Genomic DNA, 46869 nt, shown 5'->3' with positions numbered 1-46869 from the left:
GGCCCTCACGACGCGGGACACTGCCGCGCGGACCCCCGTACGGGCGAGCCTTGAGCCATGAACACGAAGACAGCGACGCAGCCCCGCGCCGCCACGGACCCCGCCGCCGACGGTGTCGTGGTGAGCTTCGAGAACGTGACCAAGAACTACGGCCCGGTCCGGGCGGTCGACGGCCTGTCCCTCGCCCTGTACCCGGGCGAGACCGTCGCGCTCCTCGGCCCCAACGGCGCCGGCAAGTCCTCCACCCTCGACCTGCTCCTCGGCCTGCGCCCCGCCGACTCCGGATCCGTCCGGCTCTTCGGCACCACCCCCCGCGAGGCCGTGGTGGCCGGCCGGGTCGGCGCCATGCTGCAGACCGGCGGCCTGATGGAGGAAGTGACCGTACGCGAACTGGTCGAGCTGGCCTGCGCCCTGCACCCGCGCCCGTACCCGGTCGAGCAGGTCCTCGGCCTCGCCGGAGTCACCGACATCGCCGGCCGGACCGTGGGCAAGCTCTCCGGCGGCCAGGAGCAGCGCGTGCGCTTCGCCCTGGCCACGGCCGGGCACAGCGACCTGATCGTGCTCGACGAGCCCACCACCGGCATGGACGTCACCGCCCGCCAGGCCTTCTGGGCCACCATGCGGGAGCAGGCCGCCCAGGGCCGCACCGTCCTCTTCGCCACGCACTACCTGGAGGAGGCCGACGCCATCGCCGACCGGGTGCTGGTCCTGAGCAAGGGCCGGCTCCTCGCCGACGGCACCGCCGCCGAGATCAAGGCCCGGGCCGGCGCCCGCCGGATCACCTTCGACCTGCCCGACCGTCCGGCCGACGAGCAGGCCCTGCGCGAACTGCCGCACCTCACCGGCTTCGAACGCCACGGAGACACGGTCCGGATCCAGTCGAGCGACGCCGACGCGACCGTCCACGCCGTGTACGCCCTGGGCCTGTACCCCCGCAACCTGGAGGTCGCGGGCCTGGGCCTGGAGCAGGCCTTCATCGCCCTCACCGCGGCCCAGGAGGCCTGAGCACCATGCCGAACCCCGGAACGACCAAGCTGGTCAGGCTCGAAGTCACCCGCGCCCTGCGCAACAAGAAGTACCTGTTCTTCACCGTGCTCTACCCGGCCGCCCTCTTCCTGATGCTCGGCGGCACCCTGAGCGGCACGACCAAGGTCATGGGCACGGAACTGACCATGCCCGCGTTCTACATGGTGGCGATGGCCTCCTTCGGCGCCCTGACCGCCGTCCTCATGGGCAACAGCGAGCGCATCGCCAAGGAGCGCGAGGCGGGCTGGACCCGCCAGCTGCGCCTCACCTCCCTGCCCGGCCACGGGTACGTCATCGCCAAGACCGCGAGCGCCGGCGTGCTCTCGCTCCCCGCGATCCTCGTCGTCTTCGCCGTCGCGGCGGCCGCCAAGGGCGTCCGGTTCGAGGCCTGGCAGTGGCTCGCCCTCACCGGCTCCATCTGGGCCGGCAGCCTGGTCTTCGCCGCCCTGGGCGTGGCCCTCGGCTACCTCGCCAGCGGGGACACCGTCCGCCCCATCACCATGCTCTGCTACTTCGGCCTCTCCATCCTCGGCGGCCTGTGGATGCCCACCGCCGCCTTCCCGCAGTGGCTGCAGAACATCTGCGCATGGCTCCCGACCCACGCCTACGCCGGCCTCGGCCAGGCCATCGAGCTGGGCGGCGCGCCGCACGCCAGGGACGTGGCGATCCTCGCGGGTTACTTCGTACTGTTCACTGGTGCCGCCGCCTGGCTGTACCGCAAGGACTCCCTGAAGGCGTGAGGGCCGTGACGAGCATCCCGCAAGCCGGGGAACCGACGGGGGTACCGGGCGCGACCCGGGTCGGGGTCCGGCCCGAGAACGGCCGGCAGCGGATCGTGAAGGCGCTGTGGATCAGCGTCTGGCTCGTCTACCTCAGCGCCCCCGTCACCGACCTGGTCAGCGGCGGCCACGGCACCACGGCCCGGCTGCTCGGCGGCCTGGGCCTCGCGGCCTTCATCGCCTGGTACCTGCTCCTCGTCTTCCGCACCGCCCGGCAGTCGGACACCGCCCGGGTCCTGTTCTCGGTGACTGTGCTCGCAGCCCAGGCCGCGGTCCTCTCCCTGACGCTCGGCCGCGAATGGCTCGTCCTCTTCGTCTACGTGGCCATCGCCTCCGGCGCCGCCCTCCCCGGCGAGGTCTCCCGCTGGACCGTCCCCGGCGCGACCGCCCTGCTCACGGCCACGGCCCTAGCGGTCCCCGGCGGCAAGGCCTACCTCGCCGGACTGCTGATCCCGGCCCTGATGGGCGGCTTCGCCATGGTCGGCATCCGCGCGATGATCCGCACCACCATCGAACTGCGCGAGGCCCGGGCCACGGTGGCGCAGCTCGCCGCCAACGAGGAACGGCTGCGGATGGCCCGCGACCTGCACGACCTGCTGGGACACTCGCTGTCCCTGATCACCCTCAAGAGCGAGCTCGCCGGGCGGATGCTGCCCGGCCGGCCCGAGGAGGCCGCCCGCCAGGTGGCCGACATCGAGCAGGTCAGCAGACAGGCGCTGGTCGACGTACGGGAAGCCGTGAGCGGCTACCGGCGGCCGACGCTCCCCGGCGAACTGGCGGGCGCCCGCACCGCCCTGACGGCGGCCGGCATCCTCGCGGACCTCCCCGCCGACTGGGCGGGGGAACTCCCGGAGGAAACCGAATCGGCGCTGGCCTGGGCGCTGCGCGAAGCCGTCACGAACGTGGTCCGGCACAGCGGGGCGAAGCGCTGCGCGATCACCCTCACCACACACCAGACCCTGGCGGGCCCGGTGGCGGAACTGACCGTCACCGACGACGGCCGGGCCGGCCCCTGCGCCCCCGGCAACGGCCTCACCGGCCTGACCGAACGCCTGACCGCGGTGGGCGGCACCCTGACCGCGGCCCCAGCCCCCCGATCCGGCTTCCGCCTCCAGGCACGGGTCCCCCTAGGATCCGGGTCATGAGCCCACGCCCGATCCGGATCCTCCTCGCGGAGGACCAGTCGATGGTCCGCGAGGCCCTGGCCGCCCTCCTCGGACTGGAACCGGACATCGAGGTACTGGCCCAAGTCGCCCGCGGCGACGAGGTGGTGGCCGCGGCCCGGGCCCACGACGTCAACGTCGCCCTCCTCGACATCGAGATGCCGGGCATGACGGGCATCGAGGCGGCAGCCGCCCTGCACGCCGCCCTGCCCGCCCTGCGCATCGTGATCCTGACGACCTTCGGCCGCCCCGGATACCTGCGGGGAGCGATGGAGGCCGGAGCCTCAGCCTTCCTCGTCAAGGACGCGCCGGCCGCGCAACTCGCCGCGGCGGTGCGCAAGGTCCTGGCGGGGGAGCGCGTCATCGACCCCGCCCTGGCGGCAGCCGCCCTCGCCGAGGGAGCCAACCCCCTGACCGACCGCGAACGGGAGGTCCTGCGCGCAGCCGAGTCCGGCGCCACCAACGCAGAACTGGCCGCCCTCCTCCACCTCTCCCAGGGCACCGTCCGCAACTACCTCTCGACAGCCATCCAGAAACTGGCCTCCCGCAACCGAGCGGAAGCGGTCCGCGTGGCCCGCGAAAAGGGCTGGCTATAGCCGACACCACATCCAGCCGTCCGGTAAATCCAGCCCCGCCGGCGCTTGAGGCGCGGGGCCTGGGGCGGAGCCCCAGGGGGTCCGGGCGCAGCCCGGCACCCCGCTTTCAGCCCCGCCGGCGTTTGAGGCGCGGGTCCGGGCCGGCCCGGGGAACGGTGGAAGGGCGGGCAGGGGACTTCCCCGCGCAGCGGCAAAGGGTGCTGCGGGGACTTCGCCCCGCGCAGCGGCACGCCGGGGGCCAGGCCCTAGTTCAGCAGGGCCCGCGCGGCCATCGCTTCCGCCCGGATCCGCACCGCGGACGGCGGATCGATCACGTCCACGACCACCGCGTAGGAGTCCATCTCCGCCGCCCCCGCCACGAACTCCCCCCGCTCCACGAGCAGCTTCGCCCGTTCGTACCGCAACGCCGCAGGATGCGAGGGCAACAGCAGCGCCAGGTCCAGCGCCCACAGCGCCACCCCGGAGTGCTCGGGCCGCGACGAGGCCCAGGCCCGGATGTTGTTCAGGATCCGCAGCACGATGTCCATCGTGCGCGCCGCGGTCCGCGGCCCCGCCGCCAGCTCCGCCGGACCCGCGCCCAGCGAGGCGCCCCCGGCGAAGGGGTCGACGACCACGCCCTCTTCCGGATCCCCGAAGCCGACCACGAAGTGTCCGGGCAGTGCCAGCCCGTACACCGGGGCCCCGGCCCGCCGGGCCACCTCCAGCCAGACCACCGACAGCAGGATCGGCAGCCCCCGGCGCCGCCGCAGCACCTCGTGCAGCAGCGAGGACGAGAGCCGGTCGTAGTCGGCCGGAGTGCCGTGGAACCCCATCCGCCCGCCCAGCAGCTCGGACACCGCCGAAGCCCACGCGCGGGCGCCCCGCAGCCCGTACGGCAGCATTCCCGCCAGCCGGTCCAGCTCGATCTGCGCCCAGTCCATGGCCCGTTCGTCGAGCTCGGGGTCCCCCTCCGCGGCCAGCAGCAGGCAGAGCGCGGCCAGGTCGGGCCGTTCCGCCCGCGCCTCGGCGGCGAACTGCTCCCGCCAGGCCGAGGTCACGCCGCCGCCCGGCGGTAGTGGTGGTAGGAGTGGTGCGTCCCGAAGCCCATCCCCTCGTACAGGGCCCGCGCGGCGGTGTTGTCGTTCTCGACCTGGAGCCACGCCGCCGAGGCGCCCTCCTCCAGCGCGCGCCGCGCCAGCGCCGCCATCACGGCGGAGGCGAGCCCGCGGCGCCGGTGCTCCGGGTCGACCTCGACGGCCGCGAACCCGGCCCACCGGCCGTCGACGACGAGCCGCCCGATCGCCTGCCCGGGCACGGCCGCGAACCACACCGAGGGGCCCGCCGTCAGGACGCGGCGTGCGGACTCGGGGTCCTTCACCCGCCCGTAGCGGGAGAGCCAGTCCTCGTCCGGAGCACGGGTCAGCCGTACGCCCGCGACCACGGAATCGTCCACCGGCAGGTCACCGACCGCCGCCAGCCCGCCGACCCGCACCTCGGCCGACACCTCGCGGACCCAGCCCCGGTCCTCCAGCTCCGCGCACAGCAGCTCCTGCGTGCCCGCGGCCCCCGTGGCGGTCTGGATGTAGGCCGGAAGACCCCGGCGGGCGTACCAGGAGGTCACTCGCGCGAGTGCATCGTCCAGCGGCGTTCCGGGATCGCCGAGCGGCAGTACGGAGTTGGCCCGGCGGGTGAATCCGCCGGACGCGCGCAGCGTCCACTCGCCCAGCGGCTCGCTCTCCAGCGGCACCCAGGCCCGTGCGCAGACCCGCGCGAGCTCCTCGAAGGAGGCCGCGGGACCCCTGCGGCGGGCCGGCGCGGCCGGTACGACCTTGCCCGCCACCAGCAAGGATTCCGCGATGCGGACGGACTCGCCGGTCTTTCGTGTGATCGTCACCACACCCGCGTTCCAGGATGTGAGAACCCCTACGGTGTCCGTGAAAGAGGGGCCCCCGGTCGAGCCGCGCTCCACCCGTCGCACAGAGACACGTTTACCCACGTCAGCGGGTGTAATCCGGATCTCCAGCCGTCCACCGGCAGTGATTTCCACAGCTCTGTCCGCCCCTCCTGTTCGGATCGTGCCCGGGAACGGAGATACTAGAGGCGGGCATCGACGACGCCGCGCTCCCGCGCGATATGGACAGCCCTTATGAGGAGGAACGAGAGCGTGACCTACGTCATCGCGGAGCCTTGTGTCGACGTCAAGGACAAGGCGTGCATCGAAGAGTGCCCCGTCGACTGCATCTACGAGGGCCAGCGGTCCTTGTACATCCACCCGGACGAGTGCGTCGACTGTGGCGCGTGTGAGCCGGTGTGCCCGGTCGAGGCCATCTTCTACGAGGACGACACCCCGGAGGAGTGGAAGGACTACTACAAGGCGAACGTCGAGTTCTTCGACGAGCTCGGTTCGCCCGGTGGTGCCTCCAAGCTCGGCCTGATCGAGCGCGATCACCCCTTCATCGCAGCGCTGCCCGCCGGCATCAACGGCGAGCACTGACCTTTCAGGCAGTAGCAGCGCCCCTCGGTCCCGTCCGGCTCGCAGCCGCACGGGACCGAGGTGTTTTTCCCGTTTCGACAGCACGACGAAGACCTCCTGGAAAGAGCACAACGTGGCCGCAGTCTCAGCCCGTCTTCCCGTCTTCCCCTGGGACAAGCTGGAGCCGTACAAGGCGACGGCGGCGGCCCACCCGGACGGGATCGTCGACCTCTCCGTCGGCACCCCCGTCGACCCGGTGCCGGAGCTGATCCAGCGCGCCCTGATCGAGGCCGCGGACTCCCCGGGCTACCCCACGGTGTGGGGCACCCCCGCCCTGCGCGACGCGATCACCGGCTGGGTGCGCGGCCGCCTCGGCGCGAGCGCCGCCGGGCACCGCAACGTCCTGCCGGTCGTCGGCTCCAAGGAACTGGTCGCCTGGCTGCCCACCCAGCTGGGTCTGGGCGCCGGAGACCAGGTGGCCTACCCCCGCCTCGCCTACCCGACGTACGAGGTCGGCGCGCGGCTGTGCGGCGCCGAGCCGGTGGTCTACGACGACCCCACCACCGAGCTCGACCCGGCCCGCGTGAAGCTGCTGTGGCTCAACTCCCCGTCCAACCCCACCGGCGAGGTCCTCCCCAAGGAGGAGCTCGTACGGATCGTGGCCTGGGCGCGCGAGCACGGGATCCTGATCTTCAGCGACGAGTGCTACCTGGAACTGGGCTGGGAAGCCGAGCCCGTCTCCGTCCTGCACGACGAGGTCTGCGGCGGCTCGTACGAGGGCATCGTCGCCGTCCACTCGCTCTCCAAGCGGTCCAACCTGGCCGGCTACCGGGCGGCCTTCATCGCCGGTGACGCCGAAGTCCTCGGCGAACTGCTCCAGATCCGCAAGCACGGCGGCATGATGACCCCGGCCCCCGTGCAGGCGGCCACGGTCGCCGCCCTCGGCGACGACGTCCACGTCGAGGAGCAGCGGGTGCGCTACGCGGCCCGCCGCGCGTCGCTGCGCACGGCCCTGGAGGCGCACGGCTTCCGCGTCGAGCACAGCGAGGCCAGCCTGTACCTGTGGGTGACCCGGGACGAGCCCTGCTGGGACACCGTCGCCCACCTGGCCGCGCTCGGCATCCTGGTCGCACCGGGCGACTTCTACGGCGAGGCGGGCGCGCGGTTCGTCCGCGTCGCCTTCACCGCCACCGACGAGCGGGTCGAGGCGGCGGTCAAGCGGCTGGCGTAGTCCGGCCGCCCCGTACGCGCAGACGGCCCGAGGGGCCCGGGAGTTCGTGCTCCCGGGCCCCTCGGTGTTTCTCGGTGTGTCCGCGGCGACGGCGGCTGCTAGCCGAGGCCGGGCAGCCCGCCCGGCAGCCCGCCGGGGAGGCCACCGGGAAGTCCGCCCGGCAGCCCGCCGCCGGCGAGCGGGAGGCCCGCCAGCAGGCTGCCCGCGGCACCGGTCACCTCGTCGGCGGGTGCGGGCGCCGGCAGGGTGGAGGCGGCGGGCACGGCCCCGGTGGCGGTGTCGCCCGCGGCGGCGACCGTCGCGTCCGGCGCGGTGAGCGCGCCCAGCTGCGGCACGGACTCCAGGCCCGCGGCGCTGGCCGCGCCGGCCGCACCGACCACGGGCGCTGCCCCGGCTGCGAGGAGCAGCGCGGCACGGGCGATCCGACGGGTCAGGGGGAGGGACATGTTGCTCCTAAGCGGTAGCGGCTGAGTACGCCGTGACAACCGCTCGGAGGGGGGAGCGAGTTGCGGAGCCGGTGGGTAAAGGATCAGTAACGGATCGTTTAATCGGCTTCCGGGCCGACCGTCCGGAACACGCGCCGACCTGCGGTTGCGCACCCGCCGCGAGCCCCGTGTCCGCCGTTCGGGTCACCCCCGAACGGGCGACGGGTCGTACGCCCGTCCAGCGGGTCTGCCCGTGCGGCGCGGCCACCCGTCCGGCGCGGCTCAGCCGCGCACGAAGATCCGTACCTGGCCCGGAGCGGCCGTGCCGGGATCCCCGGCGCCGTTCCCGGCGGCCGCGGCGCCCCGCTCCCGCCACCGGTCGCCGTCCTTGCCCGCCACCCAGGACCCGGCGCCGTACGAGACCCGCGTGATCCCCAGCTCGCGGGAGCTGGCCACCGCCCACTGCGCGAGCACCTGGCCGGTCCGCGCCGCCGGATCCCCGCCCCCGGGCTTCGCCACCAGGGTCACCTCGGACCCGGCGGCCGTCCCGTCACCCCCGCCGGCCCCGGCGCCCGCGCCCGCATCCGCGGGCAGCGTGTACAGGGGGTTCTTGCCGAGCAGCCGGGTCAGGTCCGCCCGCACCCTCGCGGGATCGCCGGCCCGCACGGGCGCGGGCCCGGTGCAGGTCAGGTGGCCGGCTCCGGTGAAGGCCGCGGTCAGCACGGTGGCCTCCGGCTCGTGCTTCGCGTAGGCCTGCGGGAAACCGCTCAGCTGCACCTTCTGCGCCGCCACGGTCAGCGGGAGCCGCGAGTACCCCTTGATCTCGGCCAGCCGGTCGTAGAAGATCCCGGCCGAGTACACGGGGTCCATGATCTGGTCCGGCGTGCCCCAGCCCTGCGAGGGCCGCTGCTGGAACAGGCCCAGCGAATCGCGGTCGCCGTGGTCGAGGTTGCGCAGGGCCGACTCCTGCATGGCCGTCGCCAGCGCGATGGTCACCGCCCGGTCGGGCATCCCCTTGGAGACCCCGACGGCCGCTATCACCGCCGCGTTCGCCGCCTGCTCCGGGGACATCTCGTCGAACTGTCCCGAGCCCTTCGCGCCGCTCTTCCCGTCGGCCGACGCCGTGCAGTAGGGCACGCCGCCGTTGTCGTTCGACGCGCGCTGCACGACGAAGTACCCGACGACCGCCACCAGCACCAGGAAGCCCGCGGCCCAGCGGAGCGGGCGCCTGCGGCGGCGAGGTCGGGGGCGATCGGTCTGCGGCACGCCGCCCACCGTACTTGAGCCATATGGCGCGTCCATCGGCCGGACGGACAAGGCTTCGCCGCAGCCCGGGGCGTTAGGGTCAGCTCCATGTCCGAATCCGAGCTGGACCTCACCCTGGACGCCGCCGAGCTGACCGCCCGGCTCGTCGACATCCCTTCCGTGAGCGGCGACGAGAAGGTACTCGCCGACCTCGTGGAACACGCCTTGCGCGGCCTGCCGCACCTGACCGTGGACCGCTTCGGCAACAACGTGGTCGCACGCACCCACCTGGGCCGCACCGAACGCGTCGTACTCGCCGGGCACCTCGACACCGTGCCGATCGCCGACAACGTGCCCTCCCGCCTCGACGAGAACGACGTCCTGTGGGGCTGCGGCACCACCGACATGAAGTCGGGCGTCGCCGTACAGCTGCGCATCGCGGCCACGGTCCCCGAACCCAACCGGGACCTCACCTTCGTCTTCTACGACCAGGAAGAGGTCGCCGCCGACCTCAACGGCCTCGGCAAGGTCGCCGAAGCCCACCCCGACTGGCTGACCGGCGATTTCGCCGTCCTCCTCGAACCCTCCAACGCCGAGGTCGAGGGCGGCTGCCAGGGCACCCTGCGCGTCCTGCTCCGCACCTCCGGCGAGCGCGCCCACTCCGCGCGCAGCTGGATGGGCTCCAACGCCATCCACGCGGCGAGCCCGATCCTGGCCACGCTGGCGGCCTACGAGCCCCGCAAGCCCGTGATCGACGGCCTGGAGTACCACGAGGGCCTCAACGCGGTCCGCATCGACGGCGGCGTAGCCAACAACGTCATCCCCCACGCGTGCACGGTGACGGTGAACTTCCGCTTCGCCCCCGACCGCAGCACGGACGAGGCCATCGCCCACGTCCGCGAGGTCTTCGCGGACTGCGACATCGACGAGTTCGTGATCGACGACCTCTCTCCCGGCGCCCTCCCCGGCCTCTCCCACCCGGCCGCCGCGGCCTTCATGGAAGCCGTCGGCGGACACGCCATGCCGAAGTTCGGCTGGACGGACGTCTCCCGCTTCAGCGCGCTGGGCGTCCCGGCGGTCAACTACGGCCCGGGCGACGCCCTCCTGGCCCACAAGGCCGACGAACGAGTGGAAACGAAGGCCATCCTCCACTGCGAGGAACGACTCCGCGCCTGGCTGACCTCCTGAATTCCGCTTCTCGTCACCTTTGTGCGCCTAACCTGATCCAACGATCAGCAGGAGGGAGCACATCATGGGCAACCCTGAAGGGTCCGCTCGTCGTCGGCCCGAGGAGCAGCAGCTCGGGCCGGTGCTGAGGAGGCGGGGCCAGGTGCAGGCCGGCAGTACGACGGACCAGCGGCTGCTGGATTCGGCCGGGCCCTCCGAGTGGGTGCACACCGATCCGTGGCGGGTCCTGCGCATCCAGTCGGAGTTCATCGAGGGCTTCGGCACCCTGGCGGAGCTGCCGCCGGCGATCAGCGTGTTCGGCTCCGCCCGGACCCCGGCGGACTCGCCGGAGTACGAGGCGGGCGTGCGGATCGGCGGCGCGCTCGTGGAGGCCGGGTTCGCGGTGATCACGGGCGGCGGCCCGGGCGCGATGGAGGCGGCCAACAAGGGTGCGCGCGAGGCCAGCGGCCTCTCGGTGGGCCTCGGCATCGAGCTCCCCTTCGAGCAGGGGCTCAACGAGCACGTCGACCTCGGGCTGAACTTCCGGTACTTCTTCGTCCGCAAGACGATGTTCGTGAAGTACAGCCAGGGCTTCGTGGTCCTGCCGGGCGGACTCGGCACCCTCGACGAGCTGTTCGAGGCCCTGACCCTGGTCCAGACGCAGAAGATCACCCGCTTCCCGATCGTGCTGTTCGGCACGGCGTACTGGAGCGGGCTCATCGACTGGCTGAAGAACACGGTCATCGCCCAGGGCAAGGCCTCGGAGAAGGACCTCTACCTGTTCCACGTCACCGACGACGTGGACGAGGCGATCGCCCTGGTGACGAAGGAAGTCGCCAGGTAGGACCCGCCGGCCGCTACGCCAGCCCCCGGCGGGCGACCGCCGGGGGTCGGTGGCCCTGGATCGAGCGGACCATCTCCAGGATCTGCTTGGTTTCGGCTACTTCGTGGACGCGGTAGACCTGGGCGCCCAGCCAGGCCGAGACGGCCGTCGTGGCCAGGGTGCCCAGGAGGCGTTCCTTGACCGGCTTGTCGAGGGTCTCGCCGACGAAGTCCTTGTTGGAGAGGGAGACCAGCACCGGCCAGCCCGTCTCCGTCATCTCCGAGAGGCGGCGGGTGGCCTCCAGGGAATGGCGGGTGTTCTTCCCGAAGTCGTGCCCCGGGTCGATCATGATCGACTCGCGGGGTACGCCCAGGGCCGCCGCGCGCTCGGCCAGGCCGACCGTGACGCGCAGGATGTCGGCCATCACGTCCTCGTACTCGGTGCGGTGCGGCCGCGTCCGCGGCTCGACCCCGCCCGCGTGGGTGCAGACGATGCCCGCGCCGTGCCGCGCGGCCACCTCCGCGAGCTTCGGGTCGACCCCGCCCCACGCGTCGTTGAGCAGATCGGCCCCCGCCTCGCAGACGGCCTCGCCGACCTCGTGCCGCCACGTGTCGACGCTGATCACCACGTCGGGGTGGCGGCGGCGCACCTCGGCGACGAAACCGACCGTGCGCCGGGCCTCCTCCGCCGCGTCCACGTGCTCGCCGGGACCGGCCTTCACACCGCCGATGTCGATGATCGCGGCGCCCTCGGCCACCGCCTGCTCGACCCGGTCCAGGGCCGGCTCGTCGCGGAAGGTCGCCCCCTGGTCGTAGAAGGAGTCAGGGGTCCGGTTCACGATGGCCATGATCACCGGCTCGTGGTCGTCGAACTCGCGCCTGCCCAGTCGCAGCATCCTGCTCTTTCCTCCTTCGGCGACCCTCGCGCCTCGCCTGCGACCTTAACCTGGTGGCCGGAGTCTCTCAGGGGAGTTGATCGTGTTCGCGTTCTTGCTCATCGCGCTGGTCGTGGTCGTCGCGGGAGTCACCCTCGCGGTGGCCGGCGGGGGGTCCGAGGCCGTGCTGCCGGAGGCCGAGCCCGACCGGCTCTCCGACGCCCTGCCGGAGAACCGTCCCGTCGTCCGGGCGGACATCGACGAGCTGCGCCTGCCGGTGGCCCCGCGCGGCTACCGGATGTCCGACGTGGACGAGGTACTGGAGCGGCTGGCGGCGGAGCTGGCCGAGCGCGACGCGCGGATCGCCGAGCTCACCGCCGCGGCCGTGCCCGCGGGCGGGTCCGCCGCGTCCGCCGGGCCCGCCGACGGCTCCGTGGACCTGACCAAGGCCGCCGAGCAGTGAGCGGGGTGCTGGCCGGCCCCGACGGGGGTCTGCGGTGTCCCTGGGGGCTGGCCACCGAGGACTACATCGCGTACCACGACACGGAGTGGGGCCGTCCGGTCCACGGGGACGACGCGCTGTACGAGCGGCTGTGCCTGGAGGCCTTCCAGTCGGGGCTGTCCTGGCTGACGATCCTGCGCCGGCGCGAGGGGTTCCGGACGGCCTTCGCGGGCTTCGAGATCGCCGAGGTGGCGAAGTTCGGGGCCGCGGACGTGGAACGGCTCCTCGCCGACGAGGGGATCATCCGGAACCGGGCCAAGGTCGAGGCCACGCTCGCCAACGCGAAGACCCTGGCCGGGTGGGGGGACGGCGAACTCGACGCCCTGATCTGGTCCCACGCCCCGGCGCCGGGGCGGGCCCCGAAGAGCACCACCGAGATCCCGGCGGTGACCCCGGAGTCCACCGCCCTGGCCAAGGCCCTGAAGAAGGCGGGCATCCGCTTCGTGGGCCCCACGACGGCCTACGCACTGATGCAAGCCTGCGGCCTGGTCAACGACCACCTCTCCCGCTGCGTCTCCCGCAACCTGCCCTGACCCTGCCCGGGCTGACCTGTCTGGGTGCGGCTGGGCTGCCCTGCGGGGCGAGGTCCCCTATCCGCCCTTCCACCGTTCCCCGGGGCTCCGCCCCGGACCCCGCGCCTCAAACGCCGGCGAGGCTGGATATGCCCGAGGACGGCGATGATCCAGCCCCTCCGGCGTTTGAGGAGCGGGCGTCCGGGGGCCGGCCCCCGGAAACGGGTCCGGGCAACGCCCGGGGAAAGGGCGAAGGGCGGGTAGGGGAACTCCGCCCGCGCAGCGGTGCCCGCACCCGTGTAGCGGCGCCGGTGCCGGCCCGGCGGAGCCCCTAGCGGCCCAGGTAGCGGGGAGGCTGCTTCGCGAGGAAGGCTTCCACGGCGATTCCGTGGTCCTCGGAGGCCCCCGCGCGGGCCTGGAGGGTGTCCTCGTGGGCCAGGGCGTCGGGGAGGGAGCGGGAGGCTCCGTACGCCAGGGACTCCTTCAGGGCCGCGTAGGCGACCGTGGGGCCCTCGGCCAGCCGCCGGGCCACGGCGAGCGCTTCGGCCGCCAGCTCCTCGGAGGGGACCACGCGGTTCGCGATGCCGAGTTCCAGGGCCTCCTGGGCCTTCACGGACCGGGGGAAGAGGAGGAGGTCGGAGGCGCGGGAGCCGCCGATCAGGCGGGGCAGGGTCCACGAGACGCCCGAGTCGGCCGTCAGGGCGACCCCGGCGAAGGAGGTGTTGAAGGAGGCGGTGTCCGCGACCACGCGGAAGTCCGCCGCCAGGGCGAATCCGAATCCCGCGCCCGCCGCGACGCCGTTCACGCCCGCGACCACCGGCTTCGGCATCTCCGTCAGCGCCCGGACGATCGGGTTGTAGTGCTCCGCGACGGTGTTCATGGTCAGCGAGGAGCCGTGCTCCCGGTCGGCCGCGAGGAACCCGACGTGCTCCTTGAGGTCCTGGCCCACGCAGAACGCCCGGTTGCCGGCCGCGGTGAGCAGGACCGCCCGTACGGCCGGATCCGCGGCCGCCGCCCGGGCCGCGTCGCGCAGGGCGACCTTGGCCTCGGTGTTCATGGCGTTCATGGCCTCGGGACGGTTGATCGTGATGGTCGCGAGTCCGTCGGTCACTTCGTAGAGCACGCTGTCGGCCATGGGTGGGGATCCCCCTTCGTCGCGGGCTGGCTACCGGCCGGTACTGGCCGGTGCAAAGGTCAGCATGGCGGACCGGGCGGGGGTCGCACATGTGATGTGCGTCAAATAAACGGAAGGGCAGACTCGTGCCGCGGCGGCGAAGTATCGCAGGCGTGTCCCCGAAATGAGTGGTTTTGGTCAAGCGCGTTGCACAAGCGTTCCCAGCCGATGTTGGTCATCGGGTCCTGACATGCGGGATAATGGCCTGGAAGCAATGTGTTCGATGCCGGGTACTAGGCGCCTGAATGGAGCCGTCGGCTGACGATGAACTGGTTTCAGGAAGGGGAACGAGCATGGCGGCCATGAAGCCGCGGACGGGCGACGGCCCGCTCGAGGTCACCAAGGAGGGGCGGGGCATCGTCATGCGCGTACCGCTCGAGGGCGGCGGTCGGCTCGTCGTCGAGCTGACTCCGGACGAGGCGGACGCCCTGGGTGACGCCCTGAAGAAGGTCGTCGGCTGATCCCCAGGTTCACCAGGGATGACTGACAGTACTTTCGCTGCATTCTCTGCACTGCCCCGGCCGCACCACGCGGTCGGGGCAGTGTTGTGTCCCAGACCGTGACAGGACAGCCGGAGCCCCACCCGTGACCTTCTCCCCGCCCGCACCGCCCGCCTTCGGCGACTGCACGCCCCGCCAGAAGGCGGCCCTGGTCCTCACGGAGGTCCTGGCCCCGGCGAACCTGGTCGTGGCCCAGCTCCTGCTGATCGGCTGGCACAGCACCGGTTCGTGGTCCGGTCTCGGCTGGGGCCTGCTCGGCGCCCTGTTCTGCGGGGTGGTCCCGATCGGCATCATCCTGCTCGGGGTCCGGCGCGGGGCGCTGACCGACCAGCACATCCGGGTACGGCGCCAGCGGGTCGTCCCGATGGGGCTGAGCCTGGTCTCGGTCGCCGCCGGGATCACCCTCCTGCGCGTCCTCGGGGCTCCGGCCGACGTCTTCGCGCTCGTCGTCGCGATGCTGGTCGGCCTCGTCTGCTCGCTGCTGGTGACGATCGGCTGGCAGATATCCATCCACATGTCGGTGGCCGGCGGCACGGTGATGGTCCTGCTGCTGGTCTTCGGCCCGGCGCTGCTCCCCGCGGTGCTGGTCGCCGCCGGCGTGGGATGGTCCCGGCTGGTGCTGAAGGCGCACACCACGGCGCAGCTCCTCGCCGGCACCGCGCTCGGCGGTACGGCCGCGCTGACCTTCGCACTGCTGCGCTGACCGGCCCCGTGGGCTCAGCGCCGGACCGCAGGGCTCAGCGCCGGACCGCGCACAGCAGGCCGTCGCCCACCGGGAGCAGGGCGGCCTCCAGGGCCGGGGTCTCCCGGACGGTGCGCAGCAGTTCGCGGACGCGGAGCACCTCCACGGCCTGGGCCGCGGAGTCGACCGTACGGCCGTCCGAGAAGACTCCCTCGAAGCAGACGAGGCCGCCGGGGCGGAGCAAGCGCAACGATTCAGCGAGGTAGTCGAGGGACTCGGAGGGGTCCCCGTCGCAGAAGACGAGGTCGTACCCGCCGTCGGCCAGCCGGGGCAGTACGTCCAGGGCGCGGCCCGGGATGAAGCGGGCGCGGTTGCCCGCGAAGCCGGCGGCACGGAAGGCCTGGCGGGCGAAGGCCTGCCGGTCCGGTTCGGGATCCACGGTGGTCAGGACCCCGTCGGCGCGCATTCCGTGCAGGAGGTGGATGCCGGACACGCCGGTTCCGGTGCCGATCTCGGCGACCGCCTTGGCGTCCGCGGTGGCGGCGAGCAGGCGCAGCGCGGCCCCGGTGCCGGGGGAGACGGACCGCAGTCCCGCTTCCCTGGACCGGTCGCGGGCCCATCGCAGAGCGTCGTCCTCGGCGACAAACGCGTCGGCGAACGCCCAGCTCGTCTGCCGGTTGCCGGTAATGACCCTCTCCTGTCCCCATAGTTGGCGCAACGGTGACTGTATCCGCTGGAGTCGGGAACCCGCAGATGGGACCGGGCGTTGAGAGCAGTAGAGACGCAAGAGCGGCCCGGGGCCCGGAGCCCGTGCAAAGTTACTGCAAAAATACTTATCCAGAGCTGACGGGAGGGGTGGCTATGGTAGGGATTCCGCTGGACACCACCAGAGCCGACAGGGGAGGTGCGGCTGCGCCTGTGGATCGTGGGGGTGTCCTCCGACGCCTCTTCTGGTCGGCCGGTGAGCCGAAATCCGTGACCAACATTGCTGACCGTTTCCGCACCGTAGACACCGCAACCACCGCGACGTTCGCCGCCGATGCGGGCTCCCAGGCGTGGACCCCTCCCTCGTGGGAGGAGATCGTCAGCACGCACAGTGCGCGGGTCTACCGCCTCGCCTACCGGCTGACGGGCAACCAGCACGACGCCGAGGACCTGACGCAGGAAGTCTTCGTCCGCGTCTTCCGCTCGCTGTCCACGTACACGCCCGGCACCTTCGAGGGCTGGCTGCACCGGATCACCACGAACCTCTTCCTCGACATGGTCCGCCGCAAGCAGCGGATCCGCTTCGACGCCCTCGCCGACGACGCCGCCGAGCGGCTGCCGAGCCGTGAGCCGTCCCCCCAGCAGGTGCTGCACGACACCCACTTCGACGCGGACGTGCAGCAGGCGCTGGACACCCTCGCGCCCGAGTTCCGTGCGGCCGTGGTGCTCTGTGACATCGAGGGCCTGTCGTACGAGGAGATCGCCGCCACGCTCGGCGTGAAGCTCGGCACCGTGCGCAGCCGTATCCACCGGGGCCGTTCGCACCTGCGCAAGGCGCTCAAGCACCGGTCTCCCGAAGCCCGCGCGGAGCAGCGCGCGCTGGCCGGCGTGGCGGTGGGCGCCCCCGGCGCCGGGGGAGAGGGCGGAGCCGAGTGAGCGGGATCAGTCCGTCCCCGTCGCCTGCCGAACAGGCGTTCGCCGCCGAGCAGGCTTCCTCCGTCGAACAGCATCTGGGCGACCGGCTGGCCGCCCTCGTGGACGGGGAGTTGAAGCACGACGCGCGCGAGCGGGTACTGGCGCACCTGGCGACGTGTTCCCAGTGCAAGGCCGAGGCCGATGCGCAGCGCCGTCTGAAGACCATGTTCGTGGAGAGCGCACCGCCTCCGCTGTCGGCCGGGCTGCTGGCGCGGTTGCAGGGGCTGCCGGGAAGCGGCTCCGAGGGCCCCTCAGGGCCTTCCGGCCCCTTCGGCCCGCCGCCGGGAGCCGAGCCCTTCGGGTCCTTCGGCTACGCGCCGCCCGCGGCCGCCGCCGCCCCGCAGCAGCAGGGCTTCCGGATACACGAGGTGGGCCGGCAGCGGCGCCGCTTCGCGTTCGTGGCCGCCGGAGCGGTATCGCTCGCCGCGATCGCGCTGGGCGGTTCGCTGCCGATGGAGACCATCGAGCCCAACGCCCGGGGCGAAGCACCGGCCGCACGCACGGGACCCGTGGTTCCGGTCGTCGACGCGGTGGTCCGGGAGAACCGGCTGCCGAAGCCGGGCACCGTCCCGACGCTCCGCTCGGTCACCCCCCTCGCATCCTCCCCGGTGCCCTCCCGCCCGACCGCCTCCGCACGCCCGGTGTCCCTGTACCGCTGAGCGGTCCCGGGCGGCGGCCCCGTCCTGGCCGGGAGCCGCAGCCCGCCCGTGCGGCCCGCAGGGGCGGGCGGTACGGGCAACCTGGTTGAATCTCCGCCAGATGCGCCGCCCCCGGCGGCCGGCGGAGAACGACAGGTAGGCGGGGAGCACCCATGTCCGACAGTCAGCAGACCGATCCGGCGACGGATCCGGTCCCCGCACGCCTGCCCCGGTGGTGGAGCCGCCCCGCGGACCCCGCCGGCGCGCACGGGGGATCCGTACCGCCCCCGCGGACCGCCGCACACGCGGACCTGCCCCCGGATGGGGACCCTGAGCCTGTCGCGACTCCCGCCCCCGTACCCCAGTGGTGGAGCCGCCCCGCGGATCCCGTGAGCGCGCACGGGGGATCCGTACCGCCCCCGCGGACCGAGCCGCGGACCGACGCGGACGCCGACGCAGGCCCGGACGCCGAGCCGCGCTACGACCCGTGGAGCGTGCGCCCGCTCCAGCCGGTGGACCACGGCAGGGCGGGCTCCCGCAGGTTCCGGCTGCGCCAGGGCCTCGTCCTCGGCCTCGGGGCCGCCCTCCTGGCCGGCGGCATCGGCGGCTACGCCGGCGTCCTCGCCGAGCGGCAGGCCGGCACCCGGCTCGAACTCCCGCAGGCGGCCCCCGCCGACGGCGGCCGGGCCCCCGACAGCGTGGCCGGGATCGCCGCCACCGCACTGCCCGGCGTGGTCACCCTGCACGTCAACAGTGCGGAGGGCGGTTCGACCGGCACCGGCTTCGTCCTCGACGGGCAGGGCCACATCCTCACCAACAACCACGTGGTCCACGGGGCCCGGACCATAACGGTCACCTTCAGCACCGGCGAGAGCGTCGCCGCCGAGCTGGTCGGCGGCGACACCGGCTACGACCTGGCCGTGGTCAAGGTCGACGGGGTACGGGGCCTGCGGCCGCTCGCGCTCGGCAACTCCGAGAACGTGAAGGTCGGCGATCCGGTGGTGGCCATCGGAGCCCCCTTCGACCTGTCGAACACGGTCACCGCCGGCATCATCAGCGCCACCGGCCGCCCCATCACCGCCGGCGGCGACAAGGGCGACGGCAGCGACGTCAGCTACGTCGACGCGCTCCAGACCGACGCCCCCATCAACCCCGGCAACTCCGGCGGACCGCTCCTCGACGCCAGGGCCCAGGTCATCGGCATCAACAGCGCCATCCGCGGCGGCGACGGCGGGGACAGCTCCGCACAGCAGCGCGGCAGCATCGGACTCGGCTTCGCCATCCCGGTGAACCAGGGCAAGCGCGTCGCCGAGGAGCTGATGCGCACCGGCCGCGCCACCCACCCCGTCATCGGCGTCACCCTGGACATGGACTACTCCGGCGACGGGGCCCGGGTGGGGGAGAAGGGCGAGGGCGGCAAGCCCGCCGTCACCGCGGGCGGGCCCGGAGCCCGCGCGGGCATCGGGCCGGGCGACGTGATCACCAAGGTCGACGGAGTACGGGTGCACGGCGGCGACGAGCTGGTGATCAAGATCCGGGCCCACCGGCCGGGCGACCGGCTCACCCTCACGGTGCTGCGGGGCGGCCGGGAGCGCACGCTGGAAGTGGTGCTCGGATCGGCGAACGGTTCGTGACGGGCGGGTGAAAGCAGAACCGGTCGGGTAATCAGCCGGTCCTGGTGTATTGGCCTGCAGACCCGGCCGGGTACCGTGTGACAGGCCTGATGGTGAAGAGAGCCGAGGAGCGGGGCAAGGTGTTCAACGACATAGGCGCACTCGAGCTGGTCACGATCGTGGTGCTCGCGATCCTCATCTTCGGCCCGGACAAGCTGCCCAAGGTCATCCAGGACGTCACGGGCGTCATCCGGAAGATCCGCGCGTTCTCCGACAGCGCGAAGCAGGACATCCGCTCCGAGCTCGGGCCGGAGTTCAAGGACTTCGAGTTCGAGGACCTGAACCCGAAGAACTTCATCCGCAAGCAGCTGACGGAGAACGAGGACCTCAAGGAGATCCGGAGCAGCTTCGATCTCCGCAAGGAACTCAACGACGTCACCGACGCGGTCAACGGCAACGAGCCCGAGGCGGCCGCGGCCGCCGGCGGAGCCCTCCCCGCCGCCGCGCCGGGCGCGGGACCGGACATGGTCAAGAAGCCCGCGGCCCCGGCGCAGGAGCAGCTCACGCGCTTCGACGCCGACGCGACCTGACGCCACCCGGGACCACGCGCGCGCCCGCCTGCCCGGTGAACGGCGGTCGGATGGCTATCCTCCTTTGAGTCCGGACCCAGGACGCCCGAGGGGGGTGGGCCGTTCCGGATCCCACGGAACGAGAGGCCGCTCAGATGGAGACGACGCGCAGTAGCCGGGTAGGCACACAGCCCGCCGAGGCACAGACGCCAGCCCCCGCACTAGCAGCAGACCATCCGCAGCCCCCGGACGCGGCCGCCCCGCCCGTCCCTGCCGCCCGCCGGGCGGCCGAGGGGTACCTGCGGGCCGACTTCCCCTGGTACGGGCTGGACGGGGCCTTCACCGGTCCCCGCTGGCTGATGCAGGTGGCCGCGGGCGCCGACGGCAGCGTGGAGCACGGCTCGACCGGTCACGGTGACGAGCCCTCCGCCCGCGGCGAGATCGCCACCGGGGAGAAGGAGCGCTTCGCGGTGGTCGTCACCGTGGCCAGCAACCCGCTGCGCCGCACCGCCGACGGCACCGGCGTCCTGGAGGCCACCTCGGTCTCCTCGGCGGCCTGGCTGGCCGGCTCGGGGCTGCTGGCCTACAGCTGGCCGGGGCAGATGGACCACAGCCTGCGCGACGACTGGCTCGACCAGCAGACCGAGGCCGCGTGGGAGCTCGCGGACGACCTCGCGGGCTCCGACTGGTCGACGCTGTCGCTGCCGGTGGACGGGGAGCCGACGCCCTTCCACTACCGCGAGTCGGAGTTCGGCTGGGTCCTGGCCGGGTCGACCGGCAGCGGGGTGCACCTGGGTGCGTACGGGCGCGGGATGAGCGCGTACGGGCTCGGCTTCTCGGTGATCGGGGACCTGGCGGCGTACGAGTAGGACGCATGAGGAAGGGGCCGGTACCAGTGGAATTCCACTGGTACCGGCCCCTTCCCCGTGTCAGAACTTGTTGCGCGGGGTGATGCCCAGGGACATGCCGGCCAGGCCGCGGGCCCGGCCGCCGAGCTTCCCGGCGATGGCGCGCAGGGCCGCACCGGCGGGGGAGTCGGGGTCCGACAGGACGACCGGGGTGCCGTCGTCGCCGCCCTCGCGCAGGCGGACGTCGATCGGGATCGAGCCCAGCACCGGCACGTTCGCGCCGATCGTCTTCGTCAGGCCGTCGGCGACCTTCTGGCCACCGCCGGAGCCGAACACGTCGACCATCTCGTCGCAGTGCGGGCAGGGCAGCCCGGACATGTTCTCGACGACGCCGACGATCTTCTGGTGGGTCTGCACGGCGATCGAACCGGCCCGCTCCGCGACCTCGGCCGCGGCCTGCTGCGGGGTGGTCACGACGAGGATCTCGGCGTTCGGCACGAGCTGGGCCACGGAGATCGCGATGTCGCCCGTGCCCGGCGGCAGGTCGAGCAGCAGGACGTCCAGGTCGCCCCAGTACACGTCGGCCAGGAACTGCTGGAGGGCCCGGTGCAGCATCGGACCGCGCCACACCACGGGCGCGTTGCCCGGGGTGAACATGCCGATGGAGATGACCTTCACGCCGTGCGCCGACGGCGGCATGATCATGTTCTCGACCTGGGTGGGGCGGCCCTCCACGCCGAGCATGCGCGGCACGCTGTGGCCGTAGATGTCGGCGTCGACGACACCGACCTTGAGGCCGTCGGCCGCCATGGCCGCCGCCAGGTTCACGGTGACCGAGGACTTGCCGACGCCGCCCTTGCCGGAGGCGACCGCGTAGACGCGGGTCAGCGAGCCGGGCTGGGCGAAGGGGACCTCGCGTTCGGCGGTGCCGCCGCGCAGGGTCGCCGCGAGGTCCTTGCGCTGCTCGTCGCTCATCACGTCCAGCGTGACGGCGACGGAGGTGACGCCGGGGACCCGCTGCACGGCCTCGGTGACCAGGTTGGTGATGGTCTCGCGCATGGGGCAGCCCGACACGGTCAGGAACACGGTGACGGCGACCTCGCCGCCGTCGCCGATCTCCACCGATTTGACCATGCCCAGCTCGGTGATGGGCCGGTGGATCTCGGGGTCGTTCACCGTCGCCAGCGCGTCCAGGATCGCGTCCTGTTCGGGCACGGCAGCGGCGGAGGCGGAGCTTGTGTCGGTAGCCATGCCCCGATGGTACGGCTCGGTGGCGCGCCTCAGGAAAGGCCGCTAGCGGTCGCCTTCGTCACTCTCCGCGGGGAATAGCCGCCGCTCGTCCATCTCCTTGATCAGATCCTGGAACTCGGACCGGATCCAGTCGCGCGTGGCGACCTCGCCCAGACCCATCCGCAGGGCGGCGATCTCCCGGGTCAGGTACTCGGTGTCGGCCATCGAGCGTTCGTTCTGCTTGCGGTCCTGCTCCAGGTTGACCCGGTCGCGGTCGTCCTGGCGGTTCTGTGCCAGGAGGATCAGCGGGGCCGCGTAGGAGGCCTGGAGCGACAGCATCAGGGTGAGGAAGATGAAGGGGTACTGGTCGAAGCGCACGCTCTCGGGCGCAAAGATGTTCCACAGCACCCAGATGATGATGACGACGGTCATCCAGACGATGAACCGGCCCGTGCCGAGGAACCGTGCGACCCGCTCCGACAGCCGCCCGAACGCCTCCGGGTCGTACTCCGGCAGCAGCCGCCGGCGGGCCGGACGCGGCAGGTCGAGGCGGGTGCGCGAGCGCGACAGCGCGCTCGACCCCGTCGACTGGCCCGCCTTCGCCCGCTCGCCGCGCTCGAAAGAGGAACGTTCCGCCCGTTCCGCGGCGGCCTCCGCCAGCCCGTGCTCGCGGGCCTGCGCCCGCGCCTGCTCGCGCCGTTCCCGGATCTGCTCCCTGCGCCGCTCGCGCGGCTGCTCGCCGCGCCCCCGCTCAGTCCCCACGGAGGGCCCCTTCCGCACGCTCGGAATCCTCGGGACCCCCGGGGCCCTCCGAATGGAAGTCCGTCTCCCGCCAGTCGTCCGGCAGCAGGTGGTCCAGTACGTCGTCCACGGTGACCGCGCCCAGCAGCGAGCCGCTCTCGTCGACGACCGGGACCGCGACCATGTTGTACGCGGCCAGGTAGCTGGTCACCACCGGCAGCGAGGAGTCCGGCCGCAGGGGCGCCAGGCCCGTGTCCACGATCGAGCTGACCAGGGTGAACGGCGGGTCGCGCAGCAGCCGCTGGAAGTGCACCGTGCCCAGGTACTTGCCCGTCGGCGTCTCGTCCGGCGGCCGGCACACGTACACCTGGGCCGCCAGGGCCGGCGACAGGTCCGACTGCCGTACCCGGGCCAGCGCGTCGGCGACCGTCGCGTCGGGCCGCAGCACGATCGGCTCCGTGGTCATCAGACCGCCCGCGGTGTTCTCCTCGTAGGACAGCAGGCGCCGCACGTCGGCGGCGTCGTCCGGCCGCATCAGCGTCAGCAGCCGTTCCTTGTCGTCCTCCGGCAGCTCCGAGAGCAGGTCGGCCGCGTCGTCCGGGTCCATCGCCTCCAGGACGTCGGCCGCGCGCTCCTCCTTCAGCTTCCCGAGGATCTCCACCTGCTCGTCCTCGGGGAGCTCCTCCATGACGTCCGCGAGCCGGTCGTCGTCCAGCGCGCTCGCCACCTCGGCGCGCCGCTTCGGCGTCAGGTGGTGCAGCACGTTGGCCACGTCCGCGGGGCGCATCTGCTCGAAGGTCGCGACCAGGTTCTCGGCGCCCTGCCCGTGCTCCTCCAGCGAGAAGCCCGTCACGGCCGACCACTCCACGGTCAGGGTCTCGCCGCGCCGCCGCAGCGCACCCGACTTGCCCTTCCGTACGAAGATCCGGTCGATCTCCCAGTCGCGCCGGGCCGGCAGCTGCTGGATGGCCACGTCCAGGACGGTGACCTCCTCGTCGTCCGCGACCAGGCGCACCCGCCGGTCCAGCAGTTCGCCGAGGATCAGCCGCTCGGTGGGGCGCTGCTCGAAGCGCCGCATGTTGACCACGCCGGTGGTGATCACCTGGCCGGACTCGACGCCCGTCACCCGGGTCATGGGAAGGAAGATCCGCCGCCGGCTGACGACCTCGACCACCAGACCCAGCAGCCGGGGCGGCCGGCCGCCCACGCGGAGCATCGCGACGAGGTCGCGCACCCGGCCCACCTGGTCGCCGTTGGGGTCGAAGACGGGCACACCCGACAGATGCGAGACGAAGATCCGTGGGGCGCCTGCCGCCATCCGAGCGCCTCCTACGAGCTGCGTCATCCGTCGATCACCGGTACTGCCGTCCCTCAGGTTAGCCCGTACCGCACCCAACCTCCTGGTGGGGCCGTCCGGCGGGGCAGCGCCCCCGCTCCGGCAGGGTGCCCCGGGACCTCCGCACGCGCGTCCCCACGAGCTGGGTGCGGGCGCCGCGCAGGGGCCCGCGTACGGGCGGGTACGCTGCCAGCTGCTCGCCGACGCAACGAGAGGGGCACCCGCCCGTGACCGCCTATTTCCCCGCCCCGCGGCTGCGCCGGGCCGCGTTCGTCAGTGCCCTGTGCGCGGGCCTGGCCGTCGTCGGCACGGGGTGCGGAGCGGACCCCGACGAGGGGACGAACGGGGTCGGGAAACTGTCCGCCGACCAGATCGAGGACAGGGCGAAGACGGCCGTCACCGGGGCCCACTCGGTCCACCTCTCCGGCACGCTGGTCAGCGGCGGCAAGTCCTTCACCCTGGACATGCGGCTCGGGGCGGACGGCGGCTCCGGCGAGGTGAAGTCCCAGGACGACACCACCTTCCAGCTGCTGCGGGTCGGGGAGCAGCTCTACCTCAAGGCGGGCGCCGCGTTCTGGGGCCAGTCCGAGGCGGCCGGCAAGCTCGGCGACAAGTTCGTCAAGGTGCCCGAGGGCGACCCCTCCTACAAGCAGTTCCGCGGGTTCACCGACATGCAGGTCATGCTCGACGGGCTGCTCGGCCTCGACGGGAAGCTCACCAAGGGCGAGGACTACACCAAGGTCGGGCACACCCGGGCCGTCCAGGTCTCGGCGGACCAGGGCAAGGGCGGCAAGCTCTCGGTCTCCCTGGAGGGCACCCCCTACCCGCTCCTCATGGAACGCGCGGGCGGCGCCGGCCGGCTGACCCTCGCGGAATGGGGCAAGCCGGTCGAGCTCACCGCTCCCGCCCCGGACCAGACGGTGGACTACGGCTCCGAGCTGCCCACCACCAAGGACCAGGAGAGCGGCACCGGCAAGGGCACGGGCAAGGGCACCGGCCAGGGCTCCGGCCAGGGTGCCGACCCGCAGGGCTAGCCGACCGCTCCGGCCTCTCCGCTCGCTCCGGCCGCTCCGGCCGCTCCGGCCGCTCCGGCCGCTCCGGCCTCCCGTTCTAGCGGGCCGCCTTCTTCTTCCGCTTCAGCAGCAGCTTCGGCAGCCCCGCCGGGATCGGCTGCCGGGTCGTCGCCGGGGAGCCCAGCGGAACCGCAGCCAGCGAACCCGCGGGAAGCTCGGTGCGCACCGCCTCCGGCTCCAGGCGCAGCAGCCGGCACTCCCGCGCCCAGCGTCCGGTCATCTCGGCGGAGTCGGGCGCGTTGAGCCGCTTGCCCTTGAGCTCGGCCACCGCGGCCTCCCACGGCTCGCTGCCGGGCACGAGCTCGCGTACGGTCGCCGTCCACGCGACGAGCCGGCCGCCCTTGTCCTTGCTGCGCACGGTCACCTCGGCCGCGGCCCCGTCCGCGAGCCCCGGGAACGGCTGCTCCCCGGGCCCGTCGCCGAGCACGTGCGCCGCGCCGTCCACCCAGGCGTGCCACAGGCCGCGGTCCGCCCCGGAGCCGCGGACCCAGATGAGGCCGGACTTCTTGGTGGCCTCCTCGACGAGGGCCAGATCGAGCGCGCTGAGAGTCATGCGCACAGGGTAGCCAGAGGGCCGTGCGCCCCTACAGCCAGCCGTGGCGCCGCAGGGCCCGGTGGATGGTGAAGCAGGTCCCGGCGATGGTGGCCATCACCATCGGATAGCCGTAGCGCCACTGGAGCTCCGGCATGTGCTCGAAGTTCATCCCGTAGACCCCGCAGATCATCGTGGGCACGGCGATGATCGCTGCCCAGGAGGTGATCTTGCGCATGTCCTCGTTCTGCGCGACGGTCGCCTGCGCCAGATTGGCCTGCAGGATGGAGTTCAGCAGCTCGTCGAAGCCGACGACCTGCTCGTGCACCCGGGCCAGGTGGTCGGCGACGTCGCGGAAGTACTTCTGGATGTCCGGCTCCACCAGCCGCATCGGGCGCTCGCTGAGCAGCTCCATGGGGCGCAGCAGCGGGGAGACGGCCCGCTTGAACTCCAGCACCTCGCGCTTGAGCTGGTAGATCCGGCCCGCGTCGCCGCCGCGCGCACTGCCCTTGGCGGGGGCGGCGAAGACCTCGCTCTCCACCTCGTCGATATCGTCCTGGACGGCCGCGGCGACCGCGATGTACCCGTCGACCACGTGGTCGGCGAGGGAGTGCAGGACGGCGGACGGGCCCTTGGCGAGGAGCGCCGGGTCGTCCTGGAGGCGGTGGCGCAGACCCTTGAGGGAGCCGTGGCCGCCGTGCCGGACGGTGATGACGAAGTCGGGACCGGTGAAGCACATCACCTCGCCGGTCTCCACCACCTCGCTGGTGGCGGTGAGTTCGGCGTGCTCCACGTAGTGGATGGTCTTGAAGACGGTGAAGAGGGTGTCGTCGTAGCGCTCCAGCTTCGGCCGCTGGTGCGCGTGCACCGCGTCCTCCACCGCGAGCGGGTGCAGCCCGAACACCGCGGCGATCCCGGCGAACTCGGCCTCCGTCGGCTCGTGCAGGCCGATCCACGCGAACCCGCCGTCCTCGCGGACCGCTCGCAGCGCCTCACGGGGCGTCAGGCAGGAGGAGCCCCGCTCGCGCCCGTCGCGGCGCCCGTCGCGGTAGACGGCGCAGTCGACCACCGCGCTGTTCGCGGACGGGTCGCGGGTGGTGTCGTAGCCGGGCTGCGCCGGCGTGGACCTGCGCAGTGCGGGACGGACGGCGGCACGGAGGTAGGGCAGCATCGACATGGCAGGCTCCTTCGCGCGCACGGCTGCGGACCGTACGGGTGGGAGGTCCTTCCGGATGACGCGCTCACCGCGGTCGGCAGGCCGGGCGGGCAGGCGGAAGGATCAGGACGGGAGGACACAGTTCTTCCGTCGCTCTTCGACCGATCCGACGTGTTGATCCGAAGACGTGCGGATCAGCGGATCAAAGGGGGCGCGGCGCGCCCGTCGGCGAAGTGGAAGAGCGAGAGGTACCGCACGTACTGTGCGATCGACTTCGATGCACCGCAGCCCCACCTCCTCCGGCCGGTCCCCCGTAGGGGACGTCCTGTCGCCGGGGCACTGAAACTTCTCTTCTGAGAGCGTCCCCGACCAACGGTCAACGATATCAGCCGACGGATGGTCAAGACCCGCCCTTTACCCGGCTGATACGAGTTCTATGCTCGCTCCATGGCAGAAATTCTGGCCCTTGTGGAAGCCCGGCTGCGCTCCGCCCTCGGCGAACCCGACGCCCGCGCCGCCGTCACCTTCCTGGGCACCGACCGCTTCGAAGTCCTCCGCTTCACCGAGGGCGACCTCGTGCGGTACGCGACCCTCGGCATGTCCGCCCAGCCGATGACCGACCCGACGGCGGTGGTCTCCGACCCCGTCCGCGGCCCGCGCGCGGAGCTCGTGCTGACCGTACGGGGCGGGCTCGCGCCCACCGACAGGCTGCTGCGGCCACTGGCCGTGCTGGCGGCCTCGCCCCAGGTGGAAGGGCTCATCGTGACGCCCGGCGCCTCCCTGGACGTGGGCGAACCCCTGTGGGACGGGGCACCGTTCACCTCCGTACTCGTCGCGGAACCCGGCGGACTGGTGGAGGACCTCGCCCTGGACGACCCCATGGACCCCGTCTCCTTCTTCCCCCTCCTGCCGATGACGGCGAACGAGGCGGCATGGAAACGCGTCCACGGAGCGGCCGCCCTGCAGGAACGCTGGCTCGCGCGCGGCACGGATCTGCGTGACCCTCTGCGCACGGCAGTCCCCCTGGACTGAGCATCCGGCCGCCGGGCCGGTCGGCCGACTTCCCGGTCGCCCGGTGAGCGCGGCCGATCATCCGACGCTCGTACGGGCGAATGCCGGGGGCTGCCGGCATGCAGCTTCGGCGGAGGTGTCAGCGTTGACACGGAACGTCGTCGGGACCTGGTCAGGGGAGGGGGCGGCTGATGACGCGAGGCGAGGAGCTGCGGAAGGCACTGCGCACCCTGGCTGTTCCCTTTACCGTGTCGGCGCCTGCGGGGGCGCGCATCCGGGATCGGCTGCGTCTGTCCGTCCGTGATGCCGAGGTGGTACGGCTCGTGGGTGATCACCTGGGCAGGCATGCCCGTGCCGATCTGGCCGGGCGGGTGCGGATCGGGTTGGTGCCCGCACGGCGGAATCTGCGTGCGGAGCGCAAGCGTGCTCTGACGAGGGTGTCGTCATCCCGGTGGGCAGGTGCGATCACGCGCGCGTCCGATGACCAGTACCAGCTCTCCCTGCGGTGCCTCTTCGACGAGCGTGCCTCGCTGCGCCGGACCATCACCATGATCCGACGGCGTCCGGCGGTCCCGTGCGGGCAGCGAGTCGGCGGTGTCCGGGGATATCCGAGCCGGGGCGAGCGTGCACAGAAGCAGTCCCGGTTGCAGGTCCTGACCGTGCGTCTGGTCAGGGTGGAGCGGCGGATCGCGGCCGGTCATCCGGCGGTCGTGGCGGGTGGCCGCAAGCTCGCCAAGACCCGGCACCACCTCGGCGCCGCCGGGCTCGCCGAGGCAGAGTGGCGGGAGCGGTGGGACGCGCGGCGTCTGTTCCTGACCGCCGACGGCGAGTGGCTGGACCGGATCACCGCCAACCGTTCCGTCCGCTACGACCTCGTATGCGACCCGGAACGCGGGCGCTGGTACCTCGACGCTTCCTGGTCCACCCCGAAAACGGTCCTCCCCACACCCGCAGAGCCGGCCGCGACCGGCGCCCGGATGCTGGCGGTGGATCTCAACGCCGGCCACCTCGCCGCCTGCGTCGTGGACACCCATGGCAACCCTGTCGGCCGGCCGTTCACCATCCCCACCGACCTGACCGGTCCCACCTCACAGCGCGACGGACGCCTGCGTCAGGCGATCAGCCACGTCATCCGCCTCGCCCACCAACACGGCTGCGCCGGTCTCGCGATCGAGAACCTCGGCTTCGCCGATGCGCGTGCGACTGGCCGCGAGACGTTGGGCCGGGGCAAGCGCGGTAGGACGTTCCGGCGCACGGTTGCCGGGTTGCCCACCGGACGCTTCCGTGACCGGCTGGCCGGCATGGCCCACCACACCCGGGTGACAAGACCTGCCGGGCCCGAAGCGACCAACTCGCACTGGTCCCCGTCCCCCAAGACCGTTCGGGGAGACAACCGGCCGTGCCGGTTCACGGCGGTTCGCCCAACAGGGGCGAACACGCCGAGGAACGGTGATCGCATCTTGACGGGGCGGGCGGCGGGGAGGAGCGTGGCTTCTTATGAGGGGCGAACCGAGTTGCCCGAAGTGTGGTGGCCGGGTCAGGGCGCCCGGTCTTTTCGCCGACTCCTGGCAGTGCGCGGTGCACGGCACCGTCCATCCCCTGCAACCCGTGATCCCGCCGAGCGTCGAAGGCCTGGGCGTGGTGGTGAACCGGGCGCAGGTACCGGTCTGGATGCCCTGGCCGCTGCCCGTCGGCTGGCTGTTCACCGGGATCGCCTCCGCCGGTGACGACCGCAGCGGCGGCCGGGCCACCGCCGTGGCCTGCTCGGGTCCCGGCCCGCTCGGTGGCATCGGCGAGCTGCTGCTGGTCGCCGAGGAGCTGGGTGTCGGCCTGGGCGCGCGTTTCGCCGGCCTCGACGCCCCCGACCCGGGCCGCTACATGAACGTCTCCGCCCCGCCGCACGCCAAGGTGGTCGCCGCCGGGCGGCCGACGCCGCTCTGGCACGTCACGGGCGTCCCGGAGGACCGGGCCGTCTTCGCCGGCGAGGCGCGCGGGCTGTGGCTGTGGGCGATCGTCTGGCCGGAGCAGTCGGGCCTGCTGATGTACGACGAGCTGGTGCTGACCGACCTGCGCGACGCGGGGGCCGAGGTGGAACTGCTGCCCTGCGGAGCCCTGAGCCCCCGCATCCTCTCCTCCTGACGCACCGCTCGCGCGGATCGGCCCTGGCGGGCCTCACCGGCTTCGCGGTGCTGCACCGGACTCCGTCCGGCGGCCCGGGGCGCGGGTGGTCCGGCGGTCCCCGGTGTGGCCGGTCGGGCGCAGTCCCGTAGCGGGAAAAGCGGACGGTATCCTGGAGTGTCCCCCGTCCGCGCGTGAACCCTGGAGTCCGGCTGTGCGCATCGATCTGCACGCCCACTCCACGGCCTCGGACGGTACGGACACCCCCGCCGAGCTGGTGCGCAACGCCGCCGGTGCGGGGCTCGACGTGGTGGCGCTGACCGACCACGACACCGTCGCCGGATACCGCGAGGCCGTCGCCGCGGTGCCCGAGGGGCTGACCCTGGTGACCGGCATGGAGCTGAGCTGCCGGCTCGACGGCATCGGCATGCACATGCTGGCGTACCTCTTCGATCCCGAGGAGCCCGAGCTCTCCCGCGAGCGGGAGCTCGTCCGCGACGACCGCACCCCGCGCGCCCAGGCCATGGTCGGCAAGCTCCGGCACCTCGGCGTGGACATCACCTGGGAGCAGGTGGACCGGATCGCCGGCGAGGGGTCCGTGGGCCGCCCGCACATCGCCGCCGCGCTCGTCGAGCTCGGCGTCGTGCGCACCGTGTCGGACGCGTTCACCGCGGACTGGCTCGCCGACGGGGGCCGCGCGTACGCCGAGAAGCACGAGCTCGACCCCTTCGACGCGATCCGCCTGGTCAAGGCGGCCGGCGGGGTCACCGTCTTCGCCCACCCCGCCGCCGTCAAGCGCGGCACCTGCGTGCCCGAGAGCGCCCTCGCGGCCCTCGCGGCGGCCGGCCTCGACGGCATCGAGGTCGACCACATGGACCACGACGACGCCACGCGCGCGCGACTGCGCGGCCTGGCTGCCGACCTCGGTCTGCTGACCACCGGGTCCAGCGACTACCACGGCAGCCGCAAGACCTGCCGGCTCGGGGAGTACACGACCGACCCCGAGATCTACGGCGAGATCACCCGCCGTGCCACCGGGGCGTTCCCGGTGCCCGGCGCCGGTGGACGCGTGCGCGGCTGACCCTGCCGCCGCCCCTCCCGCTCCACCCCCTCCTTTTTTCGTGACACCCCTCTCCTGCAAGGCATCACTGTGCTCGATTTCGCCGTCTTCGGATCCCTCTTTCTCACCCTTTTTGTGATTATGGACCCCCCGGGGATCACGCCCATCTTCCTCGCGCTGACCTCCGGCCGTCCGGCCAAGGTGCAGCGCCGCATGGCCTGGCAGGCCGTCTGCGTCGCCTTCGGCGTCATCGCCGTCTTCGGCCTCTGCGGCCAGCAGATCCTCGACTACCTGCACGTCTCCGTGCCGGCCCTGATGATCGCGGGCGGGCTGCTGCTCCTGCTCATCGCGCTCGACCTGCTCACCGGCAAGACCGACGAGCCGAAGCAGACCAAGGACGTGAACGTCGCGCTCGTCCCGCTCGGGATGCCGCTGCTCGCCGGGCCCGGCGCGATCGTCTCGGTGATCCTGGCGGTGCAGAAGGCCGACGGGTTCACCGGTCAGTTCTCGGTGTGGGCCGCGATCGTCGCGATGCACGTCGTGCTGTGGGTGGTGATGCGCTACTCGCTCGTCATCATCCGCGTGATCAAGGACGGCGGCGTGGTCCTCGTGACGCGCCTGGCCGGCATGATGCTGTCCGCCATCGCGGTCCAGCAGATCATCAACGGCGTGCTCCAGGTGATCCAGACCGCGTAGCCGTCCAGACCGCGCAGCGCCGCCCGCCGCGCATGCGAACGCCCCCGCACCGGGATCGGTGCGGGGGCGTTCGTCACATGGGTGGACGCGGCCGATCGGCCGCTGTCAGGTGGACGCGGTCAGTTGGACACGGTCTCAGCCGGTCGGATCAGGAGGCGCTGGCCGACGGCCGCGGCCTGCTGCACGATCCGGTTGACGGAGGCCGCGTCCACGACGGTGCTGTCCACGGCAGATCCGTCGACGTCGTCCAGGCGCAGAATCTCGAAGCGCATGGGGCTTCTCCCTTCGTCAGTGTTTCTTCCTTCTACAGGGTTAACGAAGTGTAAGCCGCAAACATTCCCTACGCTAAGGAAATTTTTTCCTTGTCTAACTACTAACGCGTACCGGAGACGTCAGAGGAGCCGCCAGAGGAGCTGCCAGAGGAGCCATCAGAGGCCCCCCAGAACGCCGCCAGCGCCGCCGCGACGGCCGCCGGATCCTCGGCGTTCGGCGAGTGTTCCGTCCCCGGGACCACCACCCGCGCAGCGCCCAGCCGGTGCGCCATCGCGTCCATCTCCGACACCGGCCACACCGGGTCCGACTCCCCGGACAGCACCAGCTTCGCCAGCCCGGGCGCCGCGGCGGCGAGCTCGTCGATCCGGTCCGGCTCCTCGATCAGCGCCCGCCCGGTGACCATCAGCTGCTCGGGGACGGTACCGAGCCAGCGGGCGCGCAGGAAGGCCTTGAGGGCGGGGTCCTCGGCGGGCGCGTCGCGCGGATCCAGGGCGCGCATGGCGTCCCAGATGGCCGGCATGTCGTCGCCCATCGCCTCCAGCGCCGAGACGAGCAGCTTCGTACGGCCCTGCTGGTCCGCGCAGACCGCGCCCGGGCCGCTGCTCAGCAGCGTGAGGCTGGCGTACGGGGCCGGATCGCGGACCACGGCCGCCCGGACGATCAGCCCGCCCAGCGAATGCCCCAGCAGGTGCACCGGACCGGCCGCGCCCAGGGCGGCGGTCTGCGCGAGGACGTCGCGCGCCAGTTCCGTCAGGGCGTACGGGGCCTGCGTGCGCGGGCCGCCGCTCTCGTGCTGGCCGCGGCCGTCGACGGCGACCACCCGGTACCCGGCGGCGGACAGCGGCCCGAGGAGGCCGAGGAAGTCCTCCTTGCTGCCGGTGTAGCCGGGTACCAGCAGGGCGGTGGCGCGGACCGGCCCGACGGGCACGGCCTCGTGCACGGCGAAGTCCCCGCGGGCCGTGGCCAGCCGGTACGCACGGGCTGCGGGCGGGAGCGTAAGGGTCGGCGGCTTGCTCATGGCCCGAGGTTACCGGCCCGTACGCCCGTACGGGAGCTGCGCCGGGCCCCGGGTACGCCGATGGCCCCGGCCCCCTCGAAAGGGGACCGGGGCCATCGGGAAGGGCGTTACGCCTCCGGGGTCTCCACCGCGGCGACGGCCTTGCGGGTCCGGGTGCGCTTCGGCTTGACCGGAGCCTCCTCGGCGACCGGAGCGGCGGCCTCGGCGGCCGGAGCCTCCGGGGCGGCGGCCGCGACCTTGCGGGTCCGGGTCCGCTTCGGCTTGACCGGAGCCTCCTCCGCCACCGGGGCGGCGGCTTCGGCGACGACCTCGGCGGCCGGGGCGGCAGCCGCGACCTTGCGGGTCCGGGTGCGCTTCGGCTTGACCGGAGCCTCCTCGGCGACCGCGACCGCGGCGGCCGGAGCCTCGACCACGGCGGCCTGGGCGATGACCTCGGCGACCGGGGCGACCGGGGCGACGACCTCGGCCACCGGAGCGGCCGCGGCCTTACGGGGCGCACGGGCACGCGGAGCACTGCTCCGGGGCGCGCTGCTCCGGGAGGAGCTGCTCCGCGGGGCGCGGACCGGCTCCACCATCGGGGCCATCTGGAAGTCGGGCTCGGGCTCCACCACGAACGGGGCCAGCGGCTCCAGCGCCGTCGCCGGGGCGACGAAGGTGGCGGCCGGAGCGGCGGACCGGGTCCGGCGACGGCGCGGCTTGCGCGCCTCGTCGGCGGCCGGAGCCTCCGGAGCCTGGACCGCGGCGGCCTGGACCGCGGGAGCGACCGGGGCGACCGGGCTGACCGGGGTGGCCTCGGCGGTCACCGGGGTCAGGAGCTCGGCGCCGTGGTCCGAGCCGCCACGGGTGCGGCGGCGCTGGCGCGGGGTACGGGCGGTGCGCTCCTCGGCGGCGGCCGGGGCGGCGGCACCGCGGCCACCGTCACGTCCGCCGTCGCGGCCACGTCCGCCGTCACGGCCGGCATCGCGACCGCCGTCACGGCCGCCGTCGCGACCGCCACGGCCACCGCGGCCGCCGGTCTCGCCCAGGTCTTCCAGGTTCTCGGCCTTCAGGCCGGCCCGCGTGCGGTCGGCGCGCGGCAGGACACCCTTGGTACCGGCGGGGATGTTCATCTGCTCGTACAGGTGCGGGGACGTGGAGTACGTCTCCACCGGGTCGTGGAAGTCGAGCTCCAGCGCCTTGTTGATCAGCTGCCAGCGCGGGATGTCGTCCCAGTCGACCAGGGTGACGGCGATGCCCTTCTTGCCCGCGCGGCCGGTGCGGCCCACGCGGTGCAGGAAGGTCTTCTCGTCCTCGGGCGTCTGGTAGTTGATGACGTGGGTGACGCCCTCGACATCGATGCCGCGCGCGGCGACGTCGGTGCACACCAGCACGTCGACCTTGCCGTTGCGGAAGGCGCGCAGTGCCTGCTCGCGGGCGCCCTGGCCCAGGTCGCCGTGGACGGCGCCGGAGGCGAAGCCGCGCTTTTCGAGCTGCTCGGCGATGTCGGCCGCGGTGCGCTTGGTGCGGCAGAAGATCATGGCGAGCCCGCGGCCTTCGGCCTGCAGGATGCGGGAGACGAGCTCAGGCTTGTCCATGTTGTGCGCACGGAAGACGTGCTGCGTGGTGTTGGCGACGGTCGCGCCCTCACCGTCCTCGGAGACGGCGCGGATGTGCGTCGGCTGCGTCATGTACCGGCGGGCCAGTCCGATGACGGCGCCCGGCATGGTCGCCGAGAACAGCATCGTCTGACGCTTCGCGGGCAGGTAGGACATGATCCGCTCGACGTCGGGCAGGAAGCCCAGGTCGAGCATCTCGTCGGCCTCGTCGAGGACGAGGGCCTTGACCTTGGAGAGGTCGAGCTTCTTCTGCCCGGCCAGGTCGAGCAGGCGGCCCGGGGTGCCGACGATGACGTCGACGCCCTTCTTGAGCGCCTCGACCTGCGGCTCGTACGCGCGGCCGCCGTATATGGCGAGGACGCGGACGTTGCGGACCTTGCCCGCGGTGAGGAGGTCGTTGGTGACCTGGGTGCAGAGCTCGCGGGTCGGAACCACCACGAGGGCCTGCGGGGCGTCGGTCAGCTGCTCCGGAGTGGAACGGCCGGCCTCGACGTCCGCGGGGACGACGACGCGCTCCAGCAGGGGGAGACCGAAACCGAGCGTCTTGCCGGTACCGGTCTTGGCCTGGCCGATGACGTCCGTGCCGGACATGGCGACGGGGAGGGTCATCTCCTGGATCGGGAAGGGGGACACAATGCCGACGGCCTCAAGGGCTTCGGCCGTCTCGGGAAAGATCCCGAGGTCTCGGAACGTAGTCAGGGTGCTGCCTCTTCTGTGAGACGCGGCGCGAGGCGGCGAAGGGGGTCGTACCGTGCCGGGCTTGCAGTACTACTACGTACGTACGAAGCTGCGCGGGACCACGAGCCATCGCTCAGGCGCTTTATGCCGCTGAGGGGGCCCCTCGTGGGAGGCGGTACGTATGAACGTACGCATCACGCCGAGGGCGGTCGGGTGGAGCCGATCGGGCCACCGACCGGGCATCCTCATTCGGATGGCCCGCCGAGTGTTCGGCAGGCGCATTACCACTGTACCCCGGAATCTCGCAGCTGTGTCGGGTGAATTCACCAGGTAGGCGCGTTTACGTGGACTGAGCAGGTGGTTCACGGTGCCTTTCGGCGAGCTATTGTGCGGTGCATGTCGACCGTTGAAAACGCATCGCCCGCCGACGAAAGCGCCCCCGCCGAGGCGGCCGGTATCGCCGCCCAGGACTGGGCCACGGCCTCCGCCTCGCCGCAGTACCGGGCCGCCGTGGTGGATCTCCTCGGGGCGCTCGCGTACGGCGAACTCGCGGCCTTCGAACGCCTCGCGGAGGACGCGAAGCTCGCGCCCACCCTCGGGGACAAGGCCGAGCTCGCGAAGATGGCCTCCGCCGAGTTCCACCACTTCGAGCGCCTGAGCGACCGGCTCGCCGCGATCGACGAGGACGCCACCGCCGCGATGGAGCCCTTCGCGAAGGGCGTCGACGACTTCCACCGCCAGACCGCCCCGTCGGACTGGCTGGAGGGCCTGGTCAAGGCGTACGTCGGCGACTCCATCGCCAGTGACTTCTACCGCGAGGTGGCCACCCACCTGGACACCGACACCCGAGGGCTAGTCGTGAGCGTGCTCGACGACACCGGCCACGGCGGCTTCGCCGTCGAGAAGGTGCGCGCCGCCATCGAGGCCGACCCGCGCTGCGGCGGCCGGCTCGCGCTGTGGGCCCGCCGGCTGATGGGCGAGGCGCTGTCGCAGGCGCAGCGCGTGGTCGCCGAGCGCGACGCGCTCTCCACCATGCTGGTCGGCGGAGTCGACGGGATGGCGGCCGGTTTCGACCTGGCGGCCGTCGGCGAGATGTTCACCCGGATCACCAAGGCGCACACCAAGCGCATGGCGGCCCTGGGCCTCGCGGCGTAACGCGGGCCCCGGGACGTACGTCGGCCCCCGCGCGGAGCATCGCACGGGGGCCGACCTGCGTCTGTCAGCGTCTGGCAGTGGGGTTCATTGGAGCTCAGCGGGGCTCAGTGGGGCCGTCTAGCCCCGCGTCGGAACCGAAAACGGAGCCCGGCGGGGCGGCCTCGCAGTCCGGCCGGCGGGCCGCAACAGCAGGGACAGGACCACCATCGAGACCAGCGCGCCGCCGATCAGGGTCGCGAACAGGGTGTTGTGCCCGGGGCCCAGCGCGGTGTGCGTCAGATAGGCACCGAAGAGGGCGCCCGCCACTCCGCTCACCAGCACCGCCCGCGAGGACGGCAGCCGCGGGCCGAGCACACGGACGGCCACTCCGGCCAGGGCGAGGCCCAGGAGAGCGGAGCCGAGCGCCTCGATCAGCAGCATGGGGGTTCCTCTCGAACGTCGGGCGTACCGGGGCGTACCGGGAGCGTGTCCTACACCGCTCCTACCCGAAGCGGAGGAAACGGAAACGGCCCGGCGGAGTCCTCCACCGGGCCGTTCTCGGTACTTCTGGGTGTTGCCGGGTGCTTCTGGCTCAGAGAGTGCCGAAGCCGACCTTGCGCACGCTGGGCTCGCCCAGGTCGACGTACGACAGACGCTCGGACGGCACCAGGACCTTGCGGCCCTTGTTGTCCGTGAGGCTCAGCAGCGGCGCCGAGCCGGACAGGGCGGCGGTGACGATGCTCTCCAGCTCCTCGGCACTCAGGTCGCTCTCGAGCACGATCTCCCGGGGTGCGTGCTGCACGCCGATCTTGACCTCCACGGCCTTGTCCCTCCGACGGTCCGGTTCGCGCGATCAGCCGCGCCGTTACCCGGTCCACATTAGCCCGGAGAGGGGACGTGTCCGCCGCGCGGCGAAAACGCTCGCAGCGAACAGCCGCCGGTCAGACCGGCGGGGACCGCCGGGACCGGCCCGGAAACCCGGGCCGGCGCCGCTCAGACGTCCGTCGGGTGCAGCGGGAAACCGGCGATTCCGCGCCACGCGAGGGAGGTCAGCAGACCCACCGCGGTGTCACGGGCGACCGGGCTCTCGCTCGACAGCCAGTACCGGGCCACGACCTGCGAGACCCCGCCCAGGGCCACGGCCAGCAGCATCGACTCGTCCTTCGACAGGCCGGTGTCCTCGGCGATGACGTCCGAGATGGCCTCGGCACACTGCAGCGAGACGCGGTCGACGCGCTCGCGCACCGCCGGCTCGTTCGTCAGGTCCGACTCGAAGACGAGCCGGAAGGCGCCGCCCTCGTCCTCGACGTACGCGAAGTACGCGTCCATCGTCGCGGCGACGCGCATCTTGTTGTCGTTCGTCGACGCGAGCGCGGTGCGCACGGCGAGCAGCAGGGACTCGCAGTGCTGGTCCAGGAGCGCCAGGTAGAGGTCGAGCTTGCCGGGGAAGTGCTGGTAGAGCACCGGCTTGCTGACTCCGGCACGCTCCGCGATGTCGTCCATGGCCGCCGCGTGGTAACCCTGCGCGACGAAGACCTCCTGGGCGGCGCCCAGGAGCTGGTTGCGCCGGGCCCGGCGCGGAAGTCGCGTGCCCCGCGGACGCGCTGCCTCGGTCTGCTCGATGGCTGTCACGCCGCCTCCCACTTTCTCTAGAACACAGTGCGCCTTGCGCCGCGCGGCCATCGTACTTTTCGGTAACCGAATCTGGAGGGTTCAAGCCGAGTTTTCTCGCGGTACGGACCGCCGGTCACCCACCGGAGATGCTGGTCAGCGCTGGCTCAGCGGTATTCGTCCTCGTCCAGGTTCACCACCCGGGTCTGCTCGGCCGCGTCCGCGTCGGAGGCTTCGCGCTGGCCGACGGGGGTGAGCGGATCGTCCCCGACCGGATTCAGCTCCGTGTTCTGCTCCGCCGCGTCCGCCTCGGGGGCTTCCACGTCGAGGGCTTCCGGCCGCTCCGACTGGAAGGTGTCCGGTTCCGCAGGGTCGACAGTCATGGAACTCCCCTTTCCACTTACGAGCCTAGGAGGATCGCGCGTACCCCGCTAGGCAGCTCCGCAAGCATCTGTGACGGCGAACACAAGAGGACCTGCGTGATCGTCTCGTAACATTGCCCCATGTCTTCGACCGAGCTGCCGGGTGTACGGTCCGCCGACCCCTCGTCTTCCGGCCAGTCCTCCCAGGTGGGAGCCGTGCGGCTGGCCGAAGGTGAGCAGCTGCGCACCGACCGGCTGCCCGGGCTGGAAATGAACGTACGGGTACGCCCCGCGCTCCGTGCCGGCCTGCCGGCCGCGCTGTTCGTCCACGGGCTCGGCGGTTCCTCGCAGAACTGGTCCGCGCTCATGGCGCGGCTGGCCGATTCCGTCGACGGCGAGGCCCTGGACCTGCCCGGCTTCGGCTGGTCCCCGCCGCCCGCCGACCGGGACTACTCGATCACCGGGCTCGCCCGCGCCGTCATCCGTCACCTGGACGCCGCCGGACGCGGACCGGTGCACCTGTTCGGCAACTCCCTCGGCGGGGCCGTCTCCACCCGGGTCGCGGCCGTCCGGCCCGACCTGGTGCGCACGTTGACGCTGGTCTCCCCGGCGCTGCCCGAACTGCGCGTGCAGAAGTCGGCCGTGCCGACCGCGCTGCTCGCCGTGCCCGGCATGGCCGGGTTCCTCGACCGGCTCACCCGCGGCATGAGCGCCGAGCAGCGCACCCGGGGGGTGACGGACCTCTGCTACGGAGACCCCTCGCGGGTGACTCCCGAAGCGTTCGAGGCGGCCGTCGAGGAAATGGAACGGCGGCTCGCACTGCCGTACTTCTGGGATGCGATGACCCGTTCCTCGCGCGGCATCGTCGACGCGTACACCCTCGGCGGCCAGCACGGACTGTGGCGCCAGGCGCAGCGGGTGCTCGCACCGACCCTGTTGGTCTACGGTGGCCGGGACCAGCTCGTCTCGTACCGTTTGGCGCGCAAGGCCGCCGCGGCCTACCGGGGTTCGCGGCTGCTGTGCCTCCCGGAGGCGGGGCACGTGGCGATGATGGAGTACCCCGAGGTGGTCGCGGCCGCCTTCCGGGAGCTGCTGGACGCCACCGCCCACGGGCACGGCGCCGAGCCGGAACCGGGCGCAGCGGACCCGGCCGTGCCGGAACCGGCCGCGCAGGAGCACATCGTGAACACCGACGAGGACGGCAAGGGCTGACGACGTGGGACGACATAGTCGCAAGGAGTCCGGCCAGGCTCCGGGCCCCGGCTCAGGCCATCCGCAGCCGGCCGAACAGGCCGGCGCCCGGACCGCCGCCGCCCCGGCCGGGTGGGCCGAGCCGGCCGCCGCCCCCCGCGGGTACGCGGCCCCGCCGCGCCGCGAGCCGGTGTCCGGCGCGCGCGGCGGACACCCCGAACAGCACGAGCCCGGCGGCGCCTGGGGCGCCGCCGCCGGTACCGGCGCGGCCTACGGGGACTGGCGCGGGGCCCCGCGCACCCGGCCCGCGGCCCCGGTCCACGACAGCCCGCTCCACGATTCCCCGGTCCACGACACCCCGGTCCACGACTCGCGGGTCCACGACGGCCCCGCCTACGACAGCCCCGCCTACGGCACCCCGGTCTACGAGGCACCGGTCTACGACACCCCGGCCTTCGGCACCCCCGCGGTCGGCTTCCCGCAGGTCCGCCTGGACTCCCCGATGACCGCGACGGGCTCGCACCGCCGGGTCACGGTGACCGAGGACGCCTTCGCGACGACGGGCCCGCACCGCCCGGTCCCGGTCCCGGTTCCGGTCCCCGGCGGGGGCTTCCCCGAGGACGCCTTCACCGCCAGCGGTTCGCACCGCCGGATCCCCGCGCCCCGCACGCCGGTCACCGCCCCCGCCGCCGAGCCGGTGGAGGCACTGCCCGCCGCCGGGCGCGGCGGCAAGGGCCGCACGTACGCCGGGATGGCCGCCGCGGCCCTCACCGTCGCGCTCGCCGTCGTCGTCGCCGGCCAGGCGGCCTCCGAGAGCGACAACGGCAAGAACACCCTGCGCGCCGCCGACGAGGGCAACAGCCACACCGCGCAGGGCAACTCCGCCGCCTCCCGGTCCGACGGCCGGCCCACCCCGGACGCCTCCGCGGCGCTCCAGGCCGCGCCGGAGCTCTCGTACGACCAGAAGATGGCGCAGCAGTTCCCGATCGACGAGAAGCTGAAGGGTCCCGGTGCCTTCGACACCGTGCCCGGCGTGGCGCAGGCCCCCGGCAAGGGGAAGGTGGTCCGCTACCGCGTCGACGTGGAGCAGGGACTCGGCCTGGATCCGCAGCTGTTCGCCGAGGCCGTGCACCGGACGCTGAACGACGACCGGAGCTGGGGCCACGGCGGCACGAAGACCTTCGAGCGGGTGCCGGGCGGCGAGGCCGACTTCGTGATCACGCTCGCCAGCCCGGGGACCACCGGCGTCTGGTGCAAGAAGTCCGGGCTCGACACCACCATCGACAACGTCTCCTGCGACTCCGCGTCGACCGACCGCGTGATGATCAACGCGTACCGCTGGGCGCAGGGCTCGGTGACGTTCGGCCCGGACCAGATGTTCGCCTACCGGCAGATGCTCATCAACCACGAGGTCGGCCACCGGCTCGGCCACGGCCACGTGAGCTGCCAGACCCCGGGCGCCCTCGCCCCGATCATGCAGCAGCAGACGAAGTCCCTGGACATCAACGGAATCCAGTGCAAGCCCAACCCCTGGGTGTATCCCGGGAGTTGATATACGGCTTTGACAAAATGTTCGATGGTCGGTCATTGTTCTCCGCATGTCGCACATCCACACCACCGCCGCGAGCGCCGCCATTGAGCTGGCGCTGCTTGGTGTGACCGCGCACAGCGTGGCCGACATCTTCTGTCGCTGACGCCTCCCTGAGCGCGCGACTTCCGGTTTTCTCCGTCGTTCCGCCGCGCCCGGGGCTTCCAGCCCGCAGGTGCGGCGTTCTTCGTTCCTCCGTCCCCGCCGTCGGCACGCCGCCGACCGCGCCGACGTGGACCGCTGCCCCTCGCGTGGCCTTTTCCGCATCTCCCTTCACGCCGAGAGGTCCCTTTTCCCATGGCCCGTCAGTCCCTCATATCGCGCCGCGTGGCCGCGGTCGCCGTCAGCGTCGTTCTGGCCGGGGGCGCCGCCGCCTGCGGGCCCACGGACGGCACGGACAAGGCCTCCGCCGGTGACAAGCCGGGCGCCTCCGGCGCCGCCCCGCAGAAGGGCGGCACCCTGACCGTCCTCAACAACGAGCCGCAGAGCGACTTCGACCCGGCCCGCCTGTACACCTCCGGCGGCGGCAACGTCCCCTCGCTCGTCTTCCGCACGCTCACCACCCGCAACCGCGAGGCGGGCCCGGCCGGCGCCAAGGTGGTGCCCGACCTGGCCACCGACCTCGGCAAGCCCAACGCCGACGCCACCGAGTGGACGTACACGCTCAAGGACGGGCTGAAGTACGAGGACGGCTCGCCGATCACCAGCGCCGACATCAAGTACGGCATCGAGCGGTCCTTCGCCGCCGAGCTGTCGGGCGGAGCCCCGTACCTGCGCGACTGGCTGGTCGGCGGGGAGACGTACGAGGGCCCGTACAAGGACGGCGGCAAGGGCCTCGACTCGATCGTCGTGCCCGACGCGAAGACGATCGTCTTCAAACTCCGCAAGCCCGAGGGGGAGTTCCCCTTCCTCGCCACGCAGACGCAGTTCGCGCCCGTACCCAAGGCCAAGGACACCGGGGTCAAGTACGAGGAGCACCCGGTCTCCTCCGGCCCGTACAAGGTCGTCAAGAACGAGAACGACGGCGAACACCTCTCCCTGGAGCGCAACGAGAACTGGGACGAGAAGACCGACGAGGAGCGCAAGGCCTACCCGGACAAGATCGACGTCCGCTCCGGGCTCGACGCGGCGGTCATCAACCAGCGCCTGTCCACCAGCTCCGGCCCCGACGCGGCCGCCGTCACCACCGACACGAACCTCGGCCCGGCCGAGCTCGCGCAGATCGGCGACAACAAGGAGCTGGGCGGGCGCGTCGGCACCGGCCACTTCGGCTACGTCAACTACCTCGCCTTCAACCCGAAGGTCGCCCCCTTCGACAACCCGAAGGTCCGCCAGGCGATCTCCTACGCGATCAACCGGACCAGCGTGATCAACGCGGCCGGCGGCTCCGCCCTCGCCGAACCCGCCACCACCTTCCTGCCCGAGCAGGAGGCCTTCGGCTTCGCCCCGTACGACCACTTCCCGGCCGGCAAGACCGGAGACCCGGCCAAGGCCAAGGAAGTGCTGGCCGAGGCGGGCTTCAAGGACGGGCTGACCATCACGCTCACCCACTCCAACGCCCAGAACCGGCAGACCAGCCCCGAGGTGGCCACCGCCGTGCAGCAGGCGCTCGCCGCCGCCGGGATCACCGTCAAGCTGGAGGGACTGGAGAACAACGCCTTCAACGAGAAGCGCTGGGACGTCAAGAACACCCCCGGCTTCTTCCTCTCCCGCTGGGGCGCCGACTGGCCGTCCGGCGCACCCTTCCTCGCCCCGATCTACGACGGCCGGCAGATCGTCACCAACGGCACCAACTACAACCACGCGCAGCTCAACGACCCGGCCGTGAACACCGAGATCGACGAGATCGCCAAGCTGACCGACCTCGCGGCGGCCGGCAAGCGCTGGGGCGCCCTCGACAAGAAGATCGGTGAGCAGGCGCTCGACGTCCCGCTCTTCCACCCGGTCTACAAGCGGCTCGTCGGCAAGGAAGTCAAGAACGTCGTCATCAGCGACTGGACCGGCGTCCTCGACATTTCGCAGGTCTCGGTCAAGTGACGCTCCTCGCCCAGCAGTCGGCGGCCGGGCCCGGGGTCATCGCCCCGGGCCCGGGCGCCGGGCGGCAGGTCTGGCGGCGGCTGCGGACCCGGCCCTCGGCCGTGGCGGCGGCCGCCGTCCTGCTGCTCCTCGTCCTCCTCGCCCTCGCCGCGCCGCTGTTCGCGCACCTCACCGGCCAGGACCCGAACGCCTACCACGATGACCTCGTCGACTCCGCACGAGGGGGCGTCCCGCTCGGCTCCTTCGGCGGGATCTCGGGCGAGCACTGGCTCGGCGTCGAACCGGGCACCGGCCGCGACCTGTTCGTCCGGCTGCTCTACGGGGCCCGGATCTCACTGCTCGTCGCACTCGGCGCCACCGTCGTCCAGGTGCTCGTCGGGGTCGGCGTCGGGCTGGCCGCGGCCCTCGGCGGCCGGTTCGCCGGCCAGCTCGTCAGCCGGGTCACCGACGTGATGATCGCCCTGCCCATGCTGGTGATCGCCATCGCCCTCACCGCCGTCGTCCCGCCCGGCTTCCCCCGGCCGCTGCTGCTGATCCTCGTCATCGGACTCCTCGACTGGGGCGGCCTCGCCCGGATGGTCCGCGCCCAGACCCTCTCCCTCAAGGAGCTGGACTTCGTGGACGCCGCCCGGCTCTCCGGCAGCGGCACCCTGCGGATCGCCCGCCGCGAGCTGCTGCCCTCGCTGGCCGCGCCCGTCATCACCCTCGCCGCGATCAAGGTCCCGACCGCCATGGTGGTCGAGGCCTCCCTGTCCTTCCTCGGCGTCGGCGTGAAGCCGCCCACCCCCTCGTGGGGGCAGATGCTCTCCAGCGCCCAGACCTGGTTCCGCGCCGACCCCGCCTACGTGCTGCTCCCCGCCGGGCTGCTCTTCGTCACCGTGCTCGCCTTCACCGTGCTCGGCGACGCCGTCCGCACGGCCCTCGACCCGCGCGAGGACTCGCGGCTGCGGGTCGGCACCAGAAAGGAGCGCAAGGCGTGACCCGCTTCGTGCTCAAACGGACCGGCGGCGCACTGCTCGTGCTGCTCACCCTGTCCGTCGTGATCTACGCACTCTTCTACCTCGTCCCCGGCGACGCCGCCCGGCTCGCCTGCGGAGAGCGCTGCAACCCGGCGCAGATCGCCCAGGTGCGCGAACAGCTCGGGCTGAACGAATCGACCGTCTCGCAGTACCTGAAGTTCCTCCAGGGACTGCTGGCCGGCCGGGACTACTCCGGCGGCGCCGGGCTCGTCCTGCACTGCGACGCACCCTGCCTGGGATTCTCGTACCAGAACGACCAGCAGGTCACCGAGCTGCTGCTGCAACGGCTCCCCGCCACCCTGTCGCTGGCCCTGGGCGCCCTGGTGATCTGGCTCGTGATCGGCGTCGGCACCGGACTGCTCTCCGCGCTGCGCCGCGGCGGGCTCACCGAGCGGGCCCTGACCGTGCTCACCCTCGCCGCCACCGGCACCCCCGTCTTCATCCTCGGGCTGCTGCTGCTCATGGCCGTCTGCGCCTACCTCCAGTGGCTGCCCTTCCCCACGTACGTACCGCTCGGCGACGATCCCGAGCAGTGGGCGTGGAACATGCTGCTGCCCTGGGTCACCCTCGGCTTCTTCGAGAGCGCCAAGTACGCCCGGCTGAGCCGCAGTTCCATCCTGGAGACGCTCGCCGAGGACCACATCCGCACCTTCCGCGCCTACGGGGTCGGGGAGCGGGCCATCGTGACCCGGCACGCCGTGCGGGGCGCGGTCGCCCCGGTGATCGCACTCAGCGCCGTGGACTTCGGCACGATGATCGGCGGCGCCGTACTGACCGAGTCGCTGTTCGGGATCCCCGGGCTCGGCAAGACCCTCATCGACGGCGTACGGGTCGTGGACCTGCCCGTCGTGGTGGGCGTGGTGCTCTCCATCGGCGCGGCCGTCGTGCTCGCCGGGGTCATCGCCGACCTGCTGTACGCCGTCGCGGACCGAAGGGTGGTTCTGGCATGACGCACGCACCGCTGGTGGACGTCACCGGCCTCACCGTCGACTTCCCGGTCGGCCGGCCGGGGGAGTACGTACGGGCCGTGGACGGGGTGTCCTTCACCCTGGAGCCCGGCCGCGCCCTGGGCATCGTGGGGGAGTCCGGAAGCGGCAAATCCACCGTCGCGGCAGCCCTGTTGGGGCTGCACCACGGGACCGGAGCACGTCTCGGCGGCACCGTCCGGGTCGGCGGCACCGACGTGGGCGCGGCGAGCCCGGCAGAGCTCCGGGAGCTCCGCGGGGCCGTCGCCGCGATGGTCTTCCAGGACCCGCTGAGCTCCCTGGACCCGTACTACGCCATCGGCGACCAGATCGCCGAGGTGTACCGGGTGCACGCCGCCGTGACGCGTCGTGCGGCCCGGGCCCGGGCCGTGGAGGTGCTGGACCGGGTGGGCATACCCGACGCGGCGCGCCGCTCCCGGGCACGGCCGCACGAGTTCAGCGGCGGCATGCGGCAACGGGCCCTGATCGCCATGGCGTTGGCGTGCGAGCCGCAGCTCCTGATCGCGGACGAGCCGACCACGGCGCTGGACGTCACCGTCCAGGCACAGATCCTCGACCTGCTGCACGGGCTGCGGGAGGAACGCGGGCTCGGACTGCTGCTGGTCACCCACGACGTGGGCGTGGCGGCGGAGAACGTGGACGCGGTGCTGGTGATGCGGGACGGGGGTGTCGTCGAGCGGGGCCCGGTCGGGTCCGTGCTGTCGGCTCCGGCCGATCCGTACACCGCGGCCCTGCTGGCGGCGGTGCCGCGGCTGGACGCGGTGCGGGTGCCCTGGCCGGGGGCTGTACGGGCGCTGCCCGTGCCCGCGCCTCAAACGCCGGCGGGGCTGGATTTGGCTGAGGCCAGAGATCGGGGCTCCGCCCCGGACCCCGCGCCTCAAACGCCGGCGGGGCTGAAAGTGCCCCGGGCGAGGCTGGAGGTGGCGCCGCTGGATGTGCCCGTCGTCGAGGCGTTTTCGCTGCGGAAGGAGTTCGGGCGGGGGAAGCGGCGGGTGGAGGCCGTGGGTGGGGTGTCGGTGCTCGTGCGCGCCGGGGAGACGCTGGGGATCGTCGGGGAGAGCGGCAGCGGCAAGAGCACGCTCGGTCGGATGCTCGTCGGGCTGCTGGAGCCCACCTCCGGGCAGATCCGGCGGGACGGGGCGGAGAGCGCCGGGCTGGTGCCCGGGGTGCAGATGGTGTTCCAGGACCCGGTGTCCTCGCTCAACCCGCGCCGCTCGATCGGCGAATCCATCGCGGACCCGCTGCGCACGGCGGGGGAGAAGGACCGGCGGGCCGTCCGCGACCGGGTCGGCGAACTGCTGGTCCGCGTCGGCCTGGAGGAGGCCCACTACGACCGGTACCCGCACGAGTTCAGCGGAGGCCAGCGCCAGCGCGTCGGCATCGCCCGGGCCCTCGCGCCCCGGCCCCGGCTGATCGTCTGCGACGAGCCCGTCTCGGCCCTCGACGTGACCACGCAAGCGCAGGTCACCGCCCTGCTGGCCGAACTCCAGCGGGAGCTCGGCATCGCACTGGTCTTCATCGCGCACGACCTCGCGGTGGTGCGTCAGGTCAGCGACCGGGTCGCGGTCATGCGGGGCGGGGTGATCGTGGAGGAGGGCCCCGTCGACGAGGTCTACGACCGGCCGGTCCACGCCTACACCCGGGAGCTGCTGGCCGCCGTACCGTCCCTCGATCCGGCCCTGGCCGCCGCCCGCCGGCTCGGCCGGCGCCGTCCCGGAGAGGTGCTCGCGGGATCGCGTTGAGGCGCTCCACCTAGTTCTTAGCGTGCTCGAACGCGAACCGTACGGGAAAGTTACGACTCTTCACCCCTTCCGGTGGCGGGCCGGTCAAACCTCCGGCGCGCCGACGGCCAAAACGCGGGGGTTCGTATACCGCGGGGCGCCCGCCCAAACGAGTACGCCAGAAACGGGAGATAGGGGGTGGCA

General features: G+C 72.5%; 50 protein-coding genes. 30 read left to right on the top strand and 20 right to left on the bottom strand.

The window, feature by feature from the left end; translation table 11 throughout:
- Positions 1–57 precede the first annotated feature (57 nt).
- From ACFWNV_RS12805 to ACFWNV_RS12790, 4 genes are read left to right on the top strand one after another with little or no spacing between them, the layout of a single operon-like run.
- On the top strand, positions 58–1005 hold the full coding sequence (locus tag ACFWNV_RS12805; protein WP_383944829.1) for an ABC transporter ATP-binding protein: 948 nt from the start codon (positions 58–60) through the stop codon (positions 1003–1005).
- 5 nt (positions 1006–1010) lie between these two features.
- The gene (locus ACFWNV_RS12800) at positions 1011–1766 is read left to right on the top strand and encodes an ABC transporter permease (protein ID WP_383944826.1); all 756 of its coding nucleotides are present in this window, start codon (positions 1011–1013) and stop codon (positions 1764–1766) included.
- 5 nt (positions 1767–1771) lie between these two features.
- Positions 1772–2950 carry a sensor histidine kinase gene (locus ACFWNV_RS12795; RefSeq protein WP_383944823.1) on the top strand — a complete coding sequence of 393 codons (1179 nt, stop codon included), beginning with the start codon at positions 1772–1774 and terminating at the stop codon, positions 2948–2950.
- Positions 2947–3564, top strand: a complete 618-nt coding sequence (locus ACFWNV_RS12790) for a DNA-binding response regulator (RefSeq protein WP_383944820.1) — start codon at positions 2947–2949, stop codon at positions 3562–3564. Before ACFWNV_RS12795 ends, ACFWNV_RS12790 begins: the two co-directional genes overlap by 4 nt.
- A 245-nt stretch (positions 3565–3809) precedes the next feature.
- Here ACFWNV_RS12790 and ACFWNV_RS12785 read toward each other — a convergent pair whose 3' ends face one another.
- Both ACFWNV_RS12785 and ACFWNV_RS12780 read right to left on the bottom strand, forming a co-directional pair.
- Positions 3810–4601, bottom strand: a complete 792-nt coding sequence (locus ACFWNV_RS12785; protein ID WP_383944817.1) for a transglutaminase family protein — start codon at positions 4599–4601, stop codon at positions 3810–3812.
- Positions 4598–5590, bottom strand: a complete 993-nt coding sequence (locus ACFWNV_RS12780; RefSeq protein WP_383944814.1) for a GNAT family N-acetyltransferase — start codon at positions 5588–5590, stop codon at positions 4598–4600. Before ACFWNV_RS12780 ends, ACFWNV_RS12785 begins: the two co-directional genes overlap by 4 nt.
- A gap of 117 nt (positions 5591–5707) precedes the next feature.
- On the opposite strand from ACFWNV_RS12780, the gene fdxA reads away from it, so the two are divergent.
- Positions 5708–6037 (top strand): ferredoxin, encoded by a 330-nt coding sequence (gene fdxA / locus ACFWNV_RS12775; protein ID WP_030713714.1) that lies wholly within the window; start codon positions 5708–5710, stop codon positions 6035–6037.
- A gap of 112 nt (positions 6038–6149) precedes the next feature.
- A complete protein-coding gene (gene dapC / locus ACFWNV_RS12770) occupies positions 6150–7247 on the top strand; it encodes a succinyldiaminopimelate transaminase (protein ID WP_383944811.1) in 1098 nt (365 codons plus the stop codon).
- A 98-nt stretch (positions 7248–7345) separates the two neighbouring features.
- Here the strand turns inward: dapC and ACFWNV_RS12765 are convergent, their stop codons facing one another.
- A complete protein-coding gene (locus tag ACFWNV_RS12765) occupies positions 7346–7693 on the bottom strand; it encodes an ATP-binding protein (RefSeq protein WP_383944808.1) in 348 nt (115 codons plus the stop codon).
- A 261-nt stretch (positions 7694–7954) separates the two neighbouring features.
- Positions 7955–8938 carry a hypothetical protein gene (locus ACFWNV_RS12760; protein ID WP_383944805.1) on the bottom strand — a complete coding sequence of 328 codons (984 nt, stop codon included), beginning with the start codon at positions 8936–8938 and terminating at the stop codon, positions 7955–7957.
- 87 nt (positions 8939–9025) lie between these two features.
- On the opposite strand from ACFWNV_RS12760, the gene dapE reads away from it, so the two are divergent.
- Positions 9026–10105: a succinyl-diaminopimelate desuccinylase gene (dapE, locus tag ACFWNV_RS12755; protein WP_383944802.1), complete on the top strand. Its 1080-nt coding sequence runs from the start codon at positions 9026–9028 to the stop codon at positions 10103–10105.
- Positions 10106–10169: 64 nt separating this feature from the next.
- Positions 10170–10928 (top strand): TIGR00730 family Rossman fold protein, encoded by a 759-nt coding sequence (locus tag ACFWNV_RS12750; RefSeq protein WP_383944799.1) that lies wholly within the window; start codon positions 10170–10172, stop codon positions 10926–10928.
- 13 nt (positions 10929–10941) lie between these two features.
- Here the strand turns inward: ACFWNV_RS12750 and folP are convergent, their stop codons facing one another.
- Complete coding sequence (folP, locus tag ACFWNV_RS12745; RefSeq protein WP_383944796.1) at positions 10942–11802, bottom strand: dihydropteroate synthase; 861 nt, start codon at positions 11800–11802, stop codon at positions 10942–10944.
- Positions 11803–11878: 76 nt separating this feature from the next.
- Here folP and ACFWNV_RS12740 point away from each other — a divergent pair, with 76 nt between their 5' ends.
- Both ACFWNV_RS12740 and ACFWNV_RS12735 read left to right on the top strand, forming a co-directional pair.
- Positions 11879–12244 carry a DivIVA domain-containing protein gene (locus ACFWNV_RS12740; protein WP_383944793.1) on the top strand — a complete coding sequence of 122 codons (366 nt, stop codon included), beginning with the start codon at positions 11879–11881 and terminating at the stop codon, positions 12242–12244.
- Positions 12241–12816 carry a DNA-3-methyladenine glycosylase I gene (locus tag ACFWNV_RS12735; protein WP_383944790.1) on the top strand — a complete coding sequence of 192 codons (576 nt, stop codon included), beginning with the start codon at positions 12241–12243 and terminating at the stop codon, positions 12814–12816. Before ACFWNV_RS12740 ends, ACFWNV_RS12735 begins: the two co-directional genes overlap by 4 nt.
- A gap of 310 nt (positions 12817–13126) precedes the next feature.
- Here ACFWNV_RS12735 and ACFWNV_RS12730 read toward each other — a convergent pair whose 3' ends face one another.
- Positions 13127–13930 (bottom strand): enoyl-CoA hydratase/isomerase family protein, encoded by an 804-nt coding sequence (locus ACFWNV_RS12730; RefSeq protein ID WP_383944788.1) that lies wholly within the window; start codon positions 13928–13930, stop codon positions 13127–13129.
- 332 nt (positions 13931–14262) lie between these two features.
- On the opposite strand from ACFWNV_RS12730, the gene ACFWNV_RS12725 reads away from it, so the two are divergent.
- Entirely contained in the window at positions 14263–14430 is a 168-nt protein-coding gene (locus ACFWNV_RS12725; protein WP_003966491.1) for a DUF3117 domain-containing protein, read from the top strand.
- 124 nt (positions 14431–14554) lie between these two features.
- Positions 14555–15172, top strand: a complete 618-nt coding sequence (locus ACFWNV_RS12720) for a hypothetical protein (RefSeq protein WP_383944785.1) — start codon at positions 14555–14557, stop codon at positions 15170–15172.
- Between the two features lie 34 nt (positions 15173–15206).
- Here the strand turns inward: ACFWNV_RS12720 and ACFWNV_RS12715 are convergent, their stop codons facing one another.
- Complete coding sequence (locus ACFWNV_RS12715; RefSeq protein WP_383944782.1) at positions 15207–15869, bottom strand: O-methyltransferase; 663 nt, start codon at positions 15867–15869, stop codon at positions 15207–15209.
- Between the two features lie 143 nt (positions 15870–16012).
- On the opposite strand from ACFWNV_RS12715, the gene sigE reads away from it, so the two are divergent.
- The 5 genes from sigE to ACFWNV_RS12690 all read left to right on the top strand — a co-directional run bounded on the left by sigE (position 16013) and on the right by ACFWNV_RS12690 (position 20520).
- Positions 16013–16792, top strand: a complete 780-nt coding sequence (gene sigE, locus ACFWNV_RS12710; RefSeq protein WP_243335949.1) for an RNA polymerase sigma factor SigE — start codon at positions 16013–16015, stop codon at positions 16790–16792.
- A complete protein-coding gene (locus ACFWNV_RS12705; protein WP_383944778.1) occupies positions 16789–17490 on the top strand; it encodes an anti-sigma factor family protein in 702 nt (233 codons plus the stop codon). The genes sigE and ACFWNV_RS12705 overlap by 4 nt, the downstream gene beginning before the upstream one ends.
- A gap of 368 nt (positions 17491–17858) precedes the next feature.
- The gene (locus ACFWNV_RS12700) at positions 17859–19103 is read left to right on the top strand and encodes a S1C family serine protease (RefSeq protein ID WP_383944775.1); all 1245 of its coding nucleotides are present in this window, start codon (positions 17859–17861) and stop codon (positions 19101–19103) included.
- 119 nt (positions 19104–19222) lie between these two features.
- Positions 19223–19672, top strand: a complete 450-nt coding sequence (locus ACFWNV_RS12695) for a sec-independent translocase (protein ID WP_383944840.1) — start codon at positions 19223–19225, stop codon at positions 19670–19672.
- 134 nt (positions 19673–19806) lie between these two features.
- Positions 19807–20520: a hypothetical protein gene (locus ACFWNV_RS12690; protein ID WP_383944772.1), complete on the top strand. Its 714-nt coding sequence runs from the start codon at positions 19807–19809 to the stop codon at positions 20518–20520.
- Positions 20521–20580: 60 nt separating this feature from the next.
- On the opposite strand, the gene ACFWNV_RS12685 is transcribed toward ACFWNV_RS12690, so the two are convergent.
- The 3 genes from ACFWNV_RS12685 to ACFWNV_RS12675 form a co-directional block, all read right to left on the bottom strand.
- Positions 20581–21750 (bottom strand): Mrp/NBP35 family ATP-binding protein, encoded by a 1170-nt coding sequence (locus ACFWNV_RS12685; RefSeq protein WP_383944769.1) that lies wholly within the window; start codon positions 21748–21750, stop codon positions 20581–20583.
- Between the two features lie 42 nt (positions 21751–21792).
- Positions 21793–22389, bottom strand: coding sequence for a DUF1003 domain-containing protein (locus ACFWNV_RS12680; protein ID WP_383944837.1), 597 nt, complete (start codon positions 22387–22389; stop codon positions 21793–21795).
- Positions 22390–22480: 91 nt separating this feature from the next.
- Positions 22481–23788 carry a magnesium transporter MgtE N-terminal domain-containing protein gene (locus ACFWNV_RS12675; RefSeq protein WP_266880959.1) on the bottom strand — a complete coding sequence of 436 codons (1308 nt, stop codon included), beginning with the start codon at positions 23786–23788 and terminating at the stop codon, positions 22481–22483.
- A gap of 245 nt (positions 23789–24033) precedes the next feature.
- Between ACFWNV_RS12675 and ACFWNV_RS12670 the strand changes: the two genes are divergently transcribed.
- A complete protein-coding gene (locus tag ACFWNV_RS12670) occupies positions 24034–24840 on the top strand; it encodes a hypothetical protein (RefSeq protein WP_383944764.1) in 807 nt (268 codons plus the stop codon).
- A 76-nt stretch (positions 24841–24916) separates the two neighbouring features.
- On the opposite strand, the gene ACFWNV_RS12665 is transcribed toward ACFWNV_RS12670, so the two are convergent.
- Together ACFWNV_RS12665 and ACFWNV_RS12660 are read right to left on the bottom strand one after the other, a co-directional pair.
- A complete protein-coding gene (locus ACFWNV_RS12665; protein WP_383944762.1) occupies positions 24917–25432 on the bottom strand; it encodes a hypothetical protein in 516 nt (171 codons plus the stop codon).
- Positions 25433–25463: 31 nt separating this feature from the next.
- Complete coding sequence (locus ACFWNV_RS12660; RefSeq protein ID WP_383944759.1) at positions 25464–26588, bottom strand: magnesium and cobalt transport protein CorA; 1125 nt, start codon at positions 26586–26588, stop codon at positions 25464–25466.
- 426 nt (positions 26589–27014) lie between these two features.
- Between ACFWNV_RS12660 and ACFWNV_RS12655 the strand changes: the two genes are divergently transcribed.
- On the top strand, positions 27015–27599 hold the full coding sequence (locus ACFWNV_RS12655) for a suppressor of fused domain protein (RefSeq protein WP_383944758.1): 585 nt from the start codon (positions 27015–27017) through the stop codon (positions 27597–27599).
- A 1067-nt stretch (positions 27600–28666) separates the two neighbouring features.
- Here ACFWNV_RS12655 and ACFWNV_RS12650 read toward each other — a convergent pair.
- Complete coding sequence (locus ACFWNV_RS12650; protein ID WP_383944755.1) at positions 28667–28891, bottom strand: hypothetical protein; 225 nt, start codon at positions 28889–28891, stop codon at positions 28667–28669.
- A gap of 184 nt (positions 28892–29075) precedes the next feature.
- Between ACFWNV_RS12650 and ACFWNV_RS12645 the strand changes: the two genes are divergently transcribed.
- The 3 genes from ACFWNV_RS12645 (at position 29076) to ACFWNV_RS12635 (ending at position 31452) form a co-directional block, all read left to right on the top strand.
- On the top strand, positions 29076–29717 hold the full coding sequence (locus ACFWNV_RS12645; RefSeq protein ID WP_383944752.1) for a DUF6758 family protein: 642 nt from the start codon (positions 29076–29078) through the stop codon (positions 29715–29717).
- 193 nt (positions 29718–29910) lie between these two features.
- Positions 29911–30777 (top strand): PHP domain-containing protein, encoded by an 867-nt coding sequence (locus ACFWNV_RS12640; RefSeq protein WP_383944749.1) that lies wholly within the window; start codon positions 29911–29913, stop codon positions 30775–30777.
- A 69-nt stretch (positions 30778–30846) separates the two neighbouring features.
- The gene (locus tag ACFWNV_RS12635) at positions 30847–31452 is read left to right on the top strand and encodes a MarC family protein (protein ID WP_383944746.1); all 606 of its coding nucleotides are present in this window, start codon (positions 30847–30849) and stop codon (positions 31450–31452) included.
- A gap of 119 nt (positions 31453–31571) precedes the next feature.
- On the opposite strand, the gene ACFWNV_RS12630 is transcribed toward ACFWNV_RS12635, so the two are convergent.
- The 3 genes from ACFWNV_RS12630 to ACFWNV_RS12620 all read right to left on the bottom strand — a co-directional run bounded on the left by ACFWNV_RS12630 (position 31572) and on the right by ACFWNV_RS12620 (position 34947).
- Positions 31572–31724, bottom strand: coding sequence for a hypothetical protein (locus tag ACFWNV_RS12630; protein ID WP_383944743.1), 153 nt, complete (start codon positions 31722–31724; stop codon positions 31572–31574).
- Positions 31725–31825: 101 nt separating this feature from the next.
- Positions 31826–32743: an alpha/beta fold hydrolase gene (locus tag ACFWNV_RS12625; RefSeq protein WP_383944741.1), complete on the bottom strand. Its 918-nt coding sequence runs from the start codon at positions 32741–32743 to the stop codon at positions 31826–31828.
- A gap of 107 nt (positions 32744–32850) precedes the next feature.
- A complete protein-coding gene (locus ACFWNV_RS12620; RefSeq protein WP_383944739.1) occupies positions 32851–34947 on the bottom strand; it encodes a DEAD/DEAH box helicase in 2097 nt (698 codons plus the stop codon).
- 465 nt (positions 34948–35412) lie between these two features.
- Between ACFWNV_RS12620 and ACFWNV_RS12615 the strand changes: the two genes are divergently transcribed.
- Positions 35413–36171, top strand: a complete 759-nt coding sequence (locus tag ACFWNV_RS12615; protein ID WP_383944737.1) for a ferritin-like fold-containing protein — start codon at positions 35413–35415, stop codon at positions 36169–36171.
- A 117-nt stretch (positions 36172–36288) separates the two neighbouring features.
- On the opposite strand, the gene ACFWNV_RS12610 is transcribed toward ACFWNV_RS12615, so the two are convergent.
- The 4 genes from ACFWNV_RS12610 to ACFWNV_RS12595 all read right to left on the bottom strand — a co-directional run bounded on the left by ACFWNV_RS12610 (position 36289) and on the right by ACFWNV_RS12595 (position 38144).
- Complete coding sequence (locus ACFWNV_RS12610; protein WP_383944734.1) at positions 36289–36591, bottom strand: hypothetical protein; 303 nt, start codon at positions 36589–36591, stop codon at positions 36289–36291.
- A gap of 151 nt (positions 36592–36742) precedes the next feature.
- On the bottom strand, positions 36743–36970 hold the full coding sequence (locus ACFWNV_RS12605) for a DUF3107 domain-containing protein (RefSeq protein WP_383944731.1): 228 nt from the start codon (positions 36968–36970) through the stop codon (positions 36743–36745).
- A gap of 173 nt (positions 36971–37143) precedes the next feature.
- The gene (locus ACFWNV_RS12600) at positions 37144–37782 is read right to left on the bottom strand and encodes a TetR/AcrR family transcriptional regulator (protein ID WP_250741767.1); all 639 of its coding nucleotides are present in this window, start codon (positions 37780–37782) and stop codon (positions 37144–37146) included.
- Positions 37783–37928: 146 nt separating this feature from the next.
- Positions 37929–38144, bottom strand: a complete 216-nt coding sequence (locus ACFWNV_RS12595) for a hypothetical protein (RefSeq protein ID WP_383944729.1) — start codon at positions 38142–38144, stop codon at positions 37929–37931.
- 120 nt (positions 38145–38264) lie between these two features.
- Here ACFWNV_RS12595 and ACFWNV_RS12590 point away from each other — a divergent pair, with 120 nt between their 5' ends.
- The 7 genes from ACFWNV_RS12590 (at position 38265) to ACFWNV_RS12560 (ending at position 46686) form a co-directional block, all read left to right on the top strand.
- Entirely contained in the window at positions 38265–39335 is a 1071-nt protein-coding gene (locus ACFWNV_RS12590) for an alpha/beta fold hydrolase (RefSeq protein WP_383944726.1), read from the top strand.
- A gap of 4 nt (positions 39336–39339) precedes the next feature.
- Positions 39340–40866 (top strand): DUF3152 domain-containing protein, encoded by a 1527-nt coding sequence (locus tag ACFWNV_RS12585; RefSeq protein ID WP_383944723.1) that lies wholly within the window; start codon positions 39340–39342, stop codon positions 40864–40866.
- A gap of 46 nt (positions 40867–40912) precedes the next feature.
- A complete protein-coding gene (locus ACFWNV_RS12580) occupies positions 40913–41008 on the top strand; it encodes an Ms4533A family Cys-rich leader peptide (RefSeq protein ID WP_383944720.1) in 96 nt (31 codons plus the stop codon).
- A gap of 191 nt (positions 41009–41199) precedes the next feature.
- Positions 41200–42939 (top strand): ABC transporter substrate-binding protein, encoded by a 1740-nt coding sequence (locus tag ACFWNV_RS12575; protein WP_383944717.1) that lies wholly within the window; start codon positions 41200–41202, stop codon positions 42937–42939.
- On the top strand, positions 42936–43919 hold the full coding sequence (locus ACFWNV_RS12570) for an ABC transporter permease (protein WP_383944715.1): 984 nt from the start codon (positions 42936–42938) through the stop codon (positions 43917–43919). Before ACFWNV_RS12575 ends, ACFWNV_RS12570 begins: the two co-directional genes overlap by 4 nt.
- On the top strand, positions 43916–44908 hold the full coding sequence (locus ACFWNV_RS12565) for an ABC transporter permease (RefSeq protein ID WP_383944712.1): 993 nt from the start codon (positions 43916–43918) through the stop codon (positions 44906–44908). Before ACFWNV_RS12570 ends, ACFWNV_RS12565 begins: the two co-directional genes overlap by 4 nt.
- Positions 44905–46686, top strand: coding sequence for a dipeptide ABC transporter ATP-binding protein (locus ACFWNV_RS12560; protein WP_383944708.1), 1782 nt, complete (start codon positions 44905–44907; stop codon positions 46684–46686). The genes ACFWNV_RS12565 and ACFWNV_RS12560 overlap by 4 nt, the downstream gene beginning before the upstream one ends.
- Positions 46687–46869 lie beyond the last annotated feature (183 nt).

The sequence above is a fragment of the Streptomyces sp. NPDC058401 genome (assembly GCF_042722885.1).
GTDB lineage: Bacteria > Actinomycetota > Actinomycetes > Streptomycetales > Streptomycetaceae > Streptomyces.
Note: the sequence above shows the minus strand (reverse complement) of the source record. Positions and strands in the feature narration are given on the sequence as shown.

Coding starts and splice junctions, on each gene's coding strand:
- ACFWNV_RS12805 (WP_383944829.1), top strand. CDS start 58: ATGAACACGAAGACAGCGACGCAGCCCCGCGCCGCCACGGACCCCGCC.
- ACFWNV_RS12800 (WP_383944826.1), top strand. CDS start 1,011: ATGCCGAACCCCGGAACGACCAAGCTGGTCAGGCTCGAAGTCACCCGC.
- ACFWNV_RS12790 (WP_383944820.1), top strand. CDS start 2,947: ATGAGCCCACGCCCGATCCGGATCCTCCTCGCGGAGGACCAGTCGATG.
- ACFWNV_RS12765 (WP_383944808.1), bottom strand. CDS start 7,693: ATGTCCCTCCCCCTGACCCGTCGGATCGCCCGTGCCGCGCTGCTCCTC.
- dapE (WP_383944802.1), top strand. CDS start 9,026: ATGTCCGAATCCGAGCTGGACCTCACCCTGGACGCCGCCGAGCTGACC.
- ACFWNV_RS12750 (WP_383944799.1), top strand. CDS start 10,170: ATGGGCAACCCTGAAGGGTCCGCTCGTCGTCGGCCCGAGGAGCAGCAG.
- folP (WP_383944796.1), bottom strand. CDS start 11,802: ATGCTGCGACTGGGCAGGCGCGAGTTCGACGACCACGAGCCGGTGATC.
- ACFWNV_RS12730 (WP_383944788.1), bottom strand. CDS start 13,930: ATGGCCGACAGCGTGCTCTACGAAGTGACCGACGGACTCGCGACCATC.
- ACFWNV_RS12725 (WP_003966491.1), top strand. CDS start 14,263: ATGGCGGCCATGAAGCCGCGGACGGGCGACGGCCCGCTCGAGGTCACC.
- sigE (WP_243335949.1), top strand. CDS start 16,013: ATGGTAGGGATTCCGCTGGACACCACCAGAGCCGACAGGGGAGGTGCG.
- ACFWNV_RS12690 (WP_383944772.1), top strand. CDS start 19,807: ATGGAGACGACGCGCAGTAGCCGGGTAGGCACACAGCCCGCCGAGGCA.
- ACFWNV_RS12685 (WP_383944769.1), bottom strand. CDS start 21,750: ATGGCTACCGACACAAGCTCCGCCTCCGCCGCTGCCGTGCCCGAACAG.
- ACFWNV_RS12675 (WP_266880959.1), bottom strand. CDS start 23,788: ATGGCGGCAGGCGCCCCACGGATCTTCGTCTCGCATCTGTCGGGTGTG.
- ACFWNV_RS12665 (WP_383944762.1), bottom strand. CDS start 25,432: ATGACTCTCAGCGCGCTCGATCTGGCCCTCGTCGAGGAGGCCACCAAG.
- ACFWNV_RS12660 (WP_383944759.1), bottom strand. CDS start 26,588: ATGTCGATGCTGCCCTACCTCCGTGCCGCCGTCCGTCCCGCACTGCGC.
- ACFWNV_RS12655 (WP_383944758.1), top strand. CDS start 27,015: ATGGCAGAAATTCTGGCCCTTGTGGAAGCCCGGCTGCGCTCCGCCCTC.
- ACFWNV_RS12645 (WP_383944752.1), top strand. CDS start 29,076: ATGAGGGGCGAACCGAGTTGCCCGAAGTGTGGTGGCCGGGTCAGGGCG.
- ACFWNV_RS12630 (WP_383944743.1), bottom strand. CDS start 31,724: ATGCGCTTCGAGATTCTGCGCCTGGACGACGTCGACGGATCTGCCGTG.
- ACFWNV_RS12625 (WP_383944741.1), bottom strand. CDS start 32,743: ATGAGCAAGCCGCCGACCCTTACGCTCCCGCCCGCAGCCCGTGCGTAC.
- ACFWNV_RS12620 (WP_383944739.1), bottom strand. CDS start 34,947: ATGACCCTCCCCGTCGCCATGTCCGGCACGGACGTCATCGGCCAGGCC.
- ACFWNV_RS12615 (WP_383944737.1), top strand. CDS start 35,413: ATGTCGACCGTTGAAAACGCATCGCCCGCCGACGAAAGCGCCCCCGCC.
- ACFWNV_RS12610 (WP_383944734.1), bottom strand. CDS start 36,591: ATGCTGCTGATCGAGGCGCTCGGCTCCGCTCTCCTGGGCCTCGCCCTG.
- ACFWNV_RS12595 (WP_383944729.1), bottom strand. CDS start 38,144: ATGACTGTCGACCCTGCGGAACCGGACACCTTCCAGTCGGAGCGGCCG.
- ACFWNV_RS12590 (WP_383944726.1), top strand. CDS start 38,265: ATGTCTTCGACCGAGCTGCCGGGTGTACGGTCCGCCGACCCCTCGTCT.
- ACFWNV_RS12580 (WP_383944720.1), top strand. CDS start 40,913: ATGTCGCACATCCACACCACCGCCGCGAGCGCCGCCATTGAGCTGGCG.
- ACFWNV_RS12575 (WP_383944717.1), top strand. CDS start 41,200: ATGGCCCGTCAGTCCCTCATATCGCGCCGCGTGGCCGCGGTCGCCGTC.
- ACFWNV_RS12560 (WP_383944708.1), top strand. CDS start 44,905: ATGACGCACGCACCGCTGGTGGACGTCACCGGCCTCACCGTCGACTTC.